60 protein-coding genes and 1 tRNA gene (2 of these 61 only partly in view) are annotated in these 56313 nt (G+C 61.2%); 32 read left to right on the top strand and 29 right to left on the bottom strand.

All coding sequences use genetic code 11. The features are described from left to right. On the top strand, positions 1-78 hold the 3' portion of the coding sequence (locus O9X62_RS10650; protein ID WP_269532835.1) for a hypothetical protein. It extends 1020 nt beyond the left edge of the window; 78 of the gene's 1098 nt are visible here — the last part of the coding sequence; its start codon lies beyond the left edge, outside the window; the stop codon is at positions 76-78. Positions 79-286: 208 nt separating this feature from the next. After that, positions 287-1348, top strand: coding sequence for a site-specific integrase (locus tag O9X62_RS10645; RefSeq protein ID WP_269532834.1), 1062 nt, complete (start codon positions 287-289; stop codon positions 1346-1348). Positions 1349-1374: 26 nt separating this feature from the next. Here the strand turns inward: O9X62_RS10645 and O9X62_RS10640 are convergent. Both O9X62_RS10640 and O9X62_RS10635 read right to left on the bottom strand, forming a co-directional pair. Continuing rightward, positions 1375-1450 (bottom strand) — tRNA-Thr (locus O9X62_RS10640). A gap of 25 nt (positions 1451-1475) precedes the next feature. After that, positions 1476-2501 carry a CDP-6-deoxy-delta-3,4-glucoseen reductase gene (locus O9X62_RS10635; RefSeq protein WP_269532833.1) on the bottom strand — a complete coding sequence of 342 codons (1026 nt, stop codon included), beginning with the start codon at positions 2499-2501 and terminating at the stop codon, positions 1476-1478. 42 nt (positions 2502-2543) lie between these two features. Between O9X62_RS10635 and O9X62_RS10630 the strand changes: the two genes are divergently transcribed. Next, on the top strand, positions 2544-3467 hold the full coding sequence (locus tag O9X62_RS10630) for an SDR family oxidoreductase (protein WP_269532831.1): 924 nt from the start codon (positions 2544-2546) through the stop codon (positions 3465-3467). Here O9X62_RS10630 and O9X62_RS10625 read toward each other — a convergent pair. The 6 genes from O9X62_RS10625 to O9X62_RS10600 all read right to left on the bottom strand — a co-directional run bounded on the left by O9X62_RS10625 (position 3421) and on the right by O9X62_RS10600 (position 8061). After that, on the bottom strand, positions 3421-4203 hold the full coding sequence (locus O9X62_RS10625) for a flagellar brake protein (RefSeq protein ID WP_269532829.1): 783 nt from the start codon (positions 4201-4203) through the stop codon (positions 3421-3423). The two genes, O9X62_RS10630 and O9X62_RS10625, sit on opposite strands and share 47 nt — an antisense overlap. A gap of 96 nt (positions 4204-4299) precedes the next feature. Then, entirely contained in the window at positions 4300-4815 is a 516-nt protein-coding gene (locus O9X62_RS10620; protein WP_308446461.1) for an SCO family protein, read from the bottom strand. A 77-nt stretch (positions 4816-4892) separates the two neighbouring features. Beyond that, positions 4893-5804, bottom strand: a complete 912-nt coding sequence (cyoE, locus tag O9X62_RS10615; protein WP_269532827.1) for a heme o synthase — start codon at positions 5802-5804, stop codon at positions 4893-4895. A gap of 32 nt (positions 5805-5836) precedes the next feature. Next, positions 5837-6808 (bottom strand): heme A synthase, encoded by a 972-nt coding sequence (locus O9X62_RS10610; RefSeq protein WP_269532826.1) that lies wholly within the window; start codon positions 6806-6808, stop codon positions 5837-5839. A 3-nt stretch (positions 6809-6811) separates the two neighbouring features. Continuing rightward, complete coding sequence (locus tag O9X62_RS10605; protein WP_269532824.1) at positions 6812-7384, bottom strand: cytochrome C oxidase subunit I; 573 nt, start codon at positions 7382-7384, stop codon at positions 6812-6814. Further along, a complete protein-coding gene (locus O9X62_RS10600) occupies positions 7381-8061 on the bottom strand; it encodes an SURF1 family protein (protein WP_269532823.1) in 681 nt (226 codons plus the stop codon). The genes O9X62_RS10605 and O9X62_RS10600 overlap by 4 nt, the downstream gene beginning before the upstream one ends. A 68-nt stretch (positions 8062-8129) precedes the next feature. Here O9X62_RS10600 and O9X62_RS10595 point away from each other — a divergent pair, with 68 nt between their 5' ends. Continuing rightward, entirely contained in the window at positions 8130-8330 is a 201-nt protein-coding gene (locus tag O9X62_RS10595; protein ID WP_269532822.1) for a twin transmembrane helix small protein, read from the top strand. Positions 8331-8463: 133 nt separating this feature from the next. Here O9X62_RS10595 and O9X62_RS10590 read toward each other — a convergent pair whose 3' ends face one another. The 11 genes from O9X62_RS10590 to yajC all read right to left on the bottom strand — a co-directional run bounded on the left by O9X62_RS10590 (position 8464) and on the right by yajC (position 18727). Beyond that, complete coding sequence (locus tag O9X62_RS10590) at positions 8464-9315, bottom strand: cytochrome c oxidase subunit 3 (protein WP_269532821.1); 852 nt, start codon at positions 9313-9315, stop codon at positions 8464-8466. A 27-nt stretch (positions 9316-9342) separates the two neighbouring features. Next, a complete protein-coding gene (locus tag O9X62_RS10585; RefSeq protein ID WP_269532820.1) occupies positions 9343-9570 on the bottom strand; it encodes a DUF2970 domain-containing protein in 228 nt (75 codons plus the stop codon). Further along, a complete protein-coding gene (locus O9X62_RS10580) occupies positions 9571-10116 on the bottom strand; it encodes a cytochrome c oxidase assembly protein (RefSeq protein ID WP_269532819.1) in 546 nt (181 codons plus the stop codon). It lies immediately after the preceding gene. Between the two features lie 119 nt (positions 10117-10235). Next, on the bottom strand, positions 10236-11870 hold the full coding sequence (gene ctaD, locus O9X62_RS10575; RefSeq protein WP_269532818.1) for a cytochrome c oxidase subunit I: 1635 nt from the start codon (positions 11868-11870) through the stop codon (positions 10236-10238). Between the two features lie 24 nt (positions 11871-11894). Further along, positions 11895-13013, bottom strand: coding sequence for a cytochrome c oxidase subunit II (coxB, locus tag O9X62_RS10570; protein ID WP_269532817.1), 1119 nt, complete (start codon positions 13011-13013; stop codon positions 11895-11897). 167 nt (positions 13014-13180) lie between these two features. Continuing rightward, the gene (gene bioD, locus O9X62_RS10565) at positions 13181-13879 is read right to left on the bottom strand and encodes a dethiobiotin synthase (protein WP_269532816.1); all 699 of its coding nucleotides are present in this window, start codon (positions 13877-13879) and stop codon (positions 13181-13183) included. Further along, positions 13876-14751, bottom strand: a complete 876-nt coding sequence (gene bioC, locus O9X62_RS10560; RefSeq protein ID WP_269532815.1) for a malonyl-ACP O-methyltransferase BioC — start codon at positions 14749-14751, stop codon at positions 13876-13878. The genes bioD and bioC overlap by 4 nt, the downstream gene beginning before the upstream one ends. A 5-nt stretch (positions 14752-14756) precedes the next feature. Next, positions 14757-15392, bottom strand: a complete 636-nt coding sequence (locus O9X62_RS10555) for a DedA family protein (protein ID WP_269532814.1) — start codon at positions 15390-15392, stop codon at positions 14757-14759. Positions 15393-15488: 96 nt separating this feature from the next. Continuing rightward, on the bottom strand, positions 15489-16436 hold the full coding sequence (secF, locus tag O9X62_RS10550) for a protein translocase subunit SecF (RefSeq protein ID WP_269533134.1): 948 nt from the start codon (positions 16434-16436) through the stop codon (positions 15489-15491). 75 nt (positions 16437-16511) lie between these two features. Beyond that, complete coding sequence (secD, locus tag O9X62_RS10545; protein ID WP_269532813.1) at positions 16512-18332, bottom strand: protein translocase subunit SecD; 1821 nt, start codon at positions 18330-18332, stop codon at positions 16512-16514. A gap of 68 nt (positions 18333-18400) precedes the next feature. Beyond that, positions 18401-18727, bottom strand: a complete 327-nt coding sequence (gene yajC / locus O9X62_RS10540; protein ID WP_269532812.1) for a preprotein translocase subunit YajC — start codon at positions 18725-18727, stop codon at positions 18401-18403. Between the two features lie 172 nt (positions 18728-18899). On the opposite strand from yajC, the gene O9X62_RS10535 reads away from it, so the two are divergent. After that, positions 18900-19484 (top strand): glycine zipper 2TM domain-containing protein, encoded by a 585-nt coding sequence (locus O9X62_RS10535; protein ID WP_269532811.1) that lies wholly within the window; start codon positions 18900-18902, stop codon positions 19482-19484. Between the two features lie 81 nt (positions 19485-19565). On the opposite strand, the gene tgt is transcribed toward O9X62_RS10535, so the two are convergent. The 3 genes from tgt to queA form a co-directional block, all read right to left on the bottom strand. Further along, entirely contained in the window at positions 19566-20693 is a 1128-nt protein-coding gene (gene tgt / locus O9X62_RS10530) for a tRNA guanosine(34) transglycosylase Tgt (protein ID WP_269532810.1), read from the bottom strand. Between the two features lie 63 nt (positions 20694-20756). Then, positions 20757-21560 carry a metallophosphoesterase gene (locus O9X62_RS10525; protein WP_269532809.1) on the bottom strand — a complete coding sequence of 268 codons (804 nt, stop codon included), beginning with the start codon at positions 21558-21560 and terminating at the stop codon, positions 20757-20759. Positions 21561-21581: 21 nt separating this feature from the next. Beyond that, entirely contained in the window at positions 21582-22610 is a 1029-nt protein-coding gene (gene queA / locus O9X62_RS10520) for a tRNA preQ1(34) S-adenosylmethionine ribosyltransferase-isomerase QueA (protein ID WP_269532808.1), read from the bottom strand. A 195-nt stretch (positions 22611-22805) separates the two neighbouring features. Here queA and aroQ point away from each other — a divergent pair, with 195 nt between their 5' ends. From aroQ to tpx (O9X62_RS10490), 6 genes are all read left to right on the top strand, one after another. After that, positions 22806-23291 carry a type II 3-dehydroquinate dehydratase gene (gene aroQ, locus O9X62_RS10515; RefSeq protein WP_269532807.1) on the top strand — a complete coding sequence of 162 codons (486 nt, stop codon included), beginning with the start codon at positions 22806-22808 and terminating at the stop codon, positions 23289-23291. 58 nt (positions 23292-23349) lie between these two features. Then, entirely contained in the window at positions 23350-23823 is a 474-nt protein-coding gene (gene accB, locus O9X62_RS10510; protein ID WP_269532806.1) for an acetyl-CoA carboxylase biotin carboxyl carrier protein, read from the top strand. Between the two features lie 97 nt (positions 23824-23920). Further along, a complete protein-coding gene (gene accC / locus O9X62_RS10505) occupies positions 23921-25270 on the top strand; it encodes an acetyl-CoA carboxylase biotin carboxylase subunit (protein ID WP_269532805.1) in 1350 nt (449 codons plus the stop codon). Positions 25271-25346: 76 nt separating this feature from the next. Then, positions 25347-26231, top strand: a complete 885-nt coding sequence (gene prmA, locus O9X62_RS10500; protein ID WP_269532804.1) for a 50S ribosomal protein L11 methyltransferase — start codon at positions 25347-25349, stop codon at positions 26229-26231. Between the two features lie 44 nt (positions 26232-26275). Beyond that, entirely contained in the window at positions 26276-27706 is a 1431-nt protein-coding gene (locus tag O9X62_RS10495; RefSeq protein WP_269532803.1) for a DUF3426 domain-containing protein, read from the top strand. A gap of 97 nt (positions 27707-27803) precedes the next feature. After that, positions 27804-28316, top strand: coding sequence for a thiol peroxidase (gene tpx, locus O9X62_RS10490; protein ID WP_269532801.1), 513 nt, complete (start codon positions 27804-27806; stop codon positions 28314-28316). Here tpx (O9X62_RS10490) and O9X62_RS10485 read toward each other — a convergent pair. Next, positions 28304-28450, bottom strand: a complete 147-nt coding sequence (locus O9X62_RS10485) for a hypothetical protein (RefSeq protein ID WP_269532800.1) — start codon at positions 28448-28450, stop codon at positions 28304-28306. The two genes, tpx (O9X62_RS10490) and O9X62_RS10485, sit on opposite strands and share 13 nt — an antisense overlap. A 2-nt stretch (positions 28451-28452) precedes the next feature. On the opposite strand from O9X62_RS10485, the gene tpx (O9X62_RS10480) reads away from it, so the two are divergent. Together tpx (O9X62_RS10480) and O9X62_RS10475 are read left to right on the top strand one after the other, a co-directional pair. Further along, positions 28453-28953, top strand: coding sequence for a thiol peroxidase (gene tpx / locus O9X62_RS10480; protein ID WP_269532799.1), 501 nt, complete (start codon positions 28453-28455; stop codon positions 28951-28953). Between the two features lie 31 nt (positions 28954-28984). Continuing rightward, positions 28985-29242: a hypothetical protein gene (locus O9X62_RS10475; protein ID WP_269532798.1), complete on the top strand. Its 258-nt coding sequence runs from the start codon at positions 28985-28987 to the stop codon at positions 29240-29242. A gap of 76 nt (positions 29243-29318) precedes the next feature. On the opposite strand, the gene O9X62_RS10470 is transcribed toward O9X62_RS10475, so the two are convergent. Next, a complete protein-coding gene (locus tag O9X62_RS10470; RefSeq protein ID WP_269532797.1) occupies positions 29319-30779 on the bottom strand; it encodes a M48 family metalloprotease in 1461 nt (486 codons plus the stop codon). A gap of 138 nt (positions 30780-30917) precedes the next feature. Between O9X62_RS10470 and O9X62_RS10465 the strand changes: the two genes are divergently transcribed. From O9X62_RS10465 to O9X62_RS10415, 11 genes are all read left to right on the top strand, one after another. Continuing rightward, on the top strand, positions 30918-31349 hold the full coding sequence (locus O9X62_RS10465) for a ribonuclease domain-containing protein (protein ID WP_269532796.1): 432 nt from the start codon (positions 30918-30920) through the stop codon (positions 31347-31349). After that, on the top strand, positions 31340-31612 hold the full coding sequence (locus tag O9X62_RS10460; RefSeq protein WP_269532795.1) for a barstar family protein: 273 nt from the start codon (positions 31340-31342) through the stop codon (positions 31610-31612). Before O9X62_RS10465 ends, O9X62_RS10460 begins: the two co-directional genes overlap by 10 nt. A 22-nt stretch (positions 31613-31634) precedes the next feature. Further along, positions 31635-32648 (top strand): tRNA (adenosine(37)-N6)-threonylcarbamoyltransferase complex transferase subunit TsaD, encoded by a 1014-nt coding sequence (gene tsaD, locus O9X62_RS10455; RefSeq protein ID WP_269532794.1) that lies wholly within the window; start codon positions 31635-31637, stop codon positions 32646-32648. 169 nt (positions 32649-32817) lie between these two features. Next, a complete protein-coding gene (locus O9X62_RS10450; RefSeq protein WP_269532793.1) occupies positions 32818-34755 on the top strand; it encodes an adenylate/guanylate cyclase domain-containing protein in 1938 nt (645 codons plus the stop codon). A gap of 3 nt (positions 34756-34758) precedes the next feature. Continuing rightward, complete coding sequence (locus tag O9X62_RS10445; RefSeq protein ID WP_269532791.1) at positions 34759-35427, top strand: hypothetical protein; 669 nt, start codon at positions 34759-34761, stop codon at positions 35425-35427. Positions 35428-35434: 7 nt separating this feature from the next. Beyond that, the gene (locus O9X62_RS10440; protein WP_269532789.1) at positions 35435-36916 is read left to right on the top strand and encodes a caspase family protein; all 1482 of its coding nucleotides are present in this window, start codon (positions 35435-35437) and stop codon (positions 36914-36916) included. A gap of 99 nt (positions 36917-37015) precedes the next feature. After that, on the top strand, positions 37016-38947 hold the full coding sequence (locus tag O9X62_RS10435) for a hypothetical protein (protein ID WP_269532788.1): 1932 nt from the start codon (positions 37016-37018) through the stop codon (positions 38945-38947). Positions 38948-38970: 23 nt separating this feature from the next. Then, positions 38971-40206 (top strand): hypothetical protein, encoded by a 1236-nt coding sequence (locus O9X62_RS10430; RefSeq protein WP_269532787.1) that lies wholly within the window; start codon positions 38971-38973, stop codon positions 40204-40206. A 33-nt stretch (positions 40207-40239) separates the two neighbouring features. Then, complete coding sequence (locus O9X62_RS10425; protein WP_269532786.1) at positions 40240-41889, top strand: hypothetical protein; 1650 nt, start codon at positions 40240-40242, stop codon at positions 41887-41889. A gap of 182 nt (positions 41890-42071) precedes the next feature. Continuing rightward, entirely contained in the window at positions 42072-42725 is a 654-nt protein-coding gene (locus O9X62_RS10420) for a hypothetical protein (protein ID WP_269532784.1), read from the top strand. A gap of 70 nt (positions 42726-42795) precedes the next feature. Then, positions 42796-45213: a CHAT domain-containing protein gene (locus O9X62_RS10415; RefSeq protein ID WP_269532783.1), complete on the top strand. Its 2418-nt coding sequence runs from the start codon at positions 42796-42798 to the stop codon at positions 45211-45213. Here O9X62_RS10415 and O9X62_RS10410 read toward each other — a convergent pair. Then, positions 45210-45494: a hypothetical protein gene (locus tag O9X62_RS10410; protein ID WP_269532782.1), complete on the bottom strand. Its 285-nt coding sequence runs from the start codon at positions 45492-45494 to the stop codon at positions 45210-45212. The genes O9X62_RS10415 and O9X62_RS10410 overlap by 4 nt on opposite strands. 13 nt (positions 45495-45507) lie before the next feature. Further along, a complete protein-coding gene (locus tag O9X62_RS10405; RefSeq protein ID WP_269532781.1) occupies positions 45508-46443 on the bottom strand; it encodes a CobD/CbiB family protein in 936 nt (311 codons plus the stop codon). Between the two features lie 212 nt (positions 46444-46655). Here O9X62_RS10405 and O9X62_RS10400 point away from each other — a divergent pair, with 212 nt between their 5' ends. Together O9X62_RS10400 and O9X62_RS10395 are read left to right on the top strand one after the other, a co-directional pair. After that, entirely contained in the window at positions 46656-47246 is a 591-nt protein-coding gene (locus tag O9X62_RS10400) for a superoxide dismutase (RefSeq protein WP_269532780.1), read from the top strand. Between the two features lie 155 nt (positions 47247-47401). Beyond that, positions 47402-47914 (top strand): hypothetical protein, encoded by a 513-nt coding sequence (locus tag O9X62_RS10395; RefSeq protein WP_269532779.1) that lies wholly within the window; start codon positions 47402-47404, stop codon positions 47912-47914. A gap of 16 nt (positions 47915-47930) precedes the next feature. Here O9X62_RS10395 and O9X62_RS10390 read toward each other — a convergent pair whose 3' ends face one another. From O9X62_RS10390 to O9X62_RS10380, 3 genes are all read right to left on the bottom strand, one after another. Next, the gene (locus O9X62_RS10390) at positions 47931-48689 is read right to left on the bottom strand and encodes a hypothetical protein (protein WP_269532778.1); all 759 of its coding nucleotides are present in this window, start codon (positions 48687-48689) and stop codon (positions 47931-47933) included. Positions 48690-48953: 264 nt separating this feature from the next. After that, positions 48954-51125, bottom strand: a complete 2172-nt coding sequence (locus tag O9X62_RS10385) for a TonB-dependent receptor (protein WP_269532777.1) — start codon at positions 51123-51125, stop codon at positions 48954-48956. Between the two features lie 210 nt (positions 51126-51335). Continuing rightward, positions 51336-52364: a nitronate monooxygenase family protein gene (locus O9X62_RS10380; RefSeq protein ID WP_269532776.1), complete on the bottom strand. Its 1029-nt coding sequence runs from the start codon at positions 52362-52364 to the stop codon at positions 51336-51338. Positions 52365-52479: 115 nt separating this feature from the next. Here O9X62_RS10380 and O9X62_RS10375 point away from each other — a divergent pair, with 115 nt between their 5' ends. The 6 genes from O9X62_RS10375 to O9X62_RS10350 form a co-directional block, all read left to right on the top strand. Next, a complete protein-coding gene (locus tag O9X62_RS10375) occupies positions 52480-52725 on the top strand; it encodes a hypothetical protein (protein ID WP_269532775.1) in 246 nt (81 codons plus the stop codon). Positions 52726-52783: 58 nt separating this feature from the next. Continuing rightward, positions 52784-53254 (top strand): Fur family transcriptional regulator, encoded by a 471-nt coding sequence (locus tag O9X62_RS10370; RefSeq protein ID WP_269532774.1) that lies wholly within the window; start codon positions 52784-52786, stop codon positions 53252-53254. 109 nt (positions 53255-53363) lie between these two features. Beyond that, entirely contained in the window at positions 53364-54197 is an 834-nt protein-coding gene (locus tag O9X62_RS10365; protein WP_269532773.1) for a metal ABC transporter ATP-binding protein, read from the top strand. A gap of 13 nt (positions 54198-54210) precedes the next feature. Then, the gene (locus O9X62_RS10360) at positions 54211-55077 is read left to right on the top strand and encodes a metal ABC transporter permease (protein ID WP_269532772.1); all 867 of its coding nucleotides are present in this window, start codon (positions 54211-54213) and stop codon (positions 55075-55077) included. Positions 55078-55079: 2 nt separating this feature from the next. After that, the gene (locus O9X62_RS10355) at positions 55080-55988 is read left to right on the top strand and encodes a metal ABC transporter substrate-binding protein (protein ID WP_269532771.1); all 909 of its coding nucleotides are present in this window, start codon (positions 55080-55082) and stop codon (positions 55986-55988) included. 72 nt (positions 55989-56060) lie between these two features. Next, positions 56061-56313, top strand: partial view of an ABC transporter ATP-binding protein gene (locus O9X62_RS10350; RefSeq protein WP_269532770.1) — the start only. It continues 395 nt past the right edge of the window; only the first 253 of its 648 coding nucleotides appear in the window; its start codon is at positions 56061-56063; its stop codon lies beyond the right edge, outside the window.

The following is a 56313-nucleotide window of genomic DNA, read 5'->3' as shown; positions in this document are numbered from 1 at the left end:
CCGGGGTTGATTGAGCGGCTCGAAGCTGAGCGCGTCAGGAAGGCGACGCAGCAGTACCGCAAGGACAGCGGGGGCTAACCATGGACGAAACCAGTCTGCCCTTGCCGCCTGCTCGGTGTCTGTCGAAGGAGGAAGCCGCTCGCTATCTTGGTGTCGGTGTGACTTTGCTGACCGAGCTGGATGTGCCGTTCGTCAAATTGGGTCGGCGTTGCGTCTATGACGTGATTGACCTTGATGGTTGGCTTGACGACTATAAGCAGCGAGGGCGGGCCGGAAAGGAGACTTTATGGCCCGTGAAACCGGCATCTACCAGCGGCCAGACTCACGCTACTGGTGGATCAATGCCACGCTCCCCAATGGGAAGCGCATACGCCAAAGCGCTGGGACTGAACACCGGGAAGAGGCGGAAGCCCTGTTAGCCAAGCTCACGCTGGATGCTTACAGGGAAGCGCATTTCGGGATCAAGGCACCGCGCTCTTGGCAGGAAGCGGTGGTTCGCTACCTCACATTGAAATCGCAGTTGAAGAGTTTGCGGGATATCCAACGAGTTTTCCGCCAACTTCATCCTCACTTCGGCACCTTGATGTTGCACGAGATCAATGGCGACATGATCTGGTCGGTGGTGCAGAGAATGATGAAGAAGGGGAACTCGCCGGCAACCATCAATCGCTGCTTAGCAACCATTCGCAGTCTCTTGCGGATGGCACGCGATGAATGGCAGTGGGTTGATCACATCCCGCATATTCGACTCCTGCCGGGTGAGGTAGAGCGCGATCGGTGGTTGTCGCAGGAAGAGGCGGATCGGCTGATTGCCGAATGCCCGCCCCATCTGGCGGCCATTGTCCGGTTTGCACTGGCAACGGGGTGTCGCGCCAGAGAGATTACCGGCTTGGAATGGAGCCGGGTCGATCTGCAACGCGGTACCGCGTGGCTGAACCAGACCAAAAATGGCACGCCGAGAGGCGTCCCACTTAACCGCGATGCTTTGGATGTACTGAGCAGCGTTCTCGGTCAGCACGACCGCTATTGCTTTACTTATGCGGGCCAGCCCATACGGTGGCAGATATCGAACAACGCGTGGGAGAAGGCATTGAAGCGAGCGGGGATTGAGGACTTCCGGTTCCATGATTTACGCCACACCTGGGCGTCATGGCACCGGCAAGCGGGTACCAGCTGTGACGAGCTAAAGGACTTGGGTGGATGGAAGTCGAGAACGATGGTGGATCGTTATGCCAAGTTTTCGACGGACAATTTGACCCATGCGGCAGCACGGATTGAGCGGCGACGAGGTAGTAACGTGGTGGACTTTGTCACGTTTTCGTCACGGCAGAATGGAACAAAGGCCTAGCCCGTAGGCTAAGCCTTTGTTTATTTTGGTGCCGACTATCCGAATCGAACGGATGACCTGCTGATTACAAGGCAGCTGCTCTACCAACTGAGCTAAGTCGGCCAAGGGGGCGGATTATACCTAGGCCTTACGCTTTTCCCAAATCCCGCGAAAGAAAAAATGCGTCCGAAAAGAATTCATCGCTCGGAAGACCGCGGCCGGTAAAGCTGCCGTGGGCCGCTTCGACCATGACGGGGGCGCCACAGGCATAGACCTGGTAGCCGGAAAGATCAGCAAAATCGTGCAGTACGGCCTCATGGACAAAGCCGGTCCGGCCCTGCCAGGCGTCCTCGGGGCGCGGTTCGGACAGCACCGGTATGAAGGTGAAGTTCGGGTGATCCACTTGCCATTGGCTGGGCAACTCGGGCATGTAAAGGTCACTCAGCGAGCGGCAGCCCCAGTAGAGCACCATCTCCCGCTGTATACCCTTGCGGATGGCGAACTCGACAATGCTCTTGATCGGGGCAAAGCCGGTACCACTGGCCAGGAAGATGATGGGCTTGTCCGAATCCTCACGCAGGAAGAAGGAACCCAGCGGACCGGTAAAGCGCAGGATTTCGCGTTCACGCATCGAGTTGTGCACATACTCCGAGAACGCACCGCCCGGCACGAGGCGTACATGCAGCTGCAGGTACTCATCATCGTAAGGCGGGTTGGCCAGCGAGAAGCTGCGCTTCTTGCCATCCTTGGTGTGAATGTCGATGTACTGACCCGCGAGGAACTGCAGGCGCTCGTTCGTTGGCAGCTTGAGCGAGAGCACCGCCACATCATCGGAAGCACGGTCGATCTTCTCGACCCGGCAAGGCAGGGTGCGGATCTGGATATCCTTGGTGGCCTGCACCTCGCGACACTCGATAGTCACATCAGTGATCGGCTCAGCACAGCAGAACAGGGCCAGACCTTGCGCTTCCTCGGTCTTGTTCAATGCCGAGCCGGAGTGCTCACGATGGCGGACCTCGCCGCCAAGCACCTTCCCCTTGCACGCGCCGCAGGCGCCATTGCGGCAACCGTAGGGCATGTTGAAGCCTGCGCGCATGGCGGCATCCAGGATGGTTTCACCCTCATTGACGATGACCTGCTGCTTACCGGGTTCGATATGGAGATGCTTGGACATGGGCTTTCCTGCCTGCGCGCTGACGCGATTACAATCGGGCTCATGCGCAAGAAAAGACTTTTGATTGTGGGTTGCGGCGACGTGCTGACCCGGGCGTTGCCGTGGCTGACCCGCCGTTTCAAGGTGTATGCCCTGTGCCGCCACGCCGTCCGGGCTGCCGAACTGCGGGCTTGCGGCGTCACGCCCATACTGGCCGATCTGGACCACCCCCGCACCTTGGCCCGGCTGAGCGGGCTCGGAGAGTACATCCTCCTGAGTGCACCGCCACCCAATCAGGGGATCGGCGACCCTCGCAGCCAACACCTTGCCGCCACCCTGGCGAAGGCCGCGATTCTACCACGCAGGCTTTGCTACATCAGTACGAGCGGGGTGTATGGCGACTGCGGAGGGGCGCTGATCGACGAAACCCGGCCGCTCCAACCGGAGTCCGAGCGTGCTCGCCGGCGTGTGGCGGCGGAGCATCTCTGGCGTGACTTCGGACGTCGCCATCGTACGGGTACGGTCATCCTGCGCGCACCGGGCATCTATGCCGACAACCGCCTCCCCGTGGCGCGACTACAAGCTGGCACGCCAGCCCTACGGGCGGAGGACGATGGCTACAGCAACCATATCCATGCCGACGATCTGGCCAGAGCATGCGGTCTGGCCCTGTTCCGCACGAGCGGGGGGCGCGTACACCATGTCGTCGATGACTGTATGTGGACGATGGGAGAGTGGTTTGACCGGGTAGCGGATGCAGCAGGTCTGCCCCGGCCACCGAGGCTAGACAGGGATACACTGCGGGCACAGGTATCGCCGATGTTGTGGTCTTTCATGCGGGAATCGCGACGACTGCGCAATACGCGCATGAAACAGGAGTTGCGCTTGCGCTTGCAGCACCCCACCCCTGAGCGGGTGCTCGGTGGCTTAGCGGGCGAGGCTACTGACGCAACAACTGGTGCTGTTCGCGCTCCAGCTGGGCAATGAAGCGTTGCAGGACATTCTCGACTTGCCGCGGCAGGTCGACAAAACGCGTACCCACCATGGTCTGCACAGTGCCATCGCGGCGAGTGACCTGACGCTTGCTGCGGATTTCCAGCGTGATTTCCACCACGCCGAAACTGCCGAGATCGACGCGACAACCCGGAAACACATCCAGCTGCTCCAGCTCTACCGCACCGGACATCCACAAGCCCATACCGCCGATCGACACATCGTGCAGCGGCAACTCCAGCACCTTGCCATTAGGGTGCTGCATCTTGCAGATCAGCGGCTTGCCGATGGGGGTATTGAGCCGGAAGTACTCGCGTCGCTGCAACTTGATCAGATCGCTGGGGAAGTTCGCCACAAAGGCAGGGCGATCATCATGCGTGTCTTCACGGACCGAGCCGGAAATCACGAACTGGACGCGCACCCCCTCGGGAGCAGCCACAAACACGATATGGTCAGTACGTAGCAAGGCACGGTTGATGGCATCGACCGCACTCAGGTCGAACCAGAACTTCTGCGCCTTGGTATCGCTCGCCAGAATGGCGGAGAGGTAGGAAAACTGGCCGTGATCAAAATACACGGAGATCAGTTCCGGCTTCTGCGCCAGGGAGCGCAGGACGTAACCGATCTCGACGGGGGTATGCAGCAAATAGTTGCTGACATCCACCCCTTCGGGGATCAGTTCTATCGTGTCCTCAGCTGCTCGCGGGGAAGTGTTTTCCGGTTCTGCCACGGCTTATCGATATTCTGGGTCGAAAATACTGAATCATTTTGCCATAGGCGAAGCCTAGGCCGCTTCAGCAATGTTTTATCCACAGGCCACAGTCCGCTACAGGACTGCGCCTTCGTCGAGCAGCAGACCAATGTCATGCGAAAAGGTCTTCGCGCCTGCACCGTAGCTCACGAGGAGCCGCAGTTTACCTGCCTTGTCGAGAATATAGCTGCCAGAACTGTGATCGACGCTGTAATTTGTGGGATCCGATCCACTGCGCTGGTAAACGATCTTGAACTTGTCCGCCGCACTGCGCACCTCAGCCACGTTACCGGTCAGCCCTAGGAACGAAGGATTGAACGCCGGTACGTACTGACTCAGTAGCGCCTGGGTATCCCGTTCGGGATCAACCGTTACGAACAAAACCTGTACGTCAGCAGCCCTGGGGCCCAGTTGTTTCATGGTTGCCGCCAGTTCACTCATGGTGGTGGGGCACACATCGGGGCAATGGGTATAGCCAAAAAACAGCACCACGACCTTGCCCTTGAAATCGGTCAGCGCACGCGGTCGTCCATCATGGCCCATCAGGCGGAAATCGCCGCCGATGGCGGCGCCCGTGATGTCAGTCGCCATGAAGCTCGCTTGCGGAGCCTGACCACACCCTGCCAGCGCAAGTGCAGCCAGCGCGGCAATCAACCAGTTGCGTCGTGTCATGTCAGTGGCACCATCAAATAGTGATCAATCAGCAATGCCGCAAACAGCAGTGACAGATACAGGATCGAGAAGCGGAAGGTGGTGCGTGCCAGCTCATCCGTATAGGCGCGCCATATGCGCCACGCGTAGTAGATGAACACGGCGTTCAGCACAATCGCCGAGAACAGATAGATCAGTCCGCCCATGCCGGTTGCCACCGGCAGTAGCGTCACCGCGGCGAGCAGCAAGGTGTAGAGGAACACATGCAGGCGCGTGAAGGTTTCGCCATGGGTGATCGGCAACATGGGCAGACCAGAGCGGGCGTAGTCATCTCGGCGATACAGCGCCAAAGCCCAGAAGTGTGGGGGCGTCCAAGCAAAGATGATCAGGAACAAGATCAGCGCATCATGGCCCACGGTACCCGTCACGGCGGCCCAGCCGAGGATGGGCGGCATGGCGCCCGAAGCACCGCCAATCACGATGTTCTGCGGCGTATTGGGCTTGAGGATCACCGTATAGATGATCGCGTAACCCACAAAGGTTGCCAGGGTTAGCCACATCGTCAGGGTGTTGACCCACGCATACAGCAACCATAGGCCCACACCACCCACCAGCGAGGCAAACACCAGCGTTTCGGCGTTGCTGAGCTGGCCGCGTGGCAAAGGACGCGCGCGGGTGCGCGCCATCAGCGCATCGATCTTCTGCTCGACCAGGCAGTTGATCGCCGCCGCCGCACCCGCGACGAGCCCGATGCCGATGGTGGCAGCGATCACGGGTACCAATGGCGGAAGGTCCTTGGTGGCGAGGAACATCCCGATCACCGCACAAAAGACGATCAGGGCGACCACGCGGGGTTTGGTCAGGGCAAGAAACTCACGCAGTCTGGACCGTAGTCCCGTTGCGGGTTTGGCAACCGTAGTGGCAGTCATGTGACCTCCTGCAAAAGCGCGTTGCGCAGCATTCAACGCTGAGCCAAGCGGTAATTGAGCGCAACCATCAGGCTGAGCAGGAATGCGGCACCGGCATTGTGCGCAACGGCCACGGGTAAAGGCAGATGGAAGACTACATTGCTGATACCCAGCGCCAATTGCATGAACAACGCGGCCGCAACGGCGAGCGACAGGCTGCGCAAGACATTTTGCGCATACAAGCGCCATGCCAGCCAGCCAACGTAAAGCAGTGTAATCAGTGCGCCAACGCGATGCAGCCAGTGGATGGCCGTCAGGTTCGCCATGCTGAGGAGATTACCTTCAGGCGTTTCACCCAAATCACGCATCACATGGAAGGCATGCTGGAAATCCATCTGGGGCACCAGCGCCCCTTGGCACGTGGGGAAGTCGGTACAGACAACCGCCGCATAGTTGGTACTTACCCAGCCACCCAGAATGATCTGTGCGCCCACAATGGCCAAACCCAGCAAAGCAAGACCGCGAAAACGGAAGGCGGCCTCACCCACGCCAGACCAACTGCGCTGACGCATCATCAACCACACCAGCAGGGAGAGTAGCAACATGCCCCCGATCAGATGGGCAGTGACAATGGCGGGCTTGAGCAACATGGTCACCGTCCATGCACCCAGCGCACCCTGAAAGCAGACCACGAATACATTACCCACCGCCAATAGTGGGGACTGGCCAAGCTGACGTCGCTGCTTTACGGCCACTGCCGCGATGATCAGGATCAGCAAGCCCAGACCGGTGGCAAAGTAGCGATGCACCATCTCCTTCCAGGCCTTGCGCATGCTGACCGGCCCATGCGGATCAGACGCGTGCGCAGCCGTGATCTCCTCCGCTGCATGCAGCGGGGTCACCTTGCCATAACAGCCAGGCCAGTCCGGACACCCCAGACCCGCATCTGACAAACGCACGAAGGCACCCAGAACAATCAGACCAAAGGTCCAGATAACAGCAAGGACAACCAGTTTGCGGAACATGACTTAGCCGATGTTGACGTTGTTTTTAAGGAACTTGGCGATCTCGCGAATCACCTTCACACCATCTGCACTGCGCGGATAACGGATCACCTGGTTACCCAGCGGATCAATCAGGTAGATACCGGCATTCACATCGCCAGGCAAGGGCACGGCCTCCGCACCGATACGATGGATGGTGGCGCCATCCGCCGCACTTACCGCCGCTGAAGAGGGCATACCCTCACCGCGCACCAGCCAGAGTCGGGTGACGCGCTCCATTTCCTTGCCCTGCCCCAAGCGGAACTGGCGCATGGCAAACAGGGCATCCATGCAGGACTTGGCGCAGGTGACATCGTCGCTCATGACCAGCACCCACTTGCCTTTGAAATCTGCCAATCCGGCTGGCTTGCCTTCCAGCGTCTGCTGGGGGAATGCCGGAACCGGCTTGACCTCCAGCAACTCGCCATAGGTACGACCGCCCTGAGGCTTCCAGAAGTAGTAGGTCAAGTACGATGCCAGAATCGGGGCGGCGCACACGGCCACCAGCAGCAACAGCATCCAGCGCTGTTTGCCGGGCTTGGTTGGGTTCTCGGTCATTTACGGGACTTCCAATGCAAAAATACAAAAAGCACGATGGCCAGGGCGGCAAACAAGAACCACTGCCCGGCGTACGCGTAATGCTTGTCCGCCCCAGCATCCGGTGCGGGCCAGTCGCGATTCAGGGTATCGTTGCCCTCAAGCTGAAAGGCCAAGGCGGGCACAGGGCTGACGCCAAGCAGGGTGCGGTAGCGTGTCCAGTCGAGATTTTGCCAGACTGCACCGCTGACCTGCGCTGACGACAACGTGACATACCGTTGCTGCGGCGACTGCAGCCTGACCACGACACGCGCCGGCGCTTGCGGTAATGCCGCTTCCGGCTGCGTGCCCTGCACCCTCGGAAGCCAGCCGCGATTGACCACCATCACGCGGCCATCCGCCAGCCGCAAGGGGCTAAGTACGTGATAACCGGGCCTGCCGAGATGTATCCGGTTATCGAGATATATCTGTGCTGTCGGTAGCCAAGTGCCTTCCAGCTCGTAGCGGCGTCCCCATACGTCCACACCCAGTTCGCCCTGCCACGCTGTGACGGGCAGTCGATCTTGCTGGGCAAGGCGTGCTGCCAGCTCGGTCTTGCGTTCGCCGCGACCGAACTGCCACAGGCCCAGACCAATGGTCAGCGCGACAAGCAGCACGGTAGCAAGGGCAACCAGCGGGTGGGGGCGGTGAAATGGCATGAACAGAACTGGCAATGGGAGGCGGCGGGCGTCTACACTCTCGGCCTGTCCACACTGTGATGCAGGCCATGAAAATCGTTGTCGTGCTGTTTCTGATCGCCATTCTTGTCTCGCTGGGTACCGCATTGTTCTCGCTGATGCGGAACAAGGAGGCCTCCAACAAGACCGTCAAGGCACTGACCTTACGGGTCGCGCTGTCTGTCAGCCTGTTCATCCTGCTGATGATTGCTTACAAGATGGGCTGGATACAGCCACATGGCGTGAGCTGATACAAAGCTGCAGCGCTGACTGTGGACCCTGCGCGAGCCGCCTGGTTCCAGCACGGTGTAAGTTTACCGGCGGCAGAAAAACGAAAATGGTGCAGCTCTCGCTGCACCATTTTTTTGGCCTTGGCCTTATCGATCAGAGCCAGTAGACAAAGACAAACAGAATCAACCAGACCACGTCAACGAAGTGCCAGTACCAGGCAGCGGCTTCAAAGGCGAAATGGTGCTCGGCCGTGAAGTGACCCTTCAGCGAGCGGAAGTACATTACCGCCAGCATCAACGCACCAATGAACACGTGCATGCCGTGAAAACCGGTCATCAGGTAGAAGGTGGCGCCATAAACACCCGAGGAAAGGGTCAGGCCCAGGTCACCCCAAGCGTGCATGTATTCATAAACCTGCAAGCCAAGGAACAGCGCACCCAAAGCCACCGTCGCCAGCAGCCACAGCTTGAGCTGGCCACGATTGCCCTTCATCAAGCCCCAGTGAGCCAAGGTAAGGGTAACGCCGGAGGTCAACAGGATCAGGGTGTTCCAGGCGGGCAGGCCCCATGCGCCCATGACCGAATAGGGCTCGGCACCGTTGGGGGCAACCGACTTGGGCCACATGGCATTGAACTCAGGCCACAGGATCTTGTGCTCAACATTACCCAGCTCGGGCACGGAGATCATGCGCACATAGAACAGGGTGCCGAAGAAGGCAGCAAAGAACATCACTTCCGAGAAAATGAACCAGCCCATCCCCCAGCGGAAGGAAATATCCACACGCTTGGAATAAACGCCACCCTCGGACTCGCGAATCACATCACCGAACCAACCGAACAGCATGTACAGCAGAATGGCAAAGCCAATTGCCAGCGCATAGCTACCCGCGCTGACCGCATTGACCGCCAATGCTGCGCCCAGACCAATGAAGAACAGGGCAAAAGAACCAACCAAGGGCCACTTGGATGGGGCTGGAACGAAATAATCGGGTTGGTGGGTTGCCATTATATGTCTGCTCCCTGAGGAATCTGCCTAGCTGCCACTGCTGCTGATAATGCTTCGCACCAACGTCAGCAGGCCGAAAATGAATATCGCTGCGCAAATCAATGCTGCCAAAATGATCTGTACCGGTCGCAGCTTGGCCAGATCATTCTTTGAATCCTTGCCTGCCCGTATCCCCGAGAAGGCAGACAGAACAGCGCCTACCGCCTTCAGCGGGTTCAAGCTTGTCCTGTTGCGGTCTTCATGGTTATCGGCCACTCAAGTACCCTGCTTTACTGCGCCTTCAACTTCAAAAAAGCTGTAGGACAAGGTGATCGTTTCAATCTGCTCGGGCATGGTGCCATCCAGAACAAACACCACCGGCATACGCCGTGTTTCGCCCGGCTGGAACGTCTGCTGCTTGAAACAGAAGCAATCAAGCTTCTTGAAGTGCTCACCAGCGATCGCCGGGCCATAGCTTGGTACTGCCTGACCCACCATCACGCGGTTACTGGTGTTGGTTACCTCATACACGACCTGCGCCATCTGGCCGGGATGCACAACCAGACGGTTTTGCTCCGGCTTGAAGCGCCAAGGCAGGTCGCCACGCAGATTGGCATCGAACTCCACCGTGATCTGACGTGCCGTATTGACCTGGGTATTGGTCACTTCATCGGCCTTGAAAAGATTATTGATACCAGTCACCTGGCAAATCTTTTCGTAAAACGGCACCAACGCATAACCGAAGGCAAACATGCCGATGGCAATGACGATGAGCTTGGTCAACAACTTGCGGTTGTCGGCCTGTACCTGTTCCTGCTGCATACCGCCTCAACTTCCGGACAGGGGGCGCCTGCCAAAGACGCCCGCGACGAGGGTCGCGGCGTCTTGGAGATGGCGGGCGCCTGGTTCCTGTTATGCATCTTGCCGCTCAAGCAAACTGCTTAGTGCAGCATCTGCTTGGCCGACAACTCATCCACCACTTCCTTCGAGGGTGGCGTCTCCCAGGTATGGAAAGGTGCCGGCGATGGCACTTCCCATTCCAGGGTGTGGGCGCCTTCCCAAGGACGCTGCGGTGCAGGGCCCGAGCCGCCGCGCAAACAGGGCAGCAACACACCGAACAGGAAGTAAACCTGGGCGATACCGAAGGCGAACGCGCCGAAGGTAGCCATGGTGTTGAATTCGGTGAACTGGGTTGCGTAGTCCGGAATACGACGCGGCATGCCAGCCAGACCCAGGAAGTGCATCGGGAAGAAGGTCACGTTGAACGCGATCATCGACCACCAGAAGTGAACCTTGCCGGCCGTTTCGTTGTACATGTAGCCCGACCACTTGGGCAGCCAGTAGTACACGGCAGCGAACAGCGAGAACAGTGCACCAGCAACCAGCACATAGTGGAAGTGGGCAACGACGTAGTAGGTATCCTGCAACTGGATATCCACGGCAGCCACCGACAGCACCACACCCGAGAAACCACCGAACGTGAACAGACAGACGAAGCCGATCGCGAACAGCATCGGGGTTTCGAAGGTCATCGAACCCTTCCACATGGTGGCGATCCAGTTAAACACCTTCACACCGGTCGGCACGGCAATCAGCATCGTGGCGAACATGAAGAAGATCTGTGCGGTCGCCGGCATGCCGGTCGTATACATGTGGTGAGCCCACACCATGAACGACAGGATGGCGATCGACGAGGTGGCGTACACCATCGAGTGGTAACCGAACAGCGGCTTGCGGGCGAAGGTCGGGATCACCTGACTGACCACACCGAATGCGGGCAGCGCCATGATGTACACCTCGGGGTGACCGAAGAACCAGAAGATATGCTGGTACAGAACCGGATCACCACCACCTGCGGCATTGAAGAAGTTGGTACCGAAGTGACGATCGGTCAGCACCATGGTCACCGCGCCAGCCAGAACCGGCATAACGGCAATCAGCAGATACGCCGTGATCAGGCTGGTCCAGCAGAACATCGGCATCTTCATCAGCGTCATGCCGGGTGCGCGCATGTTCAGGATCGTGGTGACGATGTTGATCGCACCCATGATCGACGAGATACCCATGATGTGGATCGCGAAGATCGTCAGATCCATGCCCATGCCCATCTGGGTAGCCAGCGGCGCATAGAGGGTCCAGCCTGCGGCGGCAGCACCGCCAGGTACAGCAAAGCTGATCATCAGCAGGATGGCAGCCGGCGGCAACAACCAGAACGACCAGTTGTTCATCCGTGCAAACGCCATGTCCGGGGCGCCGATCATCAGGGGGATCTGCCAGTTAGCCAGACCGGTGAAGGCCGGCATGATGGCGCCGAACACCATGATCAGGCCATGCAGCGTGGTGAACTGGTTGAACAGTTCGGGCTTGAAGAACTGCAGACCCGGCGAAAACAGCTCCAGCCGGATGCAAAGGGCCATTACGCCACCGGTCAGGAACATGATGAAGGCAAACCACAGGTAGAGCGTACCGATGTCTTTGTGGTTGGTCGCAGTCACCCAACGGGCCAGGCCCGTGGGGTGGTCGTGCGCATGATCGTGATCGTGCGCGTGATCTGGCGTGTGCGTGGTAGTAGTCATGTAGTTATCCTCGCGATCCGGGCATCAGGAACGGGCAGCCTTGATATCAGTAGGCTGTACGACTTCGCCGGTCTTGTTGCTCCAGCTATTGCGGGTGTAGGTGATTACCGCGCCGATTTCCGTATCGGACAAGGTCGATGCCCAAGCAGGCATGGCGTTCTTGCCCTTCAGAATCAGATCAATCTGTGCAGCCTTGTCACCGAGGACCACCTTGGAACCCGCCAAGGCCGGGAACGCGCCCATGCCGGCGCCGTCAGACTTGTGGCAGACCGCGCAATTGGCTTCGTACACCTTCTGGCCACGCTCGACCAGCTCGGCCTGAGTCCAGACCTTGTTCGGGTCATCCTGGTTGGCAGCCATCAGCTTCTTCTGCTCTTCCACCCAGACCTTGTATTTCTCTTCCGAGACCACATGTACGACGATGGGCATGAAGCCGTGGTCCTTGCCGCACAGCTCCACACACTGACCGCGGTAGACGCCTTCCTTCTCGGCCTTGAACCAGGTGTCGCGAATGAAGCCGGGGATGGCATCCTGCTTGACGCTGAATGCCGGCACCCACCATGAGTGGATCACGTCATTGGCAGTCGTGAGAATGCGAACGCGCTTGCCCACCGGCACCACCATCGGATTGTCGACCTCCAGCAGGTAGTCGGCATTGCGGGTCGGCTTTTCACCGGCAAAGTTCTCGAACTGTTCCTGCGGCGTCGCAAGGCGGCTATGGAAGCTGACACCTTCATCAAGGTAGTCATAGCCCCACTTCCACTGGTAACCAGTGACCTTGATGGTCATGTCGGCACCGCGGGTGTCTTTTTGCGCCAGCACCACCTTGGTGGCGGGGATGGCCATGCCGACGAGGATCAGCACGGGAATGATGGTCCAGATAATCTCGACCGTCGTGCTCTCGTGGAAATTGGCCGCTTTGTGGCCAGCCGCCTTGCGATGCTTGAAGATCGAATAGAACATCAAGCCGAACACCACGACGAAAATACCGCCGCAAATGACAAGCAGCATGGTGTGCAGGTCGTAGACGTCCTGCGCGACCTTGGTAACAGGCTCCGGCAGGTTCAACTGGTAATCCGCCAAGGCGGAAACACTGGCTGCAGCAGCGAATGCGGCGAGCAGGCTGGTTGCTTTGTTCTTCATATAGTCCCCATGACGAAGCGCCCGCAGAACGGGCGTCGTAAACTCACGCCGGGCTTATTCGGCGATGTGTCGGCTTCTTCTTCCCTGACCTGGATCAAGGGGTGCGACAAAAAGTCGCGGCAATATTAGCAAAACCGGCCACCCTACTCAACGAAAGCCGCGCCTGTTCAATGTTTGCGCACCAAGGCCCGTAGCCGCTCAAGGGCTTCTGGGTCTTGATTCGATTCAGCTTTTTGACCCGCAACGCAGTATGGCACCCGCATCAGCATTTCACAGGAAAGGTGCCTGGAGAGGTATTGAATGTTCTCTTCCTGCATCGCCATGGCCGGGTCCACGCAGTTGGCCACCCATCCTGCCAGGGGCAAACCGCTACGCCGGACTGCATCTGCCGTCAGCAAGGCATGATTGAGGCAACCCAGACGCACCCCCACCACCAGAATGACCGGCAGACCCAGTGCGCGGGCAAGATCGGCCATGGTGTGCTGCTCATCCAGCGGCGCAAGCCACCCTCCCGCACCCTCGACCAGTACCAGATCGGCACGCGCCTGCAGGGCTCGACAAGCGGTCACGATCCGCTCCACTTCCACCACCACGCCGGCCTTGCGCGCAGCCAGGTGGGGAGACACGGGGTCCGGGAAGGCATACGGATTGACTTCCGCCCGCGGTGCGATGACATTGCCGGCCGCCCTGTGTGCCAGCACATCCTCGTTATCGACATACCCGTCGGCACCAAGCACTCCGCCAGCGGCTACCGGCTTCATGCCAACCGCGCGCCACCCCTGTTGCACGGCAGCACGCAGCAAGCGGCAAGTCACATGGGTTTTGCCGACCTCCGTGTCAGTACCGGTGACAAAGTAGGCACTCATGATTGCGGACGCGGGCGAAACTCGATGACCTGGCGACCATCCTCCCGCTGCGGACGGGGCTGCGGCTTCCAGGCGTGTCCATAGACAATCTCGTAGGTGGCCGGCAAACGTCCTGCTGAACGCAGTTGCTCGTAGGTATCGCACATGCGCTGGAATGCCTGCTTGCCCAGCAAGCCACGTGGCCGCCCCACGGCTGCACTGTGCGCACCGATGGCCTTGAGGTCGCGCATGACCGACTTCACATCGTCATAGGTCAGAACGATGCGCTCCATATCCATCACGGGCGCAGCAAAGCCGGCGCGTGCAAGCGCGTCGCCAAGATCATGCATATCGATGAAGCGGTTCACGTGGGGCCGGGCATCCGCCTCGGCGAAGGCGCGGCGTAACTCGATCAGGGTGTCGGGGCCAAAGGTGCTGAACATCAGCAGGCCCTCGGGCTTGAGCACGCGGTGGCACTCGGCGAAAGCGGTATCGGGCTCGTTCAGCCATTGAATCGCGAGATTGGACCACAACAAGTCTATCGACCCGCTAGCCAGCGGCAATGCTTCCAAGTCACCACACAACTGCAATGGCGCCCTGCCCCGTAGCCGATCCAGCCAGCCTCGCTTGCCGGCCGACACCTTGAGCATGGCCAGCGCCAGATCGAACTCGATCAACTGCGCGGACGGATAGCGCCGACCCAACAGCGGGGCCGCATAGCCCGTACCACTGCCTGCATCCAGTACGCGTGCGGGCGCCAGCTTGACCAGATCCAGCCGGCTCAGCATGCGGTCGGCTACCTCGCGTTGCAGTACCGCCGCGCCGTCGTAGCTCTGCGCAGCACGCTCGAATGAGCGGCGCACCTGGGCTTTATCGGAATAGAAGCTTTCCATGACGCTCAAGCCGCCGGGCGACGGGCGTGGAGCAGCTTGATCACCATGGGCAGCAGGGAGAGTGCAATCACCAGCAGCACCATCACCGACAGGTTGTCCTTGATGAAAGGCACGTTGCCGAACTGATAACCCAAGGTGACCAGCGAACCCACCCAGACCAGGGTGCCGGTCACGCTGAAGAACACGAAGCGCGGATAAGGCATGTGCGCCATCCCCGCGACAAAGGGCGCAAAGGTCCGCACGATGGGGACAAAGCGCGCCAGCGCCACGGTCTTGCCACCGTGACGGGCGTAGAACTCCTTGGTGCGTTCCAGATAATCGCGACGGAACAGTCGTGAACCGGGGTCGGCAAACAGGCGTTCGCCGGCACGCCGACCGATCACATAGTTGACCGAGTCACCAAGTATGGCCGCCACGATCAGGCATGCCGACAACAGATAGGGATCCATCCCGCCGGTGGCCGCAACGGCACCGGCCACGAACAGCAGGGAGTCGCCGGGCAGGAAGGGCATCACGACCAGACCGGTCTCGCAGAAGATCACGGCGAACAGGATCACGTAAATCCACGCGCCGTATTGCGCCACCACCTGCGCCAGAAACACATCCAGATTGAGGAAAATCTCGATCAGATTGAAATCCACGATGAAGTGCCGCCTTTTACAACAACCGCAGGAAAGACAATGGCCGGCAGGCGAGCCTGACCGGCCAGAAGAACCCGGCTTGAAACCTTCGCCCTATCAGACGACGGCTTCTTCCTTGACCTTGACGACCTTGACCATGTTCTCGCGGGTCACGCCAAACAGCAGCAACAGCGGCGAGGCCACCAGCACCGAGGAATAGATGCCGAACACGATACCGATGGTCAGCGCCATGGCAAAGCCGTGCAGGGCCGGGCCGCCGAACAGCAGCATCGACAGCACCATCATTTCGGTGGAGCCGTGGGTGATTACGGTGCGGCTCATGGTGGCGGTGATCGCGTTATCGATCACTTCCTGCACACTCATGCCACGCAGACTGGCCTTGCGGAAGTTTTCACGGATACGGTCAAACACCACGACCGACTCGTTAACCGAGTAGCCCAGCACCGCCAGCACGGCCGCAAGTACCGTCAGCGAGAACTCCCACTGGAAGAAGGCAAACACGCCAAGAATGATCACTACATCGTGGAGGTTGGCGATGATGGCCGACACGGCAAAGCGCCACTCGAACCGGATAGCCAGATAAATGATGATGCCGACACAGACGATGATCAGCGCGGTCAGACCATGGGTCACCAGCTCCTCACCCACCGAGGGACCGACAAACTCGACCTTGCGGCGTTCGATCTGCGGGTCGGACTTGCGCAGGGTGTCCATCACCTGCTCCGACACTTGGGCGCTGGTTACGCCCTTGACCAGCGGCAACCGGATCATCACGTCACGCGCCGTGCCCAGCGCCTGCACCTGGATCTCCTTATGCTGGCCACCCAGATTCAGTGCCTCGACCTCATGGCGGATCTTGGCCAGGTCGGCCGACTGGGTATAGCGAACCTCCAGCACGGTACCGCCGGTGAACTCAACGCTGAGGTTCAGGCCTTTGTAGGCCAGAAAGAACACGGCAATCAGGAAGGTGGCCAGCGAGATCGTCGTGGTCAGCTTCCCGTAGCTCATGAACGGGACGTCTTTTTTAAAGTGGAACATTTCCAGCATGGTGTCCTCCCTCATCCAGCCGGCACCTTGGCCGGCATGGCATGAGCGGCGCCCGCAGGCGCCAGATCAGATTCAAACAGACAGCGAAGTCACGCGACGGCGATAGCCGTAGATGAGGTTGACCAACGCACGCGATACCACGACCGCCGAAAACATCGAGGTCATGATGCCCAGGCAGTGGACCACGGCAAAGCCACGTACTGCACCCGAACCGAAGATCAGCAGCGCCACACCGGCAATCAGGGTCGTGACGTTGGAGTCCAGAATCGTGGCCCAGGCATGCTCGTAGCCGGCCTTGATGGCGGATTGCGGCGGCACGCCATTGCGAATCTCTTCACGCACACGCTCGTTGATCAGCACGTTGGAGTCGATGGCCATACCCAAGGTCAACGCAATGGCGGCAATGCCCGGCAGTGTCAGCGTGGCCTGCAGCAAGGACAGCAGCGCGATCAGGAACAGGACGTTGGCACCCAGTGCCACCGAGGCGGTAATGCCGAATACGCGGTAGTAGATGACCATGAACACCACGACAGCCAGGAAGCCATACAGCGTGGAGTGGAAACCCTTCTGGATGTTTTCCTTGCCCAGGCTCGGGCCGATGGTGCGCTCTTCGGCCACCGTCATCGGCGCCGCCAGCGAGCCGGCGCGCAGCAGCAGCGCCGTATCATTGGCATCGGCCGTGGTCATGGAGCCGCTGATCTGCACCTTGCCACCACCGATCTCGGCACGGATCACCGGCGCAGTCACGACTTGGGCATTGCCCTTCTCGACCAGCACCATGGCCATCCGCTTGCCGATGTTCTCGGCGGTCAGCAGACGGAAGATGTTGCCCCCGACCGAATCCAGGCTGATATGCACCGCAGGCTGGTTCTGATCATCAAAACCCGCTTGCGCGTCGTTGATGTTCTCACCGGTCAGCTCCACGTCCTTCTTGACGAGGATCTTGCGGTTACCGCTAGCATCCAGCTCGTCCAGCAGTTCGTAGCCGGCGGGCACGTTGCCACCTAGCGCCGCTTCGAAACGACCCGGATCGTCATCCACCATGCGTACCTCAAGCGTGGCGGTGCGGCCAATGATGTCCTTGGCACGCGCAGTATCCTGCACACCCGGCAGCTGCACGATGATGCGATCAGCACCCTGCTGCTGGATCACCGGCTCGGTCGTCCCCAGCTCATTCACGCGGTTGTGCAAGGTGGCGATGTTCTGTTTGACGGCATCATTCTGGATACGCAACCGCTCTGCATCGCTGAACGTAAGGATCAGGCGATAGTTGTTATCACCCGATCGTGCAGCAATCTGCATCAATGGCAGGACGCGCTCGATGGCCGTACGTGCAGCCGCCAGCGTCTCCTCATCGCGCAGTTGTACTTCAACCTTGTCACCCGTGCGCTTGATCAGACCGCGGATCTTTTTATCCTTGAGCTCACGACGCACATCACCCGCCACCCGCTCGGCCTGCTTGTCGATGGCGGCCTTCATGTCGACTTCCATCGTGAAGTGCACGCCGCCTTGCAAGTCCAGGCCCAGCGCCATGGGCTTGGCGCCCATGCTGCTCAGGAAAGACGGGGTGTTCGGCAACAGGTTCAAGGCCACGACATAGTTGCTGCCCAGCGCATGTTCGATGGTGGAACGAGCCTTGAACTGGGTATCCGTATCCTTGAAGCGCACCTTGAGGCCATTGCCCTCAAGGAAGCCGCCCTCAAGCGGGATATTGGCCGCGGCCAAGGCCTTTTCAACCTGATCCAGCGTGGCCGTATCGACCTTCACCGACGAGCGCGCGCCCGATACCTGCACGGCAGGGCTAGGGTCATAAATATTAGGCAGGGTGTAAACCAGACCCGCGGCCACAGCGACCAGGATGATCAGGTTTTTCCAGATGGGATAACGATTCATGAGGGAAGGACCCTTGCGGCAAGAAGCCGGAACGAAACGCGGGCGGCCAATGCCGCCCGCGGGAAGACTTAACGCTGGGCCTTGAGCGTACCCTTTTCCAGCTTGGCGCCGACAGCGCCACGCTGGATGACCATTTCGACACCGTCAGCCACTTCGATCGTCAGGTAGTGGTCGCCAGCCTTGACGATGCGGCCGATGATGCCACCACTGGTGACGACTTCATCGCCCTTGGTCAGCGCATCGATCATCGCCTTCTGTTCTTTCATCTTCTTTTGCTGCGGACGGATCAGCAGGAAGTAGAACAGCACGAAGATGATGATCATCGGCAGGAAGGACATCAGCTCTGCGCCGGTCGATTGGGCGGGTGCTGCGGCGTAGACGGGAGTAATCAGCATGGGTCGGTAATCCGGGGGAAAGCATTATAAAAACAAGCCGCGCATTCTAGCCCCGCAACCCATCAAAATCTACCAAGGCTTGCGCACGGCTTGCAGCTTGCATCAGCGCATGTCAATCCGCACTGGCAGGCCTACAATTGCGGCCAATCTGGCGCAAATCAAGGACCGTATCATGCCCATCAAGTTCCCTGCCGCATGGCTGCTGGCACTCAGCGCGATCGGCGTACAGGCCGACCCGTTGATCGACGCGCTCAATGCCGACAAAACCCGGATCGCCGAAGCCTTCAAATCTGCGAGTCAGGCCTGTACAAAAAAGCCGGCCAAGCAGGTAGCGAGCTGCCGCAAGGAAGCCGAGCAGACTCGCAGAGATGCGCTGCACGCCGCCATGGCCGAGCGCGATGCCGGTCTCAAGTGCCGAGACACCTGTGGTCGCGTGACCGAGATCAAACAGATAGAACGGGATGGCGAGGGCTCGGCACTGGGCACCGTGGGCGGGGGCATCGCGGGCGCCGTCATCGGTCGCAAGCTTGCCGGCGACGGCAGCAGTGCCAGCAAGAATGTGGCCACCGCCGCTGGTGCCGTTGGCGGCGCCCTGCTGGGCAAGAAGATCGAGCAGAAGCTCAGCAAGCAACAGGTGTGGGTAACGCGCTACCAACTCTATAACGGCACCAGTGCCGAGATGGACAGCAAAGAGAAGCCCGCATTGGCGGCGGGCGACCGGATCGAGCTGCGTGAAGGCAAGCTGGTCAAACGCTAACGCTCACACATGGGGTGTAGTAAGGCATAGCCGCATTGCATCCGGCGCAATGCGCCGCGCTTGCTGCGCCCTACATACCCCTCAAGCTACGCCACGTGCCCTATCGGCATGGAAGGCCGCGACAAATTCATTGAAGCGATCCGCTTCGATTGCCTCGCGCATCTGGGCCATCAGCCACTGATAGTAATAAAGGTTGTGCACCGTGTTAAGCCGCGCACCGAGGATTTCGCCAGCGCGGAAGAGATGGTGCAGATAGGCGCGGCTGAAATTCTGGCAGGCGTAGCAACCGCAAGTTTCATCGAGTGGCGCGGCATCGTCCTTGTAGCGCGCATTCTTGATCTTCACATCGCCAAAGCGCGTGAACAGCCAGCCATTGCGCGCATTGCGCGTGGGCATCACGCAATCGAACATGTCGATGCCTTGCGATACGCCGAACACCAGATCTTCGGGCGTGCCCACGCCCATCAGATAGCGGGGTTTGTCTACCGGCAGCTTGGGGGCGGTGTGCGCAAGAATGCGGGTAAAGTCTTCCTTGGGTTCGCCCACGCTGAGGCCGCCAACGGCATAGCCATGGAAACCGATATCGACCAGGCCTGCCAGACTCTCGTCGCGCAGGCGCTCGTGCATGCCACCCTGGACAATACCGAACAAGGCATTGCGGTTCTGCAGGCGATCAAACTCGTCGCGCGAGCGGCGCGCCCAGCGCATCGACAGACGCATCGAGGCAGCCGCCGTTTTTTCATCGGCCGGATAAGGCGTGCACTCGTCGAAGATCATCGCAATGTCCGAATCCAGCACGGTCTGGATCTGCATCGAAATTTCCGGTGTAAGGAACAGCTTGTCGCCATTGATGGGGGAGGCGAAACGCACGCCTTCTTCGGTAATCTTGCGCAACGCACCCAGGCTGAATACCTGGAATCCACCCGAATCCGTGAGGATGGGCTTGTCCCAGGCCATGAAACGATGCAAGCCCTGGTGCTTGCCAATCACATCCAGACCTGGGCGCAGCCACAGGTGGAAGGTGTTGCCGAGCACGATCTGCGCGCCTATCTCGGCCAGCTCCAGCGGCGACATGGCCTTGACCGTGCCGTAGGTGCCCACGGGCATGAACACGGGGGTTTCAACCGCGCCATGATTAAGCTCGACACGGCCGCGGCGCGCGCCGGCACTGGTGGATTTGAGGGTAAATGCGAGGCCGTTGTCCGGCATGGGATAGCTCCTTGCGCTGACGGAAACACAGTCCGGGGCGCCATGGGTGAATCAAAGTGGAATCTAGCGGGTGTAAAAGACGGGGGTTCCGCCGTGGTGCTCTGCAAGGGTTAGCCGCATAGGCACACCGCTGTCTGCACCGTTCACATCAACATTGCCTTCGTAACCGGCACCGGTATCAATATGGCAGTGTGATTGATGGATGACCGGATAAGGCACCGGGTTGTGGCCGCAGTAGGTCAGTGACAGTCCGGCTTGCCAGGTGGCGGGCTGCTGCGCCAGTGAGGCAGCAGCTGCCTCGTCGGCCAGGGTTCTGGCCCAGGTCAGACGCTCGACCGTCTTGTCGTCAGCCGCGTTCAGGCGGGCATCAAGGTCTGCATCAAGATACAGCACATGGCTGGACGGCAACTTGAGCAGTGCCGCATGCACGATATTGAAACGCTCGGGCGTTCCGGGGCCCACCACAAGCACATGGGGCAGGCGATTCAGCACCTGTGCCGCGGCGTGGAGATCCGGGTCGCGCTTGAGGATGCCACCCAGCGCCCAACTGCCGCCATTGGCCACCGCCAGCGCAATCGCCTGATCATTCCCCCCCAGCGCATTGAGCAATAACTGCTCGTGATTGCCGAGCACCGCATAGAACCAGGGCTGGCGCAGCAGATTGAGGCAGCCCAGCGAATCCGGGCCACGATCAATCAGATCGCCGGTGCAGAACAGCCGGTCACCCCGGCCGGGATTGAACCCCGCCGCGACAAGCAGCACCTCCAGATCACGCCGGCAGCCGTGCAGGTCGCCGACAATGAAGTCGCGGCCTTTGTCGTTGCGGGGCAGGAAAGCCACACGCGGCTTGATCGGAGCATTCTGCATACCAGCCATTATGGGTCGAAGTCAGCGCCGTTCCAGCAGCATTGCATCGCCATAGCTGAAAAAACGGTACTCCTGCGCAACAGCATGCCGATAAGCGGTCAACATCCGCTCATGACCGGCAAAAGCCGACACCAGCATCAGCAAGGTGGACTTGGGCAAATGGAAGTTGGTGATCAGCGCATCCACGGCGCGGAAGGTGTAACCCGGCGTGATGAAAATATCGGTATCCCCCTCGGGCTCGGCAAAGTCGCCTCGCAGACAGGCCGCCTCCAGCGCACGCAGGCTGGTGGTGCCCACCGCCACGACGCGGCCACCGGCGGCGCGGGTTGCGTTGATCGCCGCCAGCGTCTCCGGTGGAATGCGATAGCGCTCATGGTGCATCCGGTGTTCGGCCACATTATCCACGCGCACCGGCTGGAAGGTGCCGGCGCCGACATGCAGGGTTACCCGTGCATGGCTCACCCCGGCCACAGCCAGCTGCGCCAGCATCGCATCGGTGAAATGCAGGCCGGCCGTCGGCGCAGCCACCGCACCAGGGTGGCGTGCATAGACAGTCTGGTAACGCTCGGCATCAGCGGCATCCGGCGTGTGTTCGATATAGGGCGGCAAGGGCAGGCGGCCAGCGGCCTCCAGCACATCCAGCACCGGCGTATCAAAACGCAGGTGGAAGAACTCACCCTGGCGCGCCAGCATCTCCGCCACCCACTGCGGGCCGCCAACTTCGCCGAACAGCAGGCGACTGCCGGGCTTGGGGGATTTGCTGGCGCGTATCTGTACCAGCGCCTCGCATTCACTGATAACGCGCTCGACCAGGGCTTCGACAGCGCCGCCGCTGTCCTTCTGCCCAAACAGGCGCGCCTTGATCACACGGGTGTCGTTGAGCACCAGAAGATCACCAGGGCGCAATAGTGTCGGCAAGTCGCGGAACAGCCGATCATGCAAGCTGCCATCAGCGGGCAAATGCAGCAAACGGCTGCCACCACGTTCAGCAGGTGGAAACTGAGCGATCAGGTTTTCGGGGAGGTGGTAATCAAAATCGGATAGCCGCATGGGATCAGAAATTTCGGCAACGGCCTGAGAATTGGGTGATTATATCAGCCAGCCCTGATGCCCTGCTGTTGCGGTATCCAGCAACTAGCGCGCTGGATTGAGGGCCTTTTCCAAGCCCCGGATTCAAGCGGGCGCTTGACCTAAAATTCGCCGATTGATAGACAACGTGCGTGCATCTGCGGCAAACTCGCCGCCATGATTGCCGCACAAACTCCCGAGCAGGCCGCGCGACGCAACAGCATATTGGTGCTGCATGGCCCGAACCTGAACCTGCTTGGCCGCCGTGAACCGCATCTCTACGGTAGCGACACCCTCGCCGACATCAATGCCCGTCTGGTCTCCCAGGCCGAGCGGGCCGGGCGCGTGTGCCGGACGTTTCAAAGCAATAGCGAAGCGGCATTGATTGATCAGGTGCAGGCCACGTTCGATGACGATACGGCCTTCATCATCATCAATCCGGCAGCCTACACCCACACCAGCATTGCACTGCGCGATGCGCTGGCTGCCGTGAAGCTGCCCTTCATTGAAGTACATCTCTCCAATGTGCACGCCCGCGAACCCTTCAGGCAGCATTCCTACCTGTCGGATATCGCCGTGGGCGTGATTTGCGGTCTGGGCGCTGCCGGCTACGGCTACGCGCTCGAACATGCATTGCATTATCTGGCCAGACAAGCGCCCTAGCGACTTGCTGCCGCAGCAATACCCAAGCAAACAATTCCACATATAAAAGGGAACGGGCATGGATCTACGCAAGCTCAAGAAGCTTATCGATCTGGTGGAAGAATCCGGCATTGCCGAGATCGAAGTCACCGAAGGCGAAGAAAAGGTACGCATTACCCGGGTGTCGCAAAACGCCCCGATGATGTTCAGCCAGGCGCCCGTCCAGCAATACATGATGCCGCAGGGTCAAGGTGGCCAGTCCGCTGCGGCTGCTCCGGCATCGGCACCGGCAGCGCCCGTTGCCAGCGGCCTGCCTGAGGGTACGGTCGTCAAGTCGCCGATGGTGGGCACTTTCTACCGCTCGTCCAGCCCCGGCGCCAAGGCGTTTGTGGAAGTGGGCCAGAGTGTGAATGTCGGCGATACGCTGTGCATCATCGAGGCCATGAAGCTGCTCAACGAGATCGAAGCCGACGTCAGCGGCGTCGTGAAGGCCATCCTGGTCGAGAACGGCACACCGGTCGAGTATGGTGAGCCGCTGTTTATCATTGGTTAATTCAGTGAACGAATGAATGCGTGAACAAGTGCGCGGGCAACGCCCTGTCGGTGCTTGTGCACCCATTCATTTTTCACTTGTTCACTGAGGAGTGACCATGTTTGAAAAAGTCCTAATCGCCAATCGCGGCGAAATCGCCCTGCGTATCCAGCGCGCCTGCCGGGAGATGGGCATCAAGACGGTTGTTGTCCATTCCGAGGTCGACCGCGAAGCCAAGTATGTCAAGCTGGCGGATGAGTCGGTGTGTATCGGCCCGGCACCCAGCCCGCTGTCTTATCTGAACATTCCCGCCATTATCGCGGCCGCCGAAGTGACCGATGCGCAAGCCATTCATCCGGGCTACGGCTTTCTGAGCGAGAACGCCGATTTCGCCGAGCGCGTCGAGCAAAGCGGCTTTGTTTTCATTGGCCCACGCCCCGAATCGATTCGCCTGATGGGCGACAAGGTCTCGGCCAAGGATGCCATGAAGGCTTCAGGCGTACCCTGCGTGCCCGGCTCCGACGGCGCCTTGCCTGACGACCCTGAAGAAATGCTCAAGATCGGCCGCAAGGTCGGCTACCCCGTGATCATCAAGGCCGCCGGTGGTGGCGGTGGTCGCGGCATGCGCGTGGTGCGCAGCGAGGAAGAGCTGATCCAGTCGGTCAATATGACCCGTACCGAAGCCGGCGCCGCGTTCGGCAACCCGACCGTGTACATGGAGAAGTTCCTCGAAAACCCGCGCCACATCGAGATTCAGGTGCTGGCTGACGAATACGGCAATGCCGTTTACCTGGGCGAGCGTGATTGCTCCATGCAGCGCCGCCACCAGAAGGTGATCGAAGAAGCCCCGGCACCCGGCATTACCGATAAGCAACGCAAGCGGATCGGTGAATCCTGCGCCGAAGCCTGCCGCCGCATCGGCTACCGTGGCGCGGGCACCTTCGAGTTCCTGTTCGAGAACGGCGAGTTCTACTTCATTGAAATGAACACGCGCGTACAGGTGGAGCACCCAGTCACCGAGCAGATCACCGGCATCGATATCGTGCAGGAGCAGATCCGCATCGCCGCAGGCGAGAAACTGCGTATCAGCCAGAAGGATGTGACGCTCAAGGGTCACGCCATGGAGTGCCGGATCAACGCCGAAGACCCCTTCAAGTTCATCCCCAGCCCCGGCAAGATCGCCACCTACCACCCGCCCGGCGGGCCCGGCATCCGCGTGGACTCGCATATTTACCAAGGCTATACCGTACCGCCGAACTATGACTCCATGGTCGGCAAGGTGATCGCCTTTGGTGACACGCGCGAACAGGCCATGGCGCGCATGCGTATTGCGCTCTCGGAAATGGTGGTGGAGGGCATCAAGACCAATGTGCCCCTGCATCAGGTGCTGTTCGCCGATCCGGGTTTTGTGAAGGGCGGCACGTCCATTCACTATCTGGAGCACCTGCTGGCCGACCGCAAGGCTTGATCCTCACGGTGTTACACTATGCAACGGCCGGGCTTCAGTCCCGGCCGTTGTCTTTGTACCCTCTGGAGTGACCCGCATGCCCTGGCTTGAACTGCGTATCGAAGCCGATTCCAAGCGCGCCGAAGCGCTATCCGACGCCCTGTTCGACCTGGGTGCGCTTAGCGTCAGCATCGAAGACGCAGCAGCCGGCACCGCCGACGAAAAGCCCATCTTCGGTGAGCCGGGCATGCCCGTGGATACGCTCTGGGAGCACAGCATCGTCGTCGCTTTGTTGCTGGAAGACGCCGATCCCGATGTCCTGGTCGCCGCAGCCAGCAACGAAATCGGCCTGTCCCTGCCACGCTACACGGTGGTCCGGGTGGAAGAGCAGGACTGGGTGCGGCTGACCCAATCGCAGTTCGACCCGATCCAGGTATCACAGCGCCTGTGGATTACCCCGACATGGCATGCTCCCGCCGCGGGTGCCATCAACCTCGCGCTGGACCCTGGTCTTGCCTTCGGCACGGGCAGCCATCCCACCACCTGGCTTTGCCTGCAATGGCTGGACAGCGATCTGCACGCTGGCGAGTCAGTACTGGATTACGGCTGCGGTTCGGGCATCCTGGCCATTGCCGCCAAACTGCTGGGCGCGGGCGAGGTACACGGCTCGGATATCGATGCCCAAGCCATCATCGCCAGCCGCCAGAATGCGGAACAGAATCAGGTGGCTGCCACCTTTTTCCTGCCCGACGACGCACCTGAGCGTCAGTACGACCTGGTGGTCGCCAATATCCTTACCAACCCCCTGAAAATGCTGATGCCGCTGCTGGCTGCGCGCTGTCGCAGCGGAGGCCGGCTGGTGCTCTCGGGCATCCTGGCCGAGCAGGCCGAGGAGATCATCTCGCTCTATGCGCCCCACTTTGCCCTGGCCGTCTCCGCCGAGCGCGAAGGGTGGGTACGCATCACCGGAACACGACTTTGATGCATGCTGCTTGCTTGTAGCGCGCCGCTCGCTAGAATCGCCGCATGTACCACGTCACGCGTTGCCCCAACTGCCGAACCAGCTTCCGGATTACCGATGCGCATCTGAATGCCTTTGAGGGCAAGGTTCGCTGCGGACGCTGTGCCTTTGTCTTCAATGCGCTGGAGCATCTGGGCGGCGCGCAGGCGGTGCCGGCGACAGAAGTGCCGTCGTCTCCCGGGACCGGCCAGACACCCATACCGGCACCTATACCGGCACCCGCACTGGTTGTGCCACCACCGGCGCCCGAGCCGGTGATTGCCGCCGTCACGATCAGCGTCCCTGATCTGGCCTTGGCGCAGACTGCGTCACCCGCTTACGATCCGCATCCCGATGCCGATAATCGGGCAGCCGAGGACCATGCCTACGGCCTCGATAGCGTTGCCTCCCAGCTGGAAGCCGCCGCGGAAGCGGAGCGTGACGACGATACCGAGCAAGACAGCCTGGCGAGCCAGAGCTTGCAGCGCCTGGCTGATGCACTGGCTACCGAACGCGCGGCAGATATCGGCACAACCGCAACCGTGACCCCTGCGGTCCCGGCTGACCCGGTACCCGTTCCCGCTGCCGCGCCGGCCTCGCCGCCCCCTGCCGAACCCGCTGCGCCGCCCGTGCGTGACCTGCGCACCGCCTGGCAGTTCGTGCCGCCACCAGCGGCCGCTGCCACCGAGCCCGTGGCGGAAGATTCTGCCACCGCCGAGACAGACCCTCAGCCCGATACCATCGAGATCACCGGGATTGATCCCTGGTCCAGCCCGGATGGCGCCGACCCGTTGGCCAATATCGGCAAGCCGGGGCACGAACCGACCGGCGTCGCAGCACAGGACATGATTGCCGACTTCAGCCCGGCCCCGGTCCACACAGAAGCCGGCAGCACCTATCGCCCTATCCTCACCCATGAAGATGAGGCCCTGCTCCGCGTGCCCTCGCGCCCCTCTCCACTGCGCTGGCTGTGGAGCATCCCCGCCCTGCTGGCAGCGATAGCACTGCTGGGGCAGCTGGCGATCCATTACCGTACCGAGGTCGCGATCCAGCTGCCCGGTATCGAACCCAAGCTGCGCCGTTACTGCGAGCTGGTGGGTTGCAAGCTGGCCCTGCCCGCCCGCGCGGCCTATCTGCGCACCGAGTGGAACGAGCTGGTTTCGCTGCCCGACAGCCCCAACCTGATCCAGCTCAGTGCGACCCTGCGCAACCAGGCCGGTTTTGCCCAAGCTCTGCCCCTGCTGGAGCTCACGCTCACCGACGACAATGAGCGCATCGTGGCGCGCAAGGTCTTTACGGTGCGTGAATACCTGGCGCCGCTGGCTGATGGCAGCCCCGCTGCCGTGCCCACCAGCCTGCTCCCCAATGGCGACCTGCGTGTCTTCCTGCAACTGGACCTCGGCCCCTTGCGCTCCAGCGGCTATTCGCTGAACTGGTTCTACCCGCAGGAAAATTGATCCGCATCAGTCGGGCAACAATGTGCAGGCTTGCCGGCTTGCTTTCGGGCAGTCGGCCACCGATACTCAGTCAACCATCAGATGGAGGACAACAGCCATGGCCACTGTGCTTCTCAACGGCGAGCCGATCGGCGTGGGCGGACGCTTTCCCCGGGTCGGCGACACTGCCAGCAGCTTCATGCTGGTCGATACCAATCTCGGCGATGTGCCGCTGTCCAAGTTCATGGGCAAGCGCAAAATCATCGCCGTAGTACCCAGCGTGGATGCCGATATCGGCCTGCGCATGGTGCGGCGGCTTGAGTCGATTGCCGACAGCTTTCCGGGTACACGGATTTTCGTGGTATCGGTCGACACCCCTTATGCACTCTCCCGCGTGATCAACGCCGAAGGCATCCGCAAGATCCAGCTGCTGTCCACCCTGCGCGGGCGCGACTTCCACAAGGACTACGGGGTCATGATCACCGATGTCCCGCTCTCGGGCATGATGTCCACGGCCCTCTTCGGGCTCGACGAGGACGATACCGTGCTCTACGCCGAACTCGTTCAGGATGTGAACAACGAACCCGCCTACGACAAAATGGCCGAGGCGATGCTGGTTCAGCCAGGCTGACCGACCGCACCACCACTGCCGACGTCTCCCACGAACACCATGCCCGCCATCACGGGTATGGTGTTTTTGTGTTTGATCCCCATCTTGTTGGCTGCGTTACCCAACGTACTCACCCACTCATTACAGGAATCCATTCATGTCCACCGTTACCCTGCGCGGCAACTCCATTCCCGTCCACGGCACCTTCCCCAGCGTGGGCAGCACTGCCCCGGCGTTCTCGCTGGTTGCTGCTGATCTGTCCGATGCCACGCTGGAAACCTATGCCGGCAAGCGCAAGGTGCTGAATATTTTCCCGAGCATCGATACCCCGACCTGCGCAATGTCCACGCGCCGTTTCAATGCCGATGCCGACAAGATCGCCAACACCGTCATCCTGTGCATTTCGGCAGACCTGCCTTTTGCGCAGAAGCGTTTCTGCGGCGCAGAAGGCCTCAGCAATGTGGTGACGTTGTCCACCATGCGCGGCGTCAGCTTCCTGCAGGACTATGGTGTCGCCATCGCCGGTGGTCCGCTGGCCGGTGTGGCAGCCCGTGCCGTCGTGGTGCTCGACGAGCAGAACAAGGTGCTGCATGCCGAGCTGGTAGGTGAAATCGCCGACGAGCCCAACTACGAGGCTGCGCTGGCCGTGCTCAAGTAAGACCGAGGCCCCGGAAGACAGGGGAAACCGCATGTTGAAACTCGCCATCGGCTGCTTTGTCGCCGCGTGGGCACTTTTGCTGCTGATCGGCCTCACCGGCAATCTCATGTGGGATAACCGGCTGCTTTGGTGGCCACTCCTGTTGCTCGGTTTGTCGTGCATGCTGGGTTTGACCAGTTGGGATCATGAGCAGCGGGGTTACCTGCTGCTGGTTGGCGTCCTGTCCTTTTGCGGAATGCTGGTCTACTCCCTGTTCATCATCATCGTGTTCGCCTACTCGGGCTACTAGCAAGAAACGCAGCGTACACAAACCGAAGGCCGCAATCGCGGCCTTCGGTTTGATACTGCAAATCTGCAAGTTGCACTCAATGTTCCTCGACCGGAATGATGGGCTTGCCCTTCTTGTCGACAGGCAGGCGCGCACGCATATCCCGGATACGCGCTTCAATGGCGGACAGCAGGTAGTAATCGCCGCCTTGCCTCCGGGCCAGATTGAGCTGCTCGATCGCAGGTGCCGGTTCATCGATCAGGGCGTAGTACTCGGCCATGGCACGGTGATACGCACCGGTCTTGCCTTGTGACTGATACGCCTGTGCCAACCGTTTGTGCAGAGCCGGGTCGCTGGGGCGTTCGGTCAGCGCCTGGTCGATCCGGACCTCGGCGTCCTTGAACTGGCCGCGCTGGATCAGCAGATCAAATTCGGCATAGCGCAGGCTCCAGGCACTGGGAAACCGCTCCATCGCCTTGGTCAGCACGCTGGCGGCATCGTCTGCGCGACCTTGGCCAATCAGGATTTGTGCCGTCAGCCCTTCCAGCATGGGATGGCTGGCCGGCAGTTGCTTGCGGGCCAGCGCCAGCCGGCCCGCCGCCGCGTCGAACTGCGCATCTCCGAACAGGGCATAGGCATAGCCATACTGTTGTGCCAGCTCACTCGCATATTTGCGCTGCTCGGTCGTGCCGCGGTAGTAATCAAGCGCGGCTTGTCGTCCCAGTTGGCGTACCCGCAACTTCTCGCGCACCAGCAGGTAATCATGGCTATCGGCCAGTTGCCGGTAAGGCTGCTGCGCCGCGCGTGCCTCGCTGTCGCTGATCCGTTCGAGCGTAACCGGGTGAGTCCGCAAGAAGGCATAAGCGCCGTTGTCCACATTGCGATAGAACTTCTGCATGCGGTCAAAAAATGCCGGCATGGCACGGGTATCGAAGCCCGCCTTGGCCAGCGTCTGGATGCCGACACGATCCGCCTCGCGCTCCAGATCGCGGGAGAAGTCCAGATAGCGCTGTATCTGGTAACCCTCGGTGGCGGCCATCGCCGCGATCGGCGCATCGCCGCCGTTGCTGCGCGATGCGGCCAGAATCGCCAAGGCCAGCGCACCCAGCGACATGATGCTCGACCCTTTCTGCGATTCGACCATGCGCGCATAGTGATGCTGGGTGACATGCGCGATCTCGTGCGCGATCACCGCAGCCAGTTCGGATTCATGCTGACTTAATACGATCAGCCCCAGATTCACGCCGATCACGCCGCCCGGCACCGCCCAAGCGTTGATGGTTTTCTCGTCGATAGGGAAAAACCGGAAGTTGATCCGGTTATCGTCGCTGGCACCTACCAGCCGATAACCCAGACGCTGCAGGTAATCATCGACCTCGGCATCATCCAGCACCATGCCCGAACGGCGCAGCTCGCGCAGCGTGATCTCGGCGATGCGCTTTTCTTCGTGTGCGGGCAGGTTCGCCAGCGCGGAGTCGCCCAGATCGGGCAGCTCGCTGGCGGCAGGCAGCACCAGAGAGGCACACAGCAGGGCAAGCAGGAGAGGATGGCGTGTCATGCTGGCTATGATAGGCAGGGTGGGCAGGCGGTTCCATCGCTTTGATCAGGAATTTCCGGCCGCGGTGCACGCGCCCCGCTTTGACCCGTTTGAGCAAGCGGCCGATAATCCGCCGCTTCTCTTCGTTGCCCAGCCACCATGCGCTCCTTCCTTGCCCTGATGCTTTCCCTCTCCACACTGCTGGTCAGTGCGGCAGATTGCACCAGCGTGGCGCAACAACTTGATCGCCAGCTGGGCGGTAAGCGGCTCAATACCAGGGAACTGGCCGCCACCCTGAGTCACCTCAACCAGCAGGGTAAACTGCCCGGACACTATGTCACCAAGCGCGAGGCCCGCGAGCTGGGCTGGCAGCCCGGCCGCCCTTTGCCCGCGGGCAAGCATATCGGCGGAGACCGCTTCCGCAATTTTGAACGCCGTCTACCGCAAGGCGACTGGCGCGAAGCCGATCTGGATTATCGCGGCGGCAAACGCAATGCCAAGCGGCTGGTATTTGAGCCAAGCAAGGATGGCCGGCGCTATGTCACCATCGATCACTACGAACGTTTTACCGAGGTACCCGCATGTCGCTGACCCGCATTGAATTCGTCAACGTCAACTGTGTCGATGATTTCTACGACCAGCTCGAAGGCCAGCTCGAACTCGACGAACCGCTGGCACGCAATCTCGATGCGGTCTACGACCTGCTGTCCACCGACCTGCCCGGCCCGGCCGAGCTGGTCTGGTATGAAGCCGCGTTTTCCAAGGTAGCGCTGGGTGACTGGTACCCGCGTATCGTCGATGTGCTCAACACCGCCTCGAACGACCGCAACGATTTGCGCGTCAGCTTTGATTGATCGCCAGCCTACAGGCAAACCCATGCTCGTCCTCGGCCTCGAATCCTCCTGCGATGAAACCGGTGTCGCCCTCTATGACACTGATGCCGGCTTGCTTGCGCATCATCTGCATACCCAGATGGCCATGCATGCGGAGTACGGCGGTGTAGTGCCCGAGCTGGCCTCACGGGATCATATCCGCCGCATCCTGCCGCTGACCGAAGCCTGTCTGCGCGAAGCCGGCAAGACCCGCGCCGATATCGATGCGATTGCGTTTACCGAGGGCCCCGGTCTGGCCGGGGCGCTGCTGACGGCCGCCGCCGTGGCCAACGGCATGGGCGTGGCCTTGGGCAAACCGGTGATTGGCGTACATCACCTTGAAGGCCACCTGCTCTCGCCCTTGCTGGCCGACCCGGCACCAGCCTTTCCCTTTGTGGCCTTGCTAGTCTCGGGCGGCCATACCCAACTGATGGCCGTGCGCGGCGTGGGGGATTACGAACTGCTCGGCGAAACGCTGGATGACGCCGCTGGCGAAGCGTTTGATAAAACCGCGAAACTGCTTGGGCTGGGCTACCCCGGCGGCCCGGCACTCTCAAAGCTTGCCGATCAGGGCGATGCCAACCGCTTCACCCTGCCACGCCCCATGCTGCACTCCGGCGATCTGGATTTCAGCTTTGCCGGCCTCAAGACAGCCGTTCTGACCCTGACCCGCAAGCACGAACCACTGGACGAGCCTACGCGCGCGGATATCTGTGCGGCATTCCAGGCTGCGCTGGTGGAGGTGCTCAGCAAGAAGTGTCTGGCCGCGCTCAAGCAAACAGGGCTGAACCAGCTGGTCGTGGCGGGCGGCGTCGGCGCAAACCGGCAGCTGCGCGAGGCGCTGGATACCCTGGCGGCACGACGACGCTTCAAGGTCTACTACCCGCCACTGGCGCTCTGCACCGACAACGGCGCGATGATTGCCTTTGCCGGGGCGCAGCGTTTACAGCACCTGCGCCAGGCCGGGCCTTTTGCGGTGAGGCCACGTTGGGATCTGGCCAGCCTCGCCAAAGCCTGAGTGCCATAAAGACTCATCCTTAGGGCTGATAACGCCTCAACCGAAGGCGGAGTTTTATATTCCCCTGCGCTCGCTATAGTGAATTTCACTCAGGCACCAAGGGAGCGTGCGAGGGGTTGCGTCAGCAGCGCTGCAAACTGCACCGGCCGTCTCGCCACCGTACGCCGACATGGCTATTTACGGTTTACTGGCTGTTCCATCATTGTCATTGCGCCAGCGCAGAGGCCTACGCTACCTGTTGCTGGTGGCGCTTGCGGCACTGCTGCTGGCCGAGGTCTCGCACCGGGTCGGGGCGCTGCAGCGTATCGACGATACCTATACCGATCTCTGGTACCGGCTGGCCGGTCAGCGTGATGCCCCGCGGCATACTGCGCTGGTCCTGATCGACAACGCGTCGCTGGCGCGCTTCCCCGATGACCCGCTGGTGTTCTGGTCGCCGCAGATCGCGGCTGCACTCACCACGCTGCGCGAAGTCGGCGCACGCACGATCGCGCTCGACATCCTGTTCGGCATCTCACCAGAGCGCTGGCTACGGAAGATGTCGATTGCCGATCCAGAGCCTGCACGCGATTTCGACCGCGGCTTCCGCCAGGAGGTCAGCAAGGGCACCACCATTCTTGCCGGCATGTCGGTCGGCCGCGATACGCGTAGCGGGCATGATGTGCTGGAGCTACCCCTGCCCGAAGTACTGCTGGCCATACCGGACCTCGACGTCCAAGGCTATGTGGGGCTGGCCAATCTGGCACGTGATGACGATGGAGTCGTGCGCCACTTCCGCGCCCAGCCCGATCTCGATCCAGCCCCCGACCAACGTGGCGTGCGGCCTTATCTCTCGCTGGCCGCACTGGCAGCCATTCACGCCAGTGGCAAATCCTCCCATGCAGCCAGCTGGCAGCTCGGCCAGCGCACGGTGAGCGCGGCCGATCCCGCCGCCAGGATCCGCTTTATCGGCCCACCCGGTACTTACCGACCGCTGTCCATCGCCCGGCTGCTCGCACCCGGCGCATTTGCCGATCCGGAGGTGCAGGCCCTCAAGGGCAAGGTGGTGGTGCTGGGTGGTGGTTTCTCGGGCATGCAGGACTTTCACTTCACGCCCTATTCCGTGGGCCTGTTCGACGCCGGCAACCTGATGATGGGGCCGGAATTGCAGGCCAACATCATCGAAACCCTGATGTCCGGCCAACGCGATGTAGCACTGCAGGACAGCACCCGTCTGCTCTGGTTCATTGCCTTTCTGCTGCCCGCCTGCCTGCTGTTCTGGCGCTACTGGGGCTGGCCCATGTTTGCCGCCGGGGCAGGCAGCCTGCTGCTGCCCCCGGTGGGCGCTTGGTTGCTATTTGCCGATGGCACCATCGCGCCGGTCGCCAGCCTGCAACTGGCCCTGTTTGTGGCTTGGCTCGGCGCGCTCGCGCTACGCCTGAGACTGGAGCGGCGTGAGCGTGAGTTCGCCCGTAGCGCCTTTGCCCGTTACCTCTCGCCGCAGATCGTGGAAACCATGCTGCAGCGTGATGAGCTGCCCATGCTGGGCGGAACGCGCGCCGTAGCCACCGTACTGTTTGCCGATATCCGCGATTTCACCACGCTGTCCGAACAGCTCACACCCGAGGAAGTGGTCGAGCTGCTGAACTACTACTTCGACCGTGCCGTGGTGCCCCTGATGGCCGAGGGCGGCACCATCGACAAGTTCATTGGCGACGCCATCATGGCTGAATTCGGTATCCCCGTATCGCACCCGGACCATGCCCGCCGCGCACTCCGTGCTGCCATGGGCTTGGGCAAGGCAGCGGATGATGTCGCGGCTTGGGCAGCCAAACGCTTTCCTCACATGGCGCCTTTCCGCATCGGCATCGGCATTCATAGCGGCCCCGTCGTGGCCGGCAATATCGGCTCCCAACACAAGCTCGATTACACGGTGATCGGCGACACGGTGAACACTGCCAGTCGTCTGGAAAGCCATACCAAGGCCATGGGTGTGCGGTGCGTGATGAGCCGCGCCACCCTGGATCAGGCCGGCGCCGGGGTACTGACGGGCGCGCGCGAAGTGGTACAGGTAAAAGGTCGTGAAGCGTCTATAGAGATTATTGAACTGCTTGGCATAGAGGGTTAGAAAATGAAGAAATCGATATTGACTCAGGGTGTTGCGGTTCAGGGTCTGATCGCACTTTTACTGGTTCCCGCCAGCCTGACGACACATGCCGCAGAAAGCGCCGAAAAAGCCATTCTGGTGACCCAGGCAGAAGGCGATGTCCAACTGGGTGGCAAGCAGAAAGGCAAGCGGCTGGAGGCCTTCTCGCAGTTGTACCTGGGCGACAGGCTGGATCTGGGCAAAGGGGCCCGACTGCAAATCGCGTGGACTGGCAGCGGCAGGCAGGAGACCTGGCAAGGGCCGGTGAGCCTGCAGATCAAGGCCGAATCGGCCAGCAGCCAGCCAGCCACCGTGACGCCGCAGGTCAAACAGTTGCCCGCCGTGATCCGGCAAGCTCTGCTCAAAACCCCGGCGGTAGTCTCCGAGGTCAAGCAATTGTCGGGTGTGCTGTATATCCGCAGCGGCACGCTGGCCGAGGCGCTCAGCGACGCGCGAAACAATTACGCCATGCTGCGCAAGGATGCGCCCGAGTCGGACCTGACACCGGAAATCTACCTGTTCACGCGGCTGGTCGAGCTGCGCCAGTATCAGGAGGCGCGCAAGGTGCTTGAGGATGCCAAGGCCAAACAGCCCGGCAATGCCGAGATCGCCGCCATGGCAAACCAGTTGAACGCCCAGCTTGGCGACGAGTGAGCACGCCATGCGCGCACTGAGCCAGTCCCTACGCGTGCTGCTGCTGTCCGCCCCCTTGGCCTGCGTGGCAGCCAACCACGCACTGATCATGACCATCGGCAAATACAGTGGTGATGTCCCGCCGCTATACGGGACCAAGCACGACATCCCCAAAGCACAGGAAATTGCGCGCAAGTTGGGCGTCGCGGAAGAGAACATCACCACCCTGCGTGATGCCGATCTCAGCGTTGCCGGCATGCGCAGTGCGTTTGCGGCGCTTGGAGCACGGTTGGCGCCCGGTGATCAGGTGTTCATCTACTACTCGGGCCACGGTGGCCGCATCAAGCAGGCCGAGCCACTCAACCGCTGTGCCGAGGGTTTGATCGCGTACGATGGCAGCATGCTGATGGATACCGAGCTGGTCGATGTCCTCAATGGTCTGGGGCAGCGCGCCAGCAAGGTGATCTTCATGCTGGATGCCTGCCACTCCGGCGGCGTCACCACCCGGTCGCTGCGTGACGATGATCTGGCCGGTATCGTCCCCAAGTTCTATACACCCAAATCTGCCGACGCCAGTTGCGAACGACCCACCAATCTGCTCACCCGCAGCATCAAACAGGGCGCAGAAACCACTGGTAGCGGCGGACAGAACTTCGTCCATATTGCCGCTGCGCGCGATAACGAGGTGTCGTTTGATCACCCCAAAGAAGGCGGGCTGGTCACGTCGGCTTGGCTGGCCTGTCTTAACGACGATGCCCAAGCCGATACCGACCAGAGCGGTGCCCTCTCGGTCGAAGAGGTCCGGCAGTGCGCACAAAACCGGCTCGACCAGCGACTCGCCAACGCCAAGGATCTGCGCCCCAGCCACGTCACCATTACCGGCAATCCCTATGCCGTGTTCTCACTGCCCCGTGCGCCCAAGCCAGCCACGAGCCAAGCCACGAGCACCGCAAGCGCAAAGCCGGCCATCAACGCCAGCGGGGTACTGGCCGATCTTTATGCGAGTCGCGACGATAGACGCACCGTCACCCTCACCGCCAGCAAGCAGCGCATGCGCATCGGTGTGGATACCCTGGATCTGCGGCTTGAGAGTTCCAGTCCCGGTTATGCCTATCTGCTGATGGTGGGGACCGACGGCAAGACCTTCGATCTGCTCTATCCGAACGCACTCGACAAGGACAACTACCTGCCAGCCGGCAAAACGCTGGCCATCCCCGGCCCGCAGTGGGAACTGGTTGCTCAGGGCCCGCCCGGCAGCAACCAGTTGATCGCGCTGGTTTCAGACATCCCGCGCGATTTCAGCAAGCTGGGCATGCAGGCCGCAGGACCGTTCTCGCTGCTGAATATCAACCTGCAAAACAACCAGGCCCTGCAAGCCAGCGCCATGCAGCCAGTACTGGACCGCGAATGCGGCAAACCCGCCGAGAAGCGCTCACTGGCAATCAAGGCCAAAAACGCGTGCTCCACCGCTTATGGCGCGGCGCTACTGCGGATAGAAGAAGTGCACTGAAGCGCACCGATCCGTAAGCCATCAGGGAAAGGCGCCCCTCGTCTGGGCGCCCCAAGGGAAACAAACAGGGCCCGTGCCCTGTGTGATAAGGGGATAACCATGTTGCGGCAAACCTGCCTGTCACTCTCCTGCCTGGCGGCCTTGGCCAGCTTGAGTGGCTGTAATCCGGAAACCTTTACCTTTACCCCCGCCGAGCCAAAAACCGTGGGCTTCGTCAATACGATCCAGGGGGCAAAGGTCTGGCATGACCTCAACGATAACTATATCGCCGACACCGGCGAACCCCAGGCAAGTACCGACGCCGAAGGCCGCTATGTGCTGCCGCAACTCGACAGCGCGCAACTTGCCGCCCATCCCCTGCTGGCCTGGGTACCCGCAGGCGCAAAGAATGTGGACACGAACGGCACCGTGGCCAAAGGCTACTTCCTGCGCGCCTTGCCGGGTGACGCCAGCATCATCAACCCCATTACCACCGTTGCCGGTGAGGTACATAGACTGTACCCCGCGCACACAACCAATGAGCGGACGATCTTTGCACGAGCAATCGTTGGCGTGCTGCGCGATTACCCGCTGAATACCAACTACTCCAAAGACACCGTCGCGACAACACAGGCACAGAGCGCGCATCTGAAGAAACTGGCCGACAGGCTGGTTGTGCGTTGGGGTGCTGACTTCGAAGCCGCCACCAGCGTAGTCCAAGGCGCCCCCAAACTTGCCGCACTGGGTGTATGGGGTGCCAACTTCTACTGGATGCCGCACTTCATGTGGGCCGCCCAGTACGAGACCGATGCGACCAAGCTGCTGTATCGACCGCTGATCAATCCGGCGGTACTTGCTGCAAACCGCAATTTCTTTGCATTACCGCGCACTGATGTTTCCAACTTCCAGCTTTACAGCGAGGGCGTGGGTCAAGCCATTGTCGACAGCAGCTTTATGCAAGCAGCTTTCCGCAAGCTAGCAGGGCCCGATGCAAATGGCCTTTACTCATTATTCCGCCCTGGGTATCAAGTGTGGAATCCTTCGACGCGAACCTTCGGCACACCCAACCCCATTGCGCTTTGCTACACCAGTGCCCAGTCTGCCGGCATCCTGCCCGGATCGGAGGGCTTCCATGGTGGCGAAAGCGCTTGGGTAACGCCCATCGCACGGACCAGTGTCGATGCAAACAACTGCCTGCATTCCGCCAGCTTTGATTCTGCCAATCACTTGCGTGTCAGCTACTACAGCAATACAGGCTGGCAATCCTCCTCCCGCCGTCTGCATGCCTTAGTACTCAACGGGCTAGCCATTTCCGCCAGTGGCGATAGCAACTTTGGCATCAACGATCCACGCGCATTCCCGTTCCGCGCATCGGTCAGCTCCCCCTATCCGAACGGACGCGATGGTGTTTATGACGCCCAGGCACTGGCACTGGAACAAAGCTTCAACAACATCGGGGAAAACTACAGTGCGGGTGGTACGCGGGTGTATTTCACTTCGGGTACCTACGGCAACCCTCCCGAACAAATCCGCGTCACAGATGACCGGCGTTATGTCGGTATCACGAGTTTGCAGCAGCTACTGAGCAGCTACCCGGCCAGTGGTAGCACTTATTACACCGTGGAAAGCACCCAGACCTGCAGTAACTCTCAGGGACCCGTTGCCTGTCCGGCCGAAGTCACCCTACTTAACGGCACAGTCCGCTACAAGTTCGGGGCTGGTACGAACAGCGGTGACCTGATCGTCCAGATACGCAATCTCTCCGGGGTGTGGCAAGACGCAAGGACAGGCCGCTGGTCGATCAGCAGCGTAGGTGGCCGAAACGTCATGATTTTCGACCGCCCCCCTGACAGTTCCTATGAACCCACGGTGAACTGGGAGTCCGATCTCGGGCTGATACAGAACCTGGGCAGTTACTCGCTGGCAGCTGCGGTAGAACTCAACGGCAGTGTCGTAGCCGGCAGCTATAACCCGCCAGATGTCCCGACCGGTCAAGTCGCCTTCTGGCTCTATAACAATGCCGCTATCGGCAATATGACGAATCTTTACTGATCGGCCACACTCAGGAGAACCCCATGATCCGCCGCGCACTAGCACTCAGCCTGATGCTGTTGTTTTCCGCCCCTCAGGCGGCCGAGCTGTTCACCCTCGATTTCACCGTTAACGGCGAAAAGAAAACCCGCAACTACGATACGGCCAATGCCACCTTCAAAGGCACCAGTGAAGATTTCATCAAGCTCGATTTCCCCAACTACAACCCCTATAGCGATGCAGTAAGCATCCAGCTTGGGTATCTGGGCGTGGGCGCGCTGCTGGACTTTGCACAGAACTCCACCGATCTGCGCTTGCAGATTCCGTCTCTGGGTATCGACAAAACCTTCACAGGCCCCACACGGGATGATGCGGTGCTTGCCATGCAGGCATTCTTTACCAGCAATGGCAGCGAAGAGTTGAACCGGGTGCTTGCCGCGATCAATGCCTCCAGCCCGGTTGCGGCGCAACCGCAGCTGATCCAGCAACAGACCAATTCGGCTTTCGATGACAGCCTGTCGAGCCAGAGCTTTGTGGCGCCTTCCGGTGGAGACAGCAAGAGCAGCTCGGGCGGCGATGGCGCCGCGTCGGCAGCGGCATTCAACAGCACCGGGCTGGGTCTTGCCTTTGGCAACATCAAGTACGGCGAATTCCGTACCAAGAGCCTGACCGTACCGCTGAGCTACACCATCCGCAACGAGCTTGATCCAAGGCGCCAGCTCGTGCTCTCGCTACCGGTCACCCAAACCAGCGTCAATACTGCCAAGACCTGGTCGGTCACTCCGGGGATCAGTTACAGCTGGCCCATGAACGAGCGCTGGACCCTGATTCCCTCGCTCAAGTACGGCATTACCTACTCCAAGGATCTGAATCAGGCCGGGCAGGTCTTGTCCGGCGCGCTCACCAGTACCTATGCCGTATCAATGAGCGATAGCCATGTGCTCGTCATCGCCAATATGTACGGACGCTCCAACTCGCTGAAGTTCGAGGCCAATGACGTCGAGGTGGACGCGAACCTCAAGCTCAACGCGTTCCGCAATGGCGTGATGTATTCGCAACCCGTGAACCTGTGGGGCAAGAATCTGGCCGTTGAATACACGCTCATCAATACCGTGTTTACCGGCAGTGAAGTCTTTGTGAAGCGCTACAACGAGGTTGGCGTCACGATCGGTACCAACCGCAAGGCCCGCACCAGCCGCGATTACATCCGCGGCGGCATCCGCTATACGTTCTCCAGTGAGGCCAAGGGGGCGACCTTCAACTTTGGCTACTGGTTCTGAACGCGACAGGCACACATAGGAAGAGGAGTCATCATGTCGATCTACAAAACTGCCACCCTGATGGCAGGTGTCCTGTCGCTGGCTGCCTGCCAGGTCGAATTCACGGCCCCTGCCAACACCCCGACGCCGTTGAATCTGGCCGCCAACGATTTCAGCACCATACACAAGAACAACGGCATCGAATTGCTGCAGGCCATGTTGCAGATGGGTCCGGGCGATCAGAGCCGCGTCAACTTCAATTCCGCCACCTACACCGGCGGTAGCGTGATCGACTCCCCGAACCTGACGCTGGGCCAGATGGTGTCCGTCACCTGTAATGGCACACCGGCCGGCCGGGAGATCTCGATCGATGGTGGCACGATAGGCGTGCTCGGACCGGGCGACGAAGAGCGGCTGCTGCTCTCCAACTGCAATGTCGGTAACGGCTGGCTGGCTGATGTGTTCAGCAGCGATATCCGCAATGCCGATAACACCACGACGACCTACACCGAGATGGTGACCTATGCCAACAGCGCTCATACCGTGGTGCGGGCGATCCACGGCGGTGGCTTTGTCGGACCGGCAGGCGGCAATGTCAGCGGCACCATGCAGGTCAACGGCGTCACCTATGGTGTCATCACCAACCTGACCGTGCCGACCTATGCCGATGACAGCCAGCTCCCCCCCGCCTGGAGCCTGACGGGTAGCTGGCGCGGCTTGCCGGTGAGTCTTTCCGTTGCCCAGTCCGGCAGCAACCATGTCTACACCCTGACCACCTCTGCCGACAGCAGCAAGCTGGTTGCCAGTGTGCCTGCAGGTGACAACACCTCGTTCTCGATCCAGGTCACCGACAGAACCAATGTGGTGAGTACCCTGCCCGCGACCAAGGCGCAACTGATCACCACCGCGCTGAGTGCACCGTCCACTTCCACACCCACTGGCGTACAGTTCGACACGATCAGCACCGCCAATGCGCTGGAACTGGTTCAGGGCGCCATGTTCGGTACCCGTATCGATCTCTTCCAGACCACCTTCGGCTGGTCCAGCTATACCGGTCCGACCAGTGTTTCCTATGTCGACCCTCCGCTGGGACAGAGCACAACCATCAATTGCAATGGCAGCGGTGGTGGCTTTGCCGTCACGGTGGACAACGGTGCCGCTGGTACGCTGGACCCGGGTGACATCTCCTTGCTGTCTTTCTCTGGTTGCAATACCGGCGGGGGCTGGAGTCTGAACGGCCGGCAGATCGAGTTCCTGCTCTCGGGGAACTGGGACAATGGCAACTCGGTATTCACAAACGCGCTGACCTACACCAATGGCGCTCAAACGGCTGTGACCCGTCAGAACCTGGTCGCGGCATTCAGCAACGCGTTGCTTACTGCCAGTCCCGGTGCCACTTTGGTGACCCTGAACAACAAGCCTTACGGCATGAGTACCCGGCTGACCTTCAGCGAACCATCGACCGATGCGCTGAGCTGGTCGGGCAGCTTTACCTGGCGTGGACTGGTGATGCAGCTATCGGGTGGCGAGGACGCCAGCGGCAATCTAGCCATGACGCTGACCGCCCGAGACAACTCGAGATTGTCCGCGCAGTGGACTTCCAGTTCCGCATCGCTGACCGTCACCGACAAGAATGGCGTGCAAACCACCCTGAATTACCCCACGAGTGATGCCGAGATATTCATCAAGGCTTTCAACCCCTGATGTAACGCTGGCAAGCCCAAGCACAAGCCGCCGCTACCGAACGGCCAACCCGGTCCGGTAGCGGCAAAATCGCCCAAACCTGCCATCATGTCCGGCTTTGTCTCTCACTTCGCATCCTCACGCCGCCTTGTAAGCCTAGTGATCCAAACCGGCAGGATGCTATTTGTTCAGGAACCTATCTCATGAAACCCCTCGCGCTTCCCCTTTTGCTTCTGGCCCTGGCCGCACCCGCCCATGCGCTGGGTGTCGGTGTCCGTGGCGGCACCAACGGTATCGGTGGTGATATCGGCTTTGATATCGCCCCGACCCTGCTTGGCCGCGTAGGCTATAGCGGGCTGAACCTGAGCCAGACCATCGACGACACCGATGTGCGCTATGACGGCAAGGTCAAACTCAACAATCTCAGCGCACTCGTGGACTTCTCCCCACTGGGACCCTTCCGCCTTACCGGTGGCGTGGTTTACGCCAAGAACCGCATCGGCCTGACCGGCCGCCCAACCAACGGTACCTATGAGCTCAATGGCACCCAGTACAACGCGGCCGATATCGGCTCGGTGACTGGCAGCGTCGAAGGCAAGCGCAAGCTGGCACCTTATGTCGGTGTGGGCTACGGCAATGTGTCGGGATTGGGCGTCAACTTCTATACCGATATCGGAGTCATCCTGCAGGGGGGTGGCAAGGCCGCGCTCAATGTGCAATGCGGCAGCGCCATCAGCGCCAGCCAGTGCACAAAGATCCGTCAGGACGCCGAGGCAGAACGTACCCGGCTGCAGGATGATGTCAGCAAGTTCAAGGCGTGGCCGGTGATCAGCCTGGGGCTGACAATCGGTTTCTGAGAACTCTCCGCGCTCACCGGGTTGGCCTGCCATGCCGACCCGGCAGGGGTGGAACATCGCGAGCCTCGGTATGCATGCGTATCACCGTTTTTTGCGTCATCTCGGTCTGACCACCATCCTCGGCCTGACGCTGGTCGCGGGCAGCGTCGTACAGGCCGAGGTCATCTCGGCGCACAAACAGTTTGATCTGGCGTCATCAGGCCAGTTTGACGAACTCGCCCGCCTGCTGGGTGCCGAGCCCCTCGACAAACTGCCCAAGATGGCCGATGTGCACGCGCTGTGTTTTGCCTTTGGCAAGATCAAGAAGTACGACAAGCTCGAACCCTGCCTCGATGAGATGCAGCGTCGCATCAAGATCGGCGACAAGGCCACGCGCTTTTTTGACCTCGACGATGCCACGCCGGTCATGCACGCGATCCGTGCCGAAATGAACATCGAGCTAGGCCGCTATAACGATGCCATCATCGATGCCAAGGCCATCCTCGCTTGGATCGAAAAAGAGGGTGAGGACTACAACGATCTGCGCATCCAGGCTGTCAGCGCGCTGGCCTTGGCCCATACCTGGCTGGGGCAGAAGAGCGAGGCGCAGAACTATCGCGCCAGCCTCGACAAGATCGGCACCGGGCTGATTCCGGTCGGCAATGATCTGGTCACCTCCAAATCGCTCTCGCTGGCCAAAGTCAGCATGGCGCTGGGCGATTGGCGTGGCGCTTACGATGCGCTCAAGGCCGACAAGACCTTTGCACTGAATGCCTTTATCGAGAACCTGGTCTCCGGCGCCTACCTGCGCGGGCTCGACAACTGGAAATGGCGTGCCCTGCCGCGCGCCTACATGCTCCACAAGGCAGCGTTCGAACTCGGGCTCACCGACGAAGCCCGCAGCGGGCTCGACAAACTACTGGCCACAGCAGAAACCGCCGATAACGGCGAGATCTACTGGCTGATCCTGTTCGACCGTGGCCGCCTGGCCGAAATCGACAAACAGCCCGAAGCGGCCTTCGATTTCTACGCACGCGCCATCACCGTATTCGAGCAGCAACGCGCCAGCATCAATACCGAGGCCAACAAGATCGGCTTTGTGGGCGACAAGCAGGCGGTGTACGCCCACATCATCACGGTGGCCAATCAGCTCGGTCGCACCGAGGCCGCGTTCGATTACGCCGAGCGCGCGAAATCGCGTTCGCTGGTGGATCTGCTTGCGACCAAATCCACTTTCGGCACACGCGCCAAGGCGGCAGGCAAACCGATCAGCGAGTTCATGAAAGGCTTGGAGCAGGCCGAACTGGCCGCGCAAGTGCAATCGAGTGCCGACCCGAGCCGCAGCGGTTCACGCTCGCTGGCCATCCGCCTCAAGCAGGAGCTGCGCGACACCCACCCCGATGCTGCCGCGCTGGTCACCGTATCGGCCATGCCGATCAAGGAAATCCAGTCTCTGCTCGACCCGAACGAGGTCGCCATCGAATACTTCGCCGGCAACGGCAAGCTGTTTGCCTTTGTGCTCGATCAAGCCGGGCTGCGCGTGCATACGCTTGAGGCCGGCGGACTCGACGCGCGCATCGCCGCCTTGCGCAACGCCATTGAAACCCGCAGCGATGCCGCATTCGGCGAAGCCCGGGCACTCTACGACCAGCTGATCAAGCCGCTCGAAGCCGACATCGGGGCGCGCCCGCTGCTGATCATTCCGCATGCCGGGCTGCACTACCTGCCCTTCGGCGCCCTGCACAGCGGCAGCCAGCACCTGATCGAGCGCCAGGCTTTGCGCGTGCTGCCGAATGCCAGCCTGCTGGCGCTGATGAAACGCGGCAGCAGTGGACCGCTGACCGATGGGCAGCAGGTGCTGCTGTTCGGCAACCCGGATCTAGGCGACCGCAGTCTGGCGCTTCCCAATGCCGAGAAGGAAGTCCAGCTCATCGCCGCCAGCCTGCCCGGTGCCAAGGTCTATATCGGCGCCGAGGCCACCAAGGCCGCCTTCACCAGCGAAGCGCAGAAGTATCGCTATCTGCATATCGCCTCGCATGGCAAGTTCAATCCCGACAAACCGCTGGGCTCGGCTCTGTACTTTGCCAAGGGCGCAGCACTGGACGGGCGGGTCACGGTGGATGATCTCTACAATCTCGAACTCGACGCCGATCTGGTCACGCTGTCCGCGTGCGAAACCGGCCTGTCCAAGGTGCGCCAGGGCGATGAGCTGATCGGCCTGATGCGGGGATTCGTGTATGCAGGCGCACGCACGGTGGTATCGAGCCTATGGGAAGTAGACGATGCCGCCACCGCCGAGCTGATGACGCAGTTCTATGCGGCTTTCCGCACTCACGACAAGCGTGAAGCGCTGCGGCAGGCGCAACTGGCCACCATGAAGAAATACCCGCATCCGTTCTTCTGGGCGAGTTTCTACCTGATGGGGGATGCGGGTGCCCGCCCCGCCCCGGCAGGCGTACCCAGCGCTGCCATACCTGCGGTAACCGGCAGCAACAAACTACCGGGCTAGCGCCAGCGCCGCATCTGTGCGCGGAGTGAAAACCAGAACAGGGGGAGATTGGCGAGCAGGAATAAGGCGAAGCCGGTCTCCATGCCCTCGCGGCCACCTTCACCGGCCCAACCAAAGAAGTAGACCCAGAACGAGCCAATACCCAGCAAGGCCAAGGGTTTGCACCAACCGGGCACAGGTTCTGCCGGCCGCACCGTGCGGACCGGTAGCGCGTCCTGCCAGTCGGCACGTGCGCGCAAACGGTGGCGGGGCGGCTCCTCGGGCCGGGACGGCTTGGCCATTGCAATCAGCGGACTAGAACCCGGTCAGCCGGCCCCAGTGGCCGGCAAGGGTCACCACCAGGATCAGCGCCAGCCAGAACAGCAGGCTGCGCCAGACCAGACCCACTGCACTGGCCAGCGTATTGGCGTCGGCATCTTCGCCCACACCCAGCTCTGGCCGGAAACGTACCGTATGGCCCTGATGGACGGGCATGCCCAGCCGCACGCCGATCGCCCCGGCACCCGCCGCGAGCAAGATGCCGTAGGCCGCGCTGCTCCAGCGTTCGGCCTGTTGGCGCCAGCAATGCGCCGCATCTTCAAAATCGCCCACGATGGCAAAGCTGATGGCCGTGACGCGGATGGGCAACCAGTCCACCACATAGGCAGCACGGTCGGCAAACTGGCCGAATTTTTCACCCAGGCGGCGATCACGCGCACCCCATTTGAGTTGCAGGATCGTCGTGGCGCGGTAAGCGACTGCACCGCCCGGCCCCAGCAGCACGAACCAGAACATGGGGCCGAACACATGGCGATACGCATCGATCAGGCCTTGCTCGATGGCCACACGCGCGAGTTCATTGGCGCTCATTTCACTGGCGGAATCACGCGTCCACTTGCCCACCAGAGCGCGCGCCGTATCGAGATCCTCTTCCTTGAGCGCCTCGGCCACCCCGGTAAACGCGCCGCTGAACTGGCGAAAACCCATGGTGATATAGAGCACGGCCAGACCAAACAGCCAGGCCAGCGACCAGTGCACCAGATAAAGGAGACCCCAGACGATCATGACCGCCGCTGTCGGTGTCATCACCGCGATGAACCAGCCCACCACACCGTGCTGATATTCACCGGCGTTGAAATTGCGGTCCACGGTTTCCGCCAGGCCGCTGTAGCCGCCGTAAAACAGGTTGCGGCGGCCGATGGGACGGAATTGTTCGAGCATCAGGGCGAGAACGAGGGCAAGCCAGGTCATGGAGGTATCGGGAAGTCTGCGGGGCTGACCTTGCGATAATAGCGCAAAGCGCGCTTGCAACCCTTAGCCGGCGCGCCATGACATGTCATATTCCGGGAATAACTTAGTAATTTGGTCAACATTGGCGCACCGGGCATCGCGCGCTATCATGCAGGACTCGAAATCGCTCAAGCCAGCACCTTCGTCTGGCCTTCAACCGTCTGGAGAAACCCATGGAACACAAGCTGCCCGAACTGCCGTACGCCCTTGATGGTCTCGTCCCGCACATGTCCAAAGAGACGCTGGAATACCACTACGGCAAGCATCACCAGACTTACATCACCAACCTGAACAACCTGATCAAGGGCACCGAGCACGAGAACGCCTCGCTTGAAGAAATCGTCAAGAAGGCACCGGCCGGTGGTCTGTTCAACAATGCCGCCCAAGTGTGGAACCACACCTTCTTCTGGCTGGGCTTCGCCCCGAACCCGAACAGCGAAGCCCGTGCTCCCGCTGGCAAGCTGGCTGACGCCATCAACGCCAAATGGGGTTCGTTCGACGAGTTCAAGAAGGCGTTCAATACCGCCGCTGCCGGCAACTTCGGTTCGGGCTGGACCTGGCTGGTGAAGAAGGCTGACGGCAGCCTCGACATCGTCAACACCAGTGCCGCCGGCACCCCGCTGACCACCGCCGATACCGCGCTGCTGACTGCCGACGTGTGGGAACACGCTTACTACATCGACTACCGCAACAGCCGCCCGAACTACCTCGAAGGTTTCTGGAAGCTGGTGGACTGGTCGGTCGTCGCTGCCCGTCTGGGTTAAGCGATCGGTCACGCGACACGCGTACGGCATCCGCTGCTGCCGTACCCAAAAGGCCCGGCCCTGCGCCGGGCCTTTTGTTTGACAAAGCCGACAGCATCGGCCACCACCATCACCTACGATGAGGACTAGCTCATCACTTACCGCGTGGCGGCACCTTGCCTCAGCACACTCTCAGCGCGTCGCCACCGGCTTTTCTGGATATTGAAGCGTCAGGCTTCGGATCAGCCAGCTACCCGATCGAAGTGGGTATCGTCTTGCCGGACGGCGCCAGCTACTGCTCGCTGATCCGCCCCGAACCGGACTGGCGCCACTGGGATGCCGGCGCCGAGCAGGTGCATGGCATCGACCGGGCACGCCTGTTCGCGCATGGTCGCAAGGCGGCTGAAGTGGCTACCGCACTTAACCAGCGCCTGCTGGGCCAGACTGTCTACACCGACGCTTGGTATCACGACTATGTCTGGTTGAGCCGGTTGTTCGATGCGGCAGAGCGCTCACCCTGCTTTGTGCTGCAAGACCTGCGCGTGCTACTGGATACCGCGGCGATGCAGGTCTGGGATCAAATCCAGCAACAGGTGCGCGCAGAACTACACCTCACCCGGCACCGGGCCAGCAATGACGCGCGGGTACTGCAGCAGACACTCTTGCGCGTGGTGGCAACGCACGCCTGAGGGGGTAAAGGCCTCGCTAGTCACGCGGGGTCAGCAGCACAATCTTGCGGCGCTTGGCCGGTTGGACGGCCTTGATCTCGGGACCAAACTCCTCGTCAATCAGGCGTTTCTTCAAGCCGCTTTTATCGGCCTGCAACAGTGCCTGCATCAGGATCGGCCGGAATGACTCAATGCGTGGCGACAGATAAAAGCGCATGTCACGCTCATACACGAGCAACAGGTTCTTCTCGATCGCCAGCTCTTTGTGCTCACGGGCCTCGGGGCCGATCTCATTGATGCCGCGGGGCAAATAATCCACCCCGCGCGTGCCCGACCGGACCATGGCGTACAACGAGTTCAGATTCACCGGGTGCTCGTAAACCTCCAGGCCGTTGGCACGCCAGACCTTGGCATCGAACCAGCCTCGCCCGAATCCAGCCACCAGCCCCGTACCGCGCAGCGCAGCAAGGGTATCGACACGGTCGAAGCGTGCCTGATCCTCTGGTCGAATCATCAGAACACGCTGACCAATCAGACCGTTGGTGAGATTGTTGGATAGCGCAGCAAACTGCCGGTCCCGCTCCGCAGTCTGCAAGGCAAACAGGATGGTCAGCTCGCCGCTCTTCATCATGTGCCACATCCGCGCCGGCGGGATATCTGCCACCAGCTCGATGCGTACAGGCTGACCAATCTGCTTGAGCGACTGCTCCAGCAGGCGCGTGTAGTAGCGGTGCTGCCCGCTGGGCAACTCCGGCAAACGCAGCACCAGCGTGGGCGCGGCGTGAGCCAGCAACATTGAGCACCCGATCAGCCATACCCCGATCATGCGGCATGCACGGGCAGCCCCTGCCAGCACAGGGCATCGGCGCGGCGTCTTGGGCGGCATGAAACGGAAATGAATGAGTAGCGTAATCAAGATGGGCAGCAGGCAAGTCGTCGGGATGAGAATACACGGAGATACCCCGCGCGGTGCAGCAGGCTCTCCGAGCATGACGGACGCCCCGGCCAGGGTTCATTGCGTGCCCAGCCGTCATGGTGGTCCGTGCGAGGCAAGCAGCGCTTAGTAGGCATAGCGTAGATCAAGACCGATATACCGCCGATCATCCCGCGGCACAAAACGCATCACGCCGACGCCGCTGCGGGTCAGGAAGTTCGCGTAGGACTTGTCACCAAGATTCTTCGCCAGCAACGCAGCCCGCCATCCACGTGCCGACGAGGACACGGCGACACTCGCATCGACCACGCCGTAAGCTGGCTGGATGGTGTCGGGGAACTGGCTGATGTCGTATTGCACCTTGCTTTGCCAGCGGTAATCCAAAGCAGTCTCGATGCGCCACCCGCCCGATAGCGCAACGCCGCGACCGAGCTGCAGATTGAGCTTCCAGTCGGGCGAGAAAGGCAGCGGCTTGCCATCCACATTGCAGCTGACCGCAGCGCCCGGAGGGCAGTTGAAGTGCGCCACCCGCGCCTGGATTCTGGCCAGAGCCAGATTGATCCAGCTATCCGCGCCGGGCTTGAAGCTGGCATCCAGCTCGACACCACGGGTCGTCACCTTGCCGGCATTGACCAGCCGGGTCACCACCACACCGGCAAGCAGATCGGGGAAGTTGGCCTGGAAATTGTCGTAGTCCGTCTTGAACACCGCCAGATTGGCGCGCAGGCGCTGACCCGGCGCCTGATACTTGGTGCCCAGCTCATAGCTATCGGACAGTTCCGGTTTCAGCGCCAGCGTATCCCGGTCCTGCATGTTGAAGAACACATTGAATGCCGGCCCTTTGTATCCGCGCGACCAGGTCGCATAGGCCATCCAGCGCGGCCCCAGATCTTGCTGCACGCCCAGACGACCGGATAGAGCCCGATCGCGCGTGGCACCGGTGTTGGCTACGGACGGATTGACGCCGGGCAGTGCCGTGGCCGAGCTTGAATATCGTCGGTGATGGAAATCCAGACGCTCCTCGGTCCAGCGCAAACCCGCCAGTGCGCGCGTATCTGCATGCAGATGCAGCGTCCCCTCACCGAATACGGCGGTACTGGTGTTGCGGATACCAAAACGGGCCTGACCGTAGTCGTCTTGCGGTGGTGGCCCGGCACGGCGCACATCGCGGCGATAGGTCTCGTCATCCCTGCCGTGCAGCAAGTAAAAGCCCGCCACATAGTCCAGATGCCCGCCCTTGGCCGAGGCCAGGCGCAACTCCTGGGAAACCTGTCGGTAATCCACCCGGCCATCGTCATGCTGCTGCGGCAAGCCCGGATAGGCCCGCGGCAATCGGTCGTTGTCCTGAATCTGATGACTCTGCCAGCGACGCCAGGCACTGATCGCGTTCACGGTGTGCTCCCGCCATCGTCCCTCAAGCTGGAGACTCAAGCCCTGGTGGCGATCCTCCGTGCTGGAATCCAGATCGGCATTGACCTGTCGGTTACGGGCATCGGCCACCACCGGCGCCAGTGCTGCCGCGAATGCGGGGAAGCGGGTTTCCTCGCCGCCGGGGTAGGCAATCAGACGCGTGGCCACCACGACGCCGGGCGGCGCCTCACCGCGATTGCGGGCGAGGTCGGCTGACAGATCCAGATACCAGTCGCCACCCGGCGCATAACGCAGCCGGACCCGCCCGCCGCGACGCTCGACACCATTGACGCGCCTGCCGGTGGCCAGATTGTCCAGATTGCCGCGTTGGTCAGCCGACGACACCGTCAAGCTGCCGGTGAGCGACTCACCCAAGGGGCCAGACCATCCGGCGCGTACACGTTGCTCCGGGCCATCGCCGTAGCTCGCCAGGTTGACATAGCCTTCCGGGGTCTCGCTCGGGATACGTGTCGTGATATGGATCACGCCGGCGGAGGCATTCTTGCCGAACAGGGTGCCCTGCGGTCCGCGCAATACCTCAACACGCTCGATATCCATCAGATCGAACAGGGTCTGGCCAGGCCGGCCGAATACAACCCCGTCCACCATGGTAGACACGGTCGGCTCAACACCGGGAGAGGTACTGACCGTACCCACGCCGCGGATGAACAAAGAGGTGTCCTTGCTGGATGCGTTGGTACGGAATGACGCGGCAGGCACCACCTCGACCATGGCCCCGAGATCATTGCGATTCGCCCGTTCCAGGTCCCGGCCCTTGAGTACCGTCACCGCGACGGGCACCTTCTGCAGCGGCTCCGGCCGCCGCGTCGCGCTCACCGTGACGGTATCAAGTTGCGCAGGTAAGGCCGCCTGCTCCTCGGTGGTCATGGCCGGGCTCTCGGCAGCGTTTACCGTGCTCAGGCACAACAGCAGGGCTCCTGCTCGCCAGCGAGCAGGATGAGGTGGAGAAGGTGGGCAAGGCGCCAGCACAGGCATGGGGCGTATTCCGTCCGGACACGTGATTACGACACCCATTCACTATAGGCAAACCGCCGCTCCTGCCCGAGCCCACCTGACGCCACGCTGTGCGGTTGCGGCCTAACTGCTCGGCAATCCGGCACGCGCCCTGGCGGCCTCATCCAGCACACGGGCAAACAGATCGGCCACGGCGGGCAGATCCCTGACCAGGCCTTGCGCCTGACCAATCAACTGCACGCCCCGCTGATGATCGCCCTCCTCGATGGCAAGACGGATCGACTCCGTCGCTGCACCAAACTGGGCAAGCTGCTTGATGGCGGCCGGTTGGGCCAGCGCGCCGGCCAGCACCTTGCCGATGGACATGCCGATCTTGCGAGCCGCCATCATCGCGCGCGGCACGGCTTCGATCAGCGTCAATGCCCGGGCCGATTTGCGACGAGCTGTCGGCGTATCCATCATGCGGCACGGAATGCCGTCAAATCGCGCGTTGTAGAGTGTTTCGCTAACGCCCTTGGCCACAATCATGCCCTTGGTCGTCGCGTGCACCGGGCTCTCGCGCGTTGCTGCCAGGCGCGTGCCCATGGCCACGGCATCAGCACCCAGCGCCAAGGCCGCCAGCAAGCCACGGCCATCGGCAAAGCCACCCGCCGCAATGATGGGCAGCCTGACCGCATCGCGCACGGCGGGAATCAACGCCAGCGAAGTCACATCCCCACCATGTGCGGCGGCTTCGTGACCGGTCACCAGCAAGGCATCCACCCCGATCTTCTCGGCAGCGCGTGCGTGCTTTTCGGTAGTCACCGTCGCAATCACCTTGCCGCCGTAGGCCTTGGCCCCTTCGACGATCCAGTCGCCCTTGCCCAGCGAGAAGTTGATTACCGGCACTTTTTCTTCGAGCGCGACGCGTGCATTCTCGGCCGCGCCAGGCATCAGGAGGGTCACCCCCACACCGAATGGCTTGTCACTGAGTTCGCGAACGCGGCGAATGGCAGCGCGCGTCTGCTCGGCATTCCATGGACCGGTAGCCAGTATGCCCAGACCGCCCGCGTTACCCACGGCGGCAACCAGTTCGGGCACGGCAATGTAGCTCATGCCGGGGCAGATCAGCGGATGGGTGATGCCGAACAACTCGGTGATGGCGGTACGCATGACAGCGGCCTTTCAAAACGCGACAATTCGCAGCGGAGATTCAAGTCATTATGCTCAATTCGAGCGCTTGCTTGGTTATATTTTACGCATTCCCCCACCCCCGGTAGCCTAGCTCATGCTGATTGTCGTCATTGCTTACCTGTATGTGATCCTGATGGTCAGCATCGCCGCGATCGCCAGTGGCCACCTGATGTCCGGCATTTTCACCCTGTTGTTCGCGGGTATCCTGCCGAGCTTTCTCCTGCTGCGCATCCAGCTGCTCAAGCGTCGGCGCGCCATGGCTGACCTGGCTGAAGCCGCGAATGCGGCCAATGAGGCCTTGCAAAGCGCCTCGACAGACACCCCCTCGCAACCGGGTTAAGCGAGCCTTGCCCAAGCATGGCTTGCTGCCAGAATGTGTTACGTTATAACATCAACCCATGCATGCTCATCATCACACTCCCTTGCCCGTCGATCAGGCACTGGCTGCCGCCGCACTCTGGTGCGCCCAGCGCGGCGAGCGGCTGACCGACCAGCGGCGCGAAGTGCTCGCCATGCTGCTGAATGCACCTGGTTCAATGAAAGCCTATGAGCTGCTGGCCGAAATCCAGAAACAACGCCCCACGGCAGCGCCGCCGACCGTGTATCGCGCGCTGGATTTTCTGGTGGCCGCAGGCCTTGCCCACAAGCTCGACTCCAAGAATGCGTTTGTGGCTTGCCACGATTTTGCCCACCCGCATCATGGCGTGATGCTGATCTGCAATCGCTGCCATGCCGTACGCGAGCTGTGCGACGAAAACCTGGAAGCCCGGCTAGCTGAAGACGCCGCCGCCTTCGGTTTCCGTGTCGCCGCACAGGACATCGAGATCAAAGGGCTATGCGCCCGGTGTGCGGAGCTTGAGGCCGCATGAAAACCCCATCGCGCCTGATTGCCCTCTCCGCCCTGCAACGCATCGTGCTGATAATGCCCCTGCTGCTGTTGCTGTGGCTGGCCGTGGCTTGGGCGCTAGGCAGTGCCGCATGAGTACACACCACCACGACCACGCCGGTCATGCGCATGATCATGATCACGCCCACCGCGCTGAACCCGCGCAGGCCGGCACGCTGCAGCTGCACAACCTCACCCTGGCCTACCATCGTCATCCGGTTGTCCACCATGTGTCCGGCCAGTTCGCGGCGGGCAAGCTCACCGCCATTGTCGGGCCCAATGGCGCAGGCAAGAGCACCTTGCTCAAGGCGCTGGTCGGTTTGATCCGTGCTGACCACGGCAGCGTCGATCTGGGCCGCATCCAGCCGCGCGAGATCGGTTATCTGCCACAGCAAACCGGCATGGATCGCCACTTCCCGCTCTCGGTACAGGATGCCGTACTGCTGGGTGACTGGCGCAGCTCCGGCTGGTTCGGCCGTGTCAGCCGCGGCGCACGCGATCGTGCCGATGCCGCACTGGCGCGGGTGGGACTCAGCGGTTTTGGCGCACGTCCGCTGGATGAGCTCTCGGCCGGCCAGTTCCAGCGAGTGCTGTTTGCACGCCTGTTGCTGCAGGACGCGCAACTGATCCTGCTCGACGAGCCCTTCACCGCACTTGATGCACGCACCACGGCCGATCTGCTGGCCCTGCTGGCCGACTGGCGCGCGGAAGGCCGCACGGTGATTGCCGTGCTCCACGATTACGAACAGGTTCGCAGCCATTTCGACGAAACGCTGCTGCTGGCCAAGGAATGCATCGCCTGGGGGGACACCGCCGCCGTGCTGACCCCCGCCAATCTCGCGCGTGCCAACGGCATTGCGGTGAGCTGGGATGACGATGCCCCCGTCTGCCACCGCGACGAGCGGGTCGCGCAAACCCACGCCTGATTGCCACGCCCTTATGTACGAACTCCTCTGGCAGCCTTTCGCCGAATTCGCCTTCATGCGCCATGCCTTGGTTGGCTGTCTGGCTTTGGCACTGGGCTGCGCGCCGGTCGGCCTGTTTCTGGTATTGCGGCGCATGAGTCTGGTGGGCGATGCGATGAGCCACGCCATCCTGCCCGGTGCGGCGATCGCGTTCATCGCCTATGGCCTCTCGCTCACCGCCATGAGCATTGGCGGCTTGCTGGCCGGCATCACCGTGATCCTGGCGGCCGGCCTGGTCACGCGTGCAACCCAGTTGCAGGAGGATGCGAGCTTCGCGGCCTTCTATCTGCTGTCGCTGTCGGTAGGCGTGCTCATTGTGTCCAAATGGGGCAGCAATGTAGACCTGATGCATATCCTCTTCGGCACCGTGCTGGCTGTGGATGATACGGCGCTGCTCTTTCTGGCCGGGGTAGCCAGCATCACGCTGGTCGCACTGGCCTTGCTGTACAGGCCGCTGGTCGTCGAGAGCTTCGATCCGGACTTCCTGCGCAGCATGGGTGGCGGCGGGGCCTGGGCGCACTTTGCCTTTTTGATCCTCGTCGTCCTTAATCTGGTTGCCGGTTTCCAAGCGCTGGGCACGCTGATGGCGGTGGGCCTGATGATGCTGCCTGCCGCCAGTGCGCGCCTTTGGGCCAAGGACCTGACGGTGCTGATGGCGATTGCGCTGGCGGTCGCACTGGTGTCCGGCTACACCGGCCTGCTGGTTTCTTACCACGCCGACCTGCCCTCCGGCCCCAGCATCATCCTCACCGCCGGGCTCATCTATCTGGCCTCCCTGGCGCTGGGGCGCAATGGTGGCCTGCTTTGGCGTCTGCGGGCGCGAGAACATCTGGAAGCCTGATCATGATTCTGCGTCACTGTCTGCTGGCCTTGATGGCAAGCGCCTCTCTCCTTGTCCCGGCGGCCGACAAACTGCCCGTAGTCGCCAGCTTCAGTCTGCTTGGCGATCTGGTCACACAGGTCGGTGGCGACAAGGTCAGCGTACACACGCTGGTCGGCCCCGATGGCGACGCGCATGTGTACCAACCCAGCCCGCGCGATGGCAAAACCCTGAGCAAGGCGCGCCTGCTGGTCGTCAATGGTCTTGGTTTCGAGGGCTGGATTGACCGGCTCGTCAAGGCCAGCGCCTACCGCGGTGCCCGGGTGGTGAGCAGCCAGGGCATCAAGCCGATTGCGATCCATCACGATCATGAAGCTGACGCGCACGATCACCATCACGATTCGGTGGACCCGCACGCCTGGCAGAACCCCGCGCATGTGCGCCAGTACGTGCGCAACATCACGGCCGGCTTGGTCGCGGCCGATCCGGCCAATGCTGGCTACTACCAGCAACGCGCCAAGATCTACGAGAACCGCCTCACCGAACTGGAACGCTGGGCCGATGCCGAAATGGCACGCATCCCGGCCGCCAAGCGGCGCGTGATCACCTCGCACGACGCCTTTGCCTATCTGGGCCAGCGTTTCGGCATCGTCTTCCTGGCCCCACAGGGCATGAACACCGACGCCGAAGCCACGGCCAAGGGCGTTGGCAAGCTGATCCAGCAGGCACGCCGTGAAAAGATCCGCGCCCTGTTTGTCGAAAATGTCAGCAATCCCAAACTGCTCGAACAGATCAGCCGAGAAACCGGCGCCCAAGTGGGGCCGCGCCTGTATTCGGATGCGCTCTCCGGCAGCAAGGGACCGGCACCCGACTACCTGACGATGATGCGTTACAACATCGGCGTACTGGTCGCCGGCATGCGGCAAAACTGATACCCCATACCAACGCAGCCTGGTGCGTGTTCCGACCCGCCGCCCGGACCCGATATTGTCGAGAAAGTCGCCGTGTTCCAGCTCGATCAACTTGCCTACCAATACCCCGGCGGACAGACGCTGCGCTTTCCTGACTGGCAGCTACCCCAGGCCGGCCAAGCCGTGCTGACGGGCCCATCGGGCAGCGGCAAAACCACGCTGCTTTCCTTGTTGGGTGGATTACTCAGCCCCAGTGCCGGTCGTGTTGTGCTGGCCGGACAGGATGTCGCCAGACTGCCCGCCAGCCAGCGCGATGCCTTCCGGGGCCGCAGCATCGGCTTTGTGC

This window comes from Chitinimonas sp. BJYL2, assembly GCF_027257935.1.
In the GTDB taxonomy this organism is placed as follows: Bacteria; Pseudomonadota; Gammaproteobacteria; order Burkholderiales; family Chitinimonadaceae; genus Chitinimonas.
Note: the sequence above shows the minus strand (reverse complement) of the source record. Positions and strands in the feature narration are given on the sequence as shown.

Bases quoted from the DNA above. Each gene is read 5' to 3' on its own strand.
- O9X62_RS10645 (WP_269532834.1), top strand. From the start codon at position 287: ATGGCCCGTGAAACCGGCATCTACCAGCGGCCAGACTCACGCTACTGG.
- O9X62_RS10635 (WP_269532833.1), bottom strand. From the start codon at position 2,501: ATGTCCAAGCATCTCCATATCGAACCCGGTAAGCAGCAGGTCATCGTC.
- O9X62_RS10630 (WP_269532831.1), top strand. From the start codon at position 2,544: ATGCGCAAGAAAAGACTTTTGATTGTGGGTTGCGGCGACGTGCTGACC.
- O9X62_RS10620 (WP_308446461.1), bottom strand. From the start codon at position 4,815: ATGGCGACTGACATCACGGGCGCCGCCATCGGCGGCGATTTCCGCCTG.
- cyoE (WP_269532827.1), bottom strand. From the start codon at position 5,804: ATGACTGCCACTACGGTTGCCAAACCCGCAACGGGACTACGGTCCAGA.
- O9X62_RS10610 (WP_269532826.1), bottom strand. From the start codon at position 6,808: ATGTTCCGCAAACTGGTTGTCCTTGCTGTTATCTGGACCTTTGGTCTG.
- O9X62_RS10605 (WP_269532824.1), bottom strand. From the start codon at position 7,384: ATGACCGAGAACCCAACCAAGCCCGGCAAACAGCGCTGGATGCTGTTG.
- O9X62_RS10600 (WP_269532823.1), bottom strand. From the start codon at position 8,061: ATGCCATTTCACCGCCCCCACCCGCTGGTTGCCCTTGCTACCGTGCTG.
- O9X62_RS10595 (WP_269532822.1), top strand. From the start codon at position 8,130: ATGAAAATCGTTGTCGTGCTGTTTCTGATCGCCATTCTTGTCTCGCTG.
- O9X62_RS10590 (WP_269532821.1), bottom strand. From the start codon at position 9,315: ATGGCAACCCACCAACCCGATTATTTCGTTCCAGCCCCATCCAAGTGG.
- O9X62_RS10580 (WP_269532819.1), bottom strand. From the start codon at position 10,116: ATGCAGCAGGAACAGGTACAGGCCGACAACCGCAAGTTGTTGACCAAG.
- ctaD (WP_269532818.1), bottom strand. From the start codon at position 11,870: ATGACTACTACCACGCACACGCCAGATCACGCGCACGATCACGATCAT.
- coxB (WP_269532817.1), bottom strand. From the start codon at position 13,013: ATGAAGAACAAAGCAACCAGCCTGCTCGCCGCATTCGCTGCTGCAGCC.
- bioD (WP_269532816.1), bottom strand. From the start codon at position 13,879: ATGAGTGCCTACTTTGTCACCGGTACTGACACGGAGGTCGGCAAAACC.
- bioC (WP_269532815.1), bottom strand. From the start codon at position 14,751: ATGGAAAGCTTCTATTCCGATAAAGCCCAGGTGCGCCGCTCATTCGAG.
- secD (WP_269532813.1), bottom strand. From the start codon at position 18,332: ATGAATCGTTATCCCATCTGGAAAAACCTGATCATCCTGGTCGCTGTG.
- yajC (WP_269532812.1), bottom strand. From the start codon at position 18,727: ATGCTGATTACTCCCGTCTACGCCGCAGCACCCGCCCAATCGACCGGC.
- O9X62_RS10535 (WP_269532811.1), top strand. From the start codon at position 18,900: ATGCCCATCAAGTTCCCTGCCGCATGGCTGCTGGCACTCAGCGCGATC.
- tgt (WP_269532810.1), bottom strand. From the start codon at position 20,693: ATGCCGGACAACGGCCTCGCATTTACCCTCAAATCCACCAGTGCCGGC.
- O9X62_RS10525 (WP_269532809.1), bottom strand. From the start codon at position 21,560: ATGCAGAATGCTCCGATCAAGCCGCGTGTGGCTTTCCTGCCCCGCAAC.
- queA (WP_269532808.1), bottom strand. From the start codon at position 22,610: ATGCGGCTATCCGATTTTGATTACCACCTCCCCGAAAACCTGATCGCT.
- aroQ (WP_269532807.1), top strand. From the start codon at position 22,806: ATGATTGCCGCACAAACTCCCGAGCAGGCCGCGCGACGCAACAGCATA.
- accB (WP_269532806.1), top strand. From the start codon at position 23,350: ATGGATCTACGCAAGCTCAAGAAGCTTATCGATCTGGTGGAAGAATCC.
- accC (WP_269532805.1), top strand. From the start codon at position 23,921: ATGTTTGAAAAAGTCCTAATCGCCAATCGCGGCGAAATCGCCCTGCGT.
- prmA (WP_269532804.1), top strand. From the start codon at position 25,347: ATGCCCTGGCTTGAACTGCGTATCGAAGCCGATTCCAAGCGCGCCGAA.
- O9X62_RS10495 (WP_269532803.1), top strand. From the start codon at position 26,276: ATGTACCACGTCACGCGTTGCCCCAACTGCCGAACCAGCTTCCGGATT.
- tpx (WP_269532801.1), top strand. From the start codon at position 27,804: ATGGCCACTGTGCTTCTCAACGGCGAGCCGATCGGCGTGGGCGGACGC.
- O9X62_RS10485 (WP_269532800.1), bottom strand. From the start codon at position 28,450: ATGGATTCCTGTAATGAGTGGGTGAGTACGTTGGGTAACGCAGCCAAC.
- tpx (WP_269532799.1), top strand. From the start codon at position 28,453: ATGTCCACCGTTACCCTGCGCGGCAACTCCATTCCCGTCCACGGCACC.
- O9X62_RS10475 (WP_269532798.1), top strand. From the start codon at position 28,985: ATGTTGAAACTCGCCATCGGCTGCTTTGTCGCCGCGTGGGCACTTTTG.
- O9X62_RS10470 (WP_269532797.1), bottom strand. From the start codon at position 30,779: ATGACACGCCATCCTCTCCTGCTTGCCCTGCTGTGTGCCTCTCTGGTG.
- O9X62_RS10465 (WP_269532796.1), top strand. From the start codon at position 30,918: ATGCGCTCCTTCCTTGCCCTGATGCTTTCCCTCTCCACACTGCTGGTC.
- O9X62_RS10460 (WP_269532795.1), top strand. From the start codon at position 31,340: ATGTCGCTGACCCGCATTGAATTCGTCAACGTCAACTGTGTCGATGAT.
- tsaD (WP_269532794.1), top strand. From the start codon at position 31,635: ATGCTCGTCCTCGGCCTCGAATCCTCCTGCGATGAAACCGGTGTCGCC.
- O9X62_RS10450 (WP_269532793.1), top strand. From the start codon at position 32,818: ATGGCTATTTACGGTTTACTGGCTGTTCCATCATTGTCATTGCGCCAG.
- O9X62_RS10445 (WP_269532791.1), top strand. From the start codon at position 34,759: ATGAAGAAATCGATATTGACTCAGGGTGTTGCGGTTCAGGGTCTGATC.
- O9X62_RS10440 (WP_269532789.1), top strand. From the start codon at position 35,435: ATGCGCGCACTGAGCCAGTCCCTACGCGTGCTGCTGCTGTCCGCCCCC.
- O9X62_RS10435 (WP_269532788.1), top strand. From the start codon at position 37,016: ATGTTGCGGCAAACCTGCCTGTCACTCTCCTGCCTGGCGGCCTTGGCC.
- O9X62_RS10430 (WP_269532787.1), top strand. From the start codon at position 38,971: ATGATCCGCCGCGCACTAGCACTCAGCCTGATGCTGTTGTTTTCCGCC.
- O9X62_RS10425 (WP_269532786.1), top strand. From the start codon at position 40,240: ATGTCGATCTACAAAACTGCCACCCTGATGGCAGGTGTCCTGTCGCTG.
- O9X62_RS10420 (WP_269532784.1), top strand. From the start codon at position 42,072: ATGAAACCCCTCGCGCTTCCCCTTTTGCTTCTGGCCCTGGCCGCACCC.
- O9X62_RS10415 (WP_269532783.1), top strand. From the start codon at position 42,796: ATGCATGCGTATCACCGTTTTTTGCGTCATCTCGGTCTGACCACCATC.
- O9X62_RS10410 (WP_269532782.1), bottom strand. From the start codon at position 45,494: ATGGCCAAGCCGTCCCGGCCCGAGGAGCCGCCCCGCCACCGTTTGCGC.
- O9X62_RS10405 (WP_269532781.1), bottom strand. From the start codon at position 46,443: ATGACCTGGCTTGCCCTCGTTCTCGCCCTGATGCTCGAACAATTCCGT.
- O9X62_RS10400 (WP_269532780.1), top strand. From the start codon at position 46,656: ATGGAACACAAGCTGCCCGAACTGCCGTACGCCCTTGATGGTCTCGTC.
- O9X62_RS10390 (WP_269532778.1), bottom strand. From the start codon at position 48,689: ATGTTGCTGGCTCACGCCGCGCCCACGCTGGTGCTGCGTTTGCCGGAG.
- O9X62_RS10385 (WP_269532777.1), bottom strand. From the start codon at position 51,125: ATGACCACCGAGGAGCAGGCGGCCTTACCTGCGCAACTTGATACCGTC.
- O9X62_RS10380 (WP_269532776.1), bottom strand. From the start codon at position 52,364: ATGCGTACCGCCATCACCGAGTTGTTCGGCATCACCCATCCGCTGATC.
- O9X62_RS10375 (WP_269532775.1), top strand. From the start codon at position 52,480: ATGCTGATTGTCGTCATTGCTTACCTGTATGTGATCCTGATGGTCAGC.
- O9X62_RS10370 (WP_269532774.1), top strand. From the start codon at position 52,784: ATGCATGCTCATCATCACACTCCCTTGCCCGTCGATCAGGCACTGGCT.
- O9X62_RS10365 (WP_269532773.1), top strand. From the start codon at position 53,364: ATGAGTACACACCACCACGACCACGCCGGTCATGCGCATGATCATGAT.
- O9X62_RS10360 (WP_269532772.1), top strand. From the start codon at position 54,211: ATGTACGAACTCCTCTGGCAGCCTTTCGCCGAATTCGCCTTCATGCGC.
- O9X62_RS10355 (WP_269532771.1), top strand. From the start codon at position 55,080: ATGATTCTGCGTCACTGTCTGCTGGCCTTGATGGCAAGCGCCTCTCTC.